The 44303-nt window shown below is 55.3% G+C and carries 39 protein-coding genes; 17 read left to right on the plus strand and 22 right to left on the minus strand.

Going from position 1 to position 44303, the window contains the following annotated elements; genetic code table 11:
- Both ACTG39_RS10360 and ACTG39_RS10365 read left to right on the plus strand, forming a co-directional pair.
- On the plus strand, nt 1-722 hold a 722-nt coding region (locus tag ACTG39_RS10360; RefSeq protein WP_439107480.1), incomplete at its 5' end, for a transaldolase.
- On the plus strand, nt 719-1162 hold the full coding sequence (locus tag ACTG39_RS10365) for a TerB family tellurite resistance protein (RefSeq protein WP_439107481.1): 444 nt from the start codon (nt 719-721) through the stop codon (nt 1160-1162). The genes ACTG39_RS10360 and ACTG39_RS10365, both read left to right, overlap by 4 nt.
- A 9-nt stretch (nt 1163-1171) precedes the next feature.
- Here the strand turns inward: ACTG39_RS10365 and ACTG39_RS10370 are convergent, their stop codons facing one another.
- The 7 genes from ACTG39_RS10370 to hrpA form a co-directional block, all read right to left on the minus strand.
- Nucleotides 1172-1654, minus strand: coding sequence for an STAS domain-containing protein (locus ACTG39_RS10370; protein ID WP_439107482.1), 483 nt, complete (start codon nt 1652-1654; stop codon nt 1172-1174).
- Entirely contained in the window at nt 1651-2838 is a 1188-nt protein-coding gene (locus ACTG39_RS10375; RefSeq protein WP_439107483.1) for a PP2C family protein-serine/threonine phosphatase, read from the minus strand. The genes ACTG39_RS10370 and ACTG39_RS10375 overlap by 4 nt, the downstream gene beginning before the upstream one ends.
- A 131-nt stretch (nt 2839-2969) precedes the next feature.
- Entirely contained in the window at nt 2970-3719 is a 750-nt protein-coding gene (locus tag ACTG39_RS10380; RefSeq protein ID WP_439107484.1) for an MlaA family lipoprotein, read from the minus strand.
- Between the two features lie 130 nt (nt 3720-3849).
- Nucleotides 3850-4593, minus strand: a complete 744-nt coding sequence (locus ACTG39_RS10385) for an HvfC family RiPP maturation protein (protein WP_439107485.1) — start codon at nt 4591-4593, stop codon at nt 3850-3852.
- 8 nt (nt 4594-4601) lie between these two features.
- Nucleotides 4602-5456 (minus strand): HvfB family MNIO-type RiPP peptide maturase, encoded by an 855-nt coding sequence (locus ACTG39_RS10390; RefSeq protein ID WP_439107486.1) that lies wholly within the window; start codon nt 5454-5456, stop codon nt 4602-4604.
- A gap of 5 nt (nt 5457-5461) precedes the next feature.
- Entirely contained in the window at nt 5462-5812 is a 351-nt protein-coding gene (locus ACTG39_RS10395; RefSeq protein WP_439107487.1) for an HvfA family oxazolone/thioamide-modified RiPP metallophore, read from the minus strand.
- A gap of 147 nt (nt 5813-5959) precedes the next feature.
- The gene (hrpA, locus tag ACTG39_RS10400; protein ID WP_439107488.1) at nt 5960-9724 is read right to left on the minus strand and encodes an ATP-dependent RNA helicase HrpA; all 3765 of its coding nucleotides are present in this window, start codon (nt 9722-9724) and stop codon (nt 5960-5962) included.
- A 104-nt stretch (nt 9725-9828) separates the two neighbouring features.
- On the opposite strand from hrpA, the gene ACTG39_RS10405 reads away from it, so the two are divergent.
- Entirely contained in the window at nt 9829-10251 is a 423-nt protein-coding gene (locus ACTG39_RS10405; RefSeq protein ID WP_439107489.1) for a MaoC family dehydratase, read from the plus strand.
- Between the two features lie 33 nt (nt 10252-10284).
- On the opposite strand, the gene ACTG39_RS10410 is transcribed toward ACTG39_RS10405, so the two are convergent.
- On the minus strand, nt 10285-10794 hold the full coding sequence (locus tag ACTG39_RS10410) for a hypothetical protein (protein WP_439107490.1): 510 nt from the start codon (nt 10792-10794) through the stop codon (nt 10285-10287).
- Nucleotides 10795-10958: 164 nt separating this feature from the next.
- Here ACTG39_RS10410 and ACTG39_RS10415 point away from each other — a divergent pair, with 164 nt between their 5' ends.
- The 4 genes from ACTG39_RS10415 to ACTG39_RS10430 all read left to right on the plus strand — a co-directional run bounded on the left by ACTG39_RS10415 (nt 10959) and on the right by ACTG39_RS10430 (nt 17630).
- Nucleotides 10959-11675, plus strand: coding sequence for a hypothetical protein (locus tag ACTG39_RS10415; protein WP_439107491.1), 717 nt, complete (start codon nt 10959-10961; stop codon nt 11673-11675).
- Nucleotides 11676-11701: 26 nt separating this feature from the next.
- Nucleotides 11702-13714 carry a bifunctional tRNA (5-methylaminomethyl-2-thiouridine)(34)-methyltransferase MnmD/FAD-dependent 5-carboxymethylaminomethyl-2-thiouridine(34) oxidoreductase MnmC gene (gene mnmC, locus ACTG39_RS10420; protein WP_439107492.1) on the plus strand — a complete coding sequence of 671 codons (2013 nt, stop codon included), beginning with the start codon at nt 11702-11704 and terminating at the stop codon, nt 13712-13714.
- Nucleotides 13711-14556 (plus strand): glutaminyl-peptide cyclotransferase, encoded by an 846-nt coding sequence (locus tag ACTG39_RS10425; RefSeq protein WP_439107493.1) that lies wholly within the window; start codon nt 13711-13713, stop codon nt 14554-14556. The genes mnmC and ACTG39_RS10425 overlap by 4 nt, the downstream gene beginning before the upstream one ends.
- A gap of 128 nt (nt 14557-14684) precedes the next feature.
- Nucleotides 14685-17630: an insulinase family protein gene (locus tag ACTG39_RS10430; protein WP_439107494.1), complete on the plus strand. Its 2946-nt coding sequence runs from the start codon at nt 14685-14687 to the stop codon at nt 17628-17630.
- Nucleotides 17631-17681: 51 nt separating this feature from the next.
- Here the strand turns inward: ACTG39_RS10430 and ACTG39_RS10435 are convergent, their stop codons facing one another.
- The 4 genes from ACTG39_RS10435 to ACTG39_RS10450 form a co-directional block, all read right to left on the minus strand.
- Entirely contained in the window at nt 17682-18317 is a 636-nt protein-coding gene (locus ACTG39_RS10435) for a C39 family peptidase (RefSeq protein WP_439107495.1), read from the minus strand.
- Nucleotides 18314-18595, minus strand: coding sequence for a hypothetical protein (locus ACTG39_RS10440; protein ID WP_439107496.1), 282 nt, complete (start codon nt 18593-18595; stop codon nt 18314-18316). The genes ACTG39_RS10435 and ACTG39_RS10440 overlap by 4 nt, the downstream gene beginning before the upstream one ends.
- Before the next feature lie 72 nt (nt 18596-18667).
- Nucleotides 18668-19006: a hypothetical protein gene (locus ACTG39_RS10445; RefSeq protein WP_439107497.1), complete on the minus strand. Its 339-nt coding sequence runs from the start codon at nt 19004-19006 to the stop codon at nt 18668-18670.
- A 46-nt stretch (nt 19007-19052) separates the two neighbouring features.
- On the minus strand, nt 19053-19802 hold the full coding sequence (locus ACTG39_RS10450) for a hypothetical protein (protein ID WP_439107498.1): 750 nt from the start codon (nt 19800-19802) through the stop codon (nt 19053-19055).
- A gap of 198 nt (nt 19803-20000) precedes the next feature.
- Between ACTG39_RS10450 and ACTG39_RS10455 the strand changes: the two genes are divergently transcribed.
- Nucleotides 20001-20651 (plus strand): type II secretion system protein GspG, encoded by a 651-nt coding sequence (locus ACTG39_RS10455; RefSeq protein ID WP_439107499.1) that lies wholly within the window; start codon nt 20001-20003, stop codon nt 20649-20651.
- 30 nt (nt 20652-20681) lie between these two features.
- Here ACTG39_RS10455 and ACTG39_RS10460 read toward each other — a convergent pair whose 3' ends face one another.
- Entirely contained in the window at nt 20682-22406 is a 1725-nt protein-coding gene (locus ACTG39_RS10460) for an SLC13 family permease (RefSeq protein ID WP_439107500.1), read from the minus strand.
- 223 nt (nt 22407-22629) lie between these two features.
- Here ACTG39_RS10460 and ACTG39_RS10465 point away from each other — a divergent pair, with 223 nt between their 5' ends.
- Both ACTG39_RS10465 and ACTG39_RS10470 read left to right on the plus strand, forming a co-directional pair.
- Nucleotides 22630-23001 (plus strand): VOC family protein, encoded by a 372-nt coding sequence (locus ACTG39_RS10465; protein WP_439107501.1) that lies wholly within the window; start codon nt 22630-22632, stop codon nt 22999-23001.
- Between the two features lie 89 nt (nt 23002-23090).
- On the plus strand, nt 23091-23894 hold the full coding sequence (locus ACTG39_RS10470) for a class I SAM-dependent methyltransferase (protein ID WP_439107502.1): 804 nt from the start codon (nt 23091-23093) through the stop codon (nt 23892-23894).
- A gap of 36 nt (nt 23895-23930) precedes the next feature.
- Here the strand turns inward: ACTG39_RS10470 and ACTG39_RS10475 are convergent, their stop codons facing one another.
- Complete coding sequence (locus ACTG39_RS10475; RefSeq protein ID WP_439107503.1) at nt 23931-24626, minus strand: hypothetical protein; 696 nt, start codon at nt 24624-24626, stop codon at nt 23931-23933.
- Entirely contained in the window at nt 24623-25900 is a 1278-nt protein-coding gene (locus ACTG39_RS10480) for an O-antigen ligase family protein (RefSeq protein ID WP_439107504.1), read from the minus strand. Before ACTG39_RS10480 ends, ACTG39_RS10475 begins: the two co-directional genes overlap by 4 nt.
- Before the next feature lie 119 nt (nt 25901-26019).
- Here ACTG39_RS10480 and ACTG39_RS10485 point away from each other — a divergent pair, with 119 nt between their 5' ends.
- Both ACTG39_RS10485 and ACTG39_RS10490 read left to right on the plus strand, forming a co-directional pair.
- Nucleotides 26020-26637 (plus strand): YrbL family protein, encoded by a 618-nt coding sequence (locus tag ACTG39_RS10485; RefSeq protein ID WP_439107505.1) that lies wholly within the window; start codon nt 26020-26022, stop codon nt 26635-26637.
- Nucleotides 26638-26765: 128 nt separating this feature from the next.
- Nucleotides 26766-27950 carry a hydroxymethylglutaryl-CoA reductase gene (locus tag ACTG39_RS10490; protein WP_439107506.1) on the plus strand — a complete coding sequence of 395 codons (1185 nt, stop codon included), beginning with the start codon at nt 26766-26768 and terminating at the stop codon, nt 27948-27950.
- 577 nt (nt 27951-28527) lie between these two features.
- Here the strand turns inward: ACTG39_RS10490 and ACTG39_RS10495 are convergent.
- Nucleotides 28528-29466 (minus strand): NAD(P)-dependent oxidoreductase, encoded by a 939-nt coding sequence (locus tag ACTG39_RS10495; protein ID WP_439107507.1) that lies wholly within the window; start codon nt 29464-29466, stop codon nt 28528-28530.
- Nucleotides 29467-29601: 135 nt separating this feature from the next.
- Nucleotides 29602-30687, minus strand: coding sequence for a 4-hydroxyphenylpyruvate dioxygenase (hppD, locus tag ACTG39_RS10500; protein ID WP_439107508.1), 1086 nt, complete (start codon nt 30685-30687; stop codon nt 29602-29604).
- A 141-nt stretch (nt 30688-30828) separates the two neighbouring features.
- On the opposite strand from hppD, the gene ACTG39_RS10505 reads away from it, so the two are divergent.
- On the plus strand, nt 30829-31299 hold the full coding sequence (locus ACTG39_RS10505) for an Lrp/AsnC family transcriptional regulator (RefSeq protein ID WP_439107509.1): 471 nt from the start codon (nt 30829-30831) through the stop codon (nt 31297-31299).
- A 35-nt stretch (nt 31300-31334) separates the two neighbouring features.
- Here ACTG39_RS10505 and dbpA read toward each other — a convergent pair whose 3' ends face one another.
- Nucleotides 31335-32732, minus strand: coding sequence for an ATP-dependent RNA helicase DbpA (gene dbpA, locus ACTG39_RS10510; protein ID WP_439107510.1), 1398 nt, complete (start codon nt 32730-32732; stop codon nt 31335-31337).
- Between the two features lie 149 nt (nt 32733-32881).
- The gene (gene ilvB / locus ACTG39_RS10515) at nt 32882-34741 is read right to left on the minus strand and encodes a biosynthetic-type acetolactate synthase large subunit (protein ID WP_439107511.1); all 1860 of its coding nucleotides are present in this window, start codon (nt 34739-34741) and stop codon (nt 32882-32884) included.
- A 157-nt stretch (nt 34742-34898) separates the two neighbouring features.
- On the opposite strand from ilvB, the gene ACTG39_RS10520 reads away from it, so the two are divergent.
- Complete coding sequence (locus tag ACTG39_RS10520; protein WP_439107512.1) at nt 34899-36353, plus strand: serine hydrolase domain-containing protein; 1455 nt, start codon at nt 34899-34901, stop codon at nt 36351-36353.
- A gap of 22 nt (nt 36354-36375) precedes the next feature.
- Here the strand turns inward: ACTG39_RS10520 and folD are convergent, their stop codons facing one another.
- The 3 genes from folD to ACTG39_RS10535 all read right to left on the minus strand — a co-directional run bounded on the left by folD (nt 36376) and on the right by ACTG39_RS10535 (nt 41287).
- Nucleotides 36376-37269 carry a bifunctional methylenetetrahydrofolate dehydrogenase/methenyltetrahydrofolate cyclohydrolase FolD gene (gene folD / locus ACTG39_RS10525; RefSeq protein WP_439107513.1) on the minus strand — a complete coding sequence of 298 codons (894 nt, stop codon included), beginning with the start codon at nt 37267-37269 and terminating at the stop codon, nt 36376-36378.
- 15 nt (nt 37270-37284) lie between these two features.
- On the minus strand, nt 37285-38145 hold the full coding sequence (purU, locus tag ACTG39_RS10530; protein ID WP_439107514.1) for a formyltetrahydrofolate deformylase: 861 nt from the start codon (nt 38143-38145) through the stop codon (nt 37285-37287).
- 133 nt (nt 38146-38278) lie between these two features.
- Nucleotides 38279-41287, minus strand: coding sequence for a TonB-dependent receptor (locus tag ACTG39_RS10535; RefSeq protein ID WP_439107515.1), 3009 nt, complete (start codon nt 41285-41287; stop codon nt 38279-38281).
- Nucleotides 41288-41508: 221 nt separating this feature from the next.
- Here ACTG39_RS10535 and ACTG39_RS10540 point away from each other — a divergent pair, with 221 nt between their 5' ends.
- The 3 genes from ACTG39_RS10540 to solA all read left to right on the plus strand — a co-directional run bounded on the left by ACTG39_RS10540 (nt 41509) and on the right by solA (nt 44298).
- On the plus strand, nt 41509-42060 hold the full coding sequence (locus tag ACTG39_RS10540; protein ID WP_439107516.1) for a YaeQ family protein: 552 nt from the start codon (nt 41509-41511) through the stop codon (nt 42058-42060).
- An 87-nt stretch (nt 42061-42147) separates the two neighbouring features.
- Nucleotides 42148-43107, plus strand: a complete 960-nt coding sequence (locus ACTG39_RS10545; RefSeq protein ID WP_439107517.1) for an ornithine cyclodeaminase family protein — start codon at nt 42148-42150, stop codon at nt 43105-43107.
- 51 nt (nt 43108-43158) lie between these two features.
- Nucleotides 43159-44298, plus strand: coding sequence for an N-methyl-L-tryptophan oxidase (gene solA, locus ACTG39_RS10550; protein ID WP_439107518.1), 1140 nt, complete (start codon nt 43159-43161; stop codon nt 44296-44298).
- Nucleotides 44299-44303: the final 5 nt, after the last annotated feature.

Consider the following 44303-nt stretch of genomic DNA (forward strand, 5'->3'; position numbering starts at 1 on the left):
CGGTCGCTGTGGGAACAGAGATTTTGGGCATCGTACCGGGGCGGGTATCCACTGAAGTGGATGCCCGGCTATCTTTTGATCGCGAAGGGACCATAGAACGAGCTCACCGACTCATCAACCTGTATGAAGAAGCGGGCATATCCCGGGATCGTATTTTGATCAAAACGGCATCAACCTGGGAGGGCATCAGTGCCGCAAAGCAGCTGGAAAAGGATGGTATTCAGTGCAATCTTACTCTGCTCTTCGGCTTTGCTCAGGCTCAGGCCTGCGCGGATGCCGGGGCATTTCTTATCTCGCCTTTCGTGGGCCGGATACTGGATTGGTACAAGGCAAACACCGATCTGCAAGTGCAGCGCGGCGAAGACGATCCCGGCGTTCAATCAGTAAAACGTATTTACGATTACTACAAGCAGCATGACTATGGCACCGTCGTCATGGGTGCCAGCTTTCGAAACTGCGGGGAGATCGAAGCCCTGGCAGGCTGTGATCGCCTGACTATCAGTCCCGCGTTACTCGAGGAACTTGCCAGCGACAGTAGTGAGCTGGAGCGAAAGTTGGCTCCGGGCAGCGCCAACAGCGATGACGCTAAAACCACCCTAAGCGAAGCGGCATTCCGACTGGCAGTGAATGAAGACGCCATGGTTACCGAAAAACTCGCTGAAGGGATCCGCAATTTCATTGCCGACCAGCGGCGCCTAGAAACGCTGGTCAGCGATCTATGATCGGCGTCCTGAAAAAACTCTTTCTGGAGGATTCGCAGGAAAACCCGCACAACGCCGACGAAGTCAGGCGCATCGCCACGGCAGCCTTGCTCATTGAGGTCGCCCGTGCGGACTTCGCTCAAGACGCCGAAGAAGAAGCCGCGATGGCCCGGCTACTCGTAGACACGCTCTCTTTAGACAAAGACACGGTAGATGAGTTACTCAAGGACGCCAGCAAGGTTGTGGACAAAGCCACATCGCTCTACGAGTTCACTCGCCTGGTTAATGATCATTACGACTATGAAGAAAAGTGTCAGCTCATTAACTCGATGTGGCTAGTCGCCTACGCCGATAAGTCGCTGAGTAAGTACGAAGAACATTTGATTCGCCGGGCGTCCGAGCTCATATACGTGACCCACGAAGACTTCATCCGCGGAAAAATTGCAGCGAGTAAGGCCTGATATTCGAGCTCAGTGACGCTCCAGCGTGGCGACGAGCTCACTGAAACGATCACGATTCTCTGAAGAAACATCCATCAAGGTGCGATGTGCCTCCAGTACCTTCTGTCGAACATCATCTTCACTGCCAGGGATCATGGGGATGCTTTGACCAGCCCCCGATGCACAACATGTCTTTTCGTGCATCTCGAACAAGCGGTTGAGCCCCATGCTGCCAAGCAGTCGGTTAATACCCGCATCACAGCAGTAGATCGCGGGGCGAAAATCAAAACGCTCGTGCACGGTCATGGCCAGCTTGGCAAGCTGCCCGAGTGTCGTACTATCGACCCCCTCAACGTCACACAGGTCCACCCAAACACTACAAAATTCGGGGTCGTTCAACATGCCATCGACATAGTCTTCGATGGACGCACAAAGCGTTAAACGGACGTCGCCCACAAGCCGCAGGACGTAGGCCCCGTGCTCGCTGGCTGCAAGTACCTGCCCTTCACTCATTGGCTCACTCGCTTGCTGACAAACAGCGCTGCTATGTCATCGGGTGCAGTCTCAACGCTATCTAATCCCAATTGAGAAACCAACTCCTGTGGCGTCTCTGCTGTTTTTGAGAAGACATCCAGAAAAAAAGCTTCCTTCTCGACAAGATTCTTGGGCGGCAGCGTTTCAAGAATGCCATCGGAGAACAACGCCAGCATAAAGGCATCGGGAAGTTCGATACTGTGCTCGTTGTATCTGGCATCCGGCATCATTCCTACCGCGTTGCCTTCGCCTTCGAGGTATACGGCTCCGGCATCAGACACCAGAACAGGCAGTGGGAGGTGTCCTGCTACGCTGTACTGCAGGGTGTTTTCGAGTTGATCCAGCACACCCACAACTATGGTCGCGTATTTACCCACATCCAACTCCAGGAGCTCCTGATTCGCCAGCGTCAACATTGCCACTGGACCCAGAATTGTATTGTCGTTGCGACGCAGATAATCCGAACGTTTGCGGGCGAACAGGTTTTTCAGAAGCACTGTCGTAAACGCCGAGGAACTGCCGTGACCGGAAACATCAGCCATAAAAAACACGACGTAGTGATCATCAACGGTAAAGTAATCGGTGAAATCACCGCTCAAATACAGTGAAGGAATGATCGTGTGGCTGAACATATAGTCACTAACGAGCATGGGTGAGCTAGGCAACATCCGCATTTGCACCTGGCGACCGGCCTGCTGATCTTTCTCGAGAACGCGCACCGTGTTTTTTAGTTCACGGTTCGCCGCTTCGAGATCCTGACGCGAGCGCCGAAGTTCGCGGCTCATAGAGCGCAATCGAACACAGCGCTCCATCGATGCCAGCAGGGCCTCGGGGTCCTCCAGGGGTGTGGCAAAGAAGTCATTTGCCCCCAGTCTCAGTGCGCGCATCATGCTTGCGGAGCGGGACTCGTTACTGAACATCATCACCGGAACTTGAATATTCAGCTCTCGAAGGCTTGCACCCTCCTCGGCCCAGGCTTCAGGAGTCGCCTTCACATCACAGAGCACGACATCCCAATCGCTGGCCTCGCCAAGGGCAGCGCTAAAAGAGTCGAGAGAGTTTGCTACGGAAGTGGTAAAGCCGGCAGTAGAAGCCAGTTCAGCAAGGGTGCTGCCCCGGTTCAGATCGTCGTCAATGACCAGTACCTTACCGCTATAGGCCATTCAGGGTTACTTCTTCAAGATAATTAGCGGAACCCTACGCCTGCAACCAAGCACAGGCAACAGAGGTTTTAAGCTTTGAGGAGGAATTCACAATTTTGAGTCTTTGCGGGGCGCCCCAAAGATCAAAAACCCTAAAATTCCTGGTCCCAGGCGTCTTCAAAATCCGAAAAGTCATCCTGTAATTCGCCATCATTCACAAAAGCCGCACGCTGTTGAAGATAAGCATCCCGGACAAATATGTAGCGATCCCCGGAGATCAACTCATCCGAACCCAGCAATCTGGCTCGCCCATGAACTAATTCAAGGCCCCAAATCGAATTACGAACACTGCGGTTATCAACGTAGGGGGGTACGGAAAGCGCAAAGGTATCGACCAAAGTTCCGGTTCCGCTGCGGAACGTTCGCGGTCCAAACAGGGGCAACATCACGTAAGGCCCCTCGGGGACGCCCCAGAGTGCCAGGGTTTGTCCGAAGTCCGTCCGATACGGTCGGATTCCCAGGGGGGTAGCCACATCAAACAATCCGGCGACTCCCAAGGTGGAATTGACGATAAATCGACCGCCGCTCTGCGTGGCGCCTTCCCAGCGCCACTGAAGCACGGCATTAAGCGTACTGGTGACGTCATAGAGATTGGCGAAAAAGTTGCTCACGCCCCTTTGAGCGGGCGCAGGCATTATAAAGTCATAGCCCTTGGCGACCGGGCGTAGCGCCCAACGGTCAAGGACATCATTAAAGGCAAAAACCGGTCGGTTTATCACCTCCAAGGGGTCATCTTTTGCTTGTAAAGCCGGTGCCAGCAGAAGACTCAGGCCGAATGCACAGCACAGCACGACACGTCGCCAGGGCTCAGCACTGGCGAGGTAGCAAAGACGCCCAAGCAAGGTACTTGCCTGAAAATCTAAATGTGCACCACGATCGTTGATAATCGTCAGTCCCTTCTAAAACAAACCGCCTAAACAACACCCAATCGCCGCCCCTCTCAGAACACTGATTCCGGCCTCAATCTACGGCTTATACGGTGGGAATCGACAGAGCGATTATGCCAGCCTCGTTAAACTCTTTCAGCTGTGTCCAACCAAAGCCCTGAAGCTGGTCGCTGGACATACCCCACTCTATCGCAAGGCGGTGTAACAACTCAGCTACCGAGTTATCTCCCCCATCGCGGACCTCTTGAATAAGACGCGCGGATCCCGGACTTAATTCCATGAATTGCACGCGATTGTCACGGTCGCGGTATACCAGCAGATAAGCGGGATCGCCAGCGCTCTCTGGCTGAAAAGAGCTTCCTATGCGGTGAACAGGGTACACATAGCTCCCCAGACGCGCTGTGGTCGCTAAGCTTGCCACGACATCCGAGAGGTTTTCCTCAGGATCTGAAGTCCATAGCGGGGGCACCTGTCCTCGAGCAACATCGACCGCCAGCTCCAACCACTCATAGTGCGCGAGTTCAGCCTCAAAGGGCCGCAACTCGCCCGCAGGCATGGCCTGTAAAAAGGTCAAATACTCTTCGCTGATCCTTAAAAACAGCGGCGTCTTACAATGGTGTGTCTGGATAAAAGCGCGCACCCGCGCCTCCCAGGCCTTTTCGTCATAGAGACTGCGCAAGATCGGAAACGCAGAACTGATAAAGCCCTCGATGTTGCGGTACACCAGGTCGCGATAAATCTGTAAGCGCCTCTCCTCTATGCCAGCAGGTGGCGCCAAGCCCTCGGGATCCCGCAAATAGGCGGCCATCTCCCGCTGCGCTTGATGCATCCCGGCACTCACAAACTCACCTTTTGCGCAGGCAGATCGCGACGCTGCTGCGCACTGCGAATCTGTTCAATCTCGCTGAGCAGGGTATCCAATGCGGGGAAGTTAAAGTCACGCTCAAGCAAGGTCGGCAAGGCCCCCACCCGGGCGTAGGCTTCATCAAGCAGCGCCCAGACCGGGTCTATGACATCGGTGCCATGAGTGTCCACCTTCAGATCCTCAGCCTCATCGTAATGTCCCGCGATGTGTAAATAGCGCACGGCATGTAAGGGAAGAGCTTCCATGAAGGCGACAGGCTCATAACGATGATTAATACTGTTCACGTAGACGTTATTTACGTCCAATAGCAGCTCGCAACCGGATTCCTCGACGATCGCATTGATAAACGTCGCCTCATCGAGTTCTCGGTGGGCCTGCGCGTAATAAGACGCGTTTTCGAGGACCAAGGGCATGCCTAAAAAGTCCTGTACCACCTGTATACGCTGGCTCACATAGCGCACGGCTTCGTCGGTAAACGGTATGGGGAGCAAATCGTATAAGTGACCATCTGCCGCACAGTAGGTTAGGTGCTCACTATAAATGGGGACGTCAAAGCGTCTAATCAGGTCCGCGACCCCCTCAAGCAAGTTCATGTCCAAGGGATCAGGCCCCCCGATGTCCAGCGATAAACCGTGCATCACAAAGGGAAAGCGCTCGCCGAGGGTGCTAAGCCCATCAGAGAACCGGCCGCCAACGCCGATCCAGTTTTCCGGGGCCAATTCCAAAAAATCTACGGCACCCTCCTGCATAGACAACAACGGGCCCATAAGGGCCCGTCGAAGTCCCAGACCCGCACCCAGCGGGTCCTTTGATGGGGTATCAGACACTGTACTTAGGCACCGCCGCACTTGCCTTCGCCGCACTTGCCTTCGGACTCAGTCTTGTCGCCGCCACACTTGCCTTCGGATTCAGTCTTGTCACCGCCACACTTGCCTTCACCTTCTGACTTCTCGGCGCCGCACTTGCCTTCACCACACTTGCCTTCGCCTTCGCTCTTCTCACCGCCACATTTACCTTCACCGCACTTGCCTTCACCGTGATGATTGTAGGATGCCAGATCGTAGCCGCTGCTGAGCTGTTGAGTGCCGAAGGGGTTTACTTCCGCAGAGGCCATGGGCGCAATTGCAGAAGCGAGAAAAGCAGCGCCGAGAGCTGCAGCTAAGGGAGTCTTTGAGTTTGCCATGCTATTTATCCTCAGTACTAAATCGTTGTCATAATCGGGTTCGGTATCGTGTTTTATGAGTATTTCATTTTCATCACACTCGCCTAATCAGACTGGCTTGTCCTGACTTAGTTTCTCCCGCTGCAGACATTTAAATGGGAATATTTACTATTCCTCGGGTATGCGACCCGATGTTTTTTGGTACCAGTTATCAACCAGTGTCCACTGCGCCGCCAGGCGTTTCACAGACACAGGCCGAGAGGTTCCCAGGTGCTGCGCAAACAGAGAAACCCGAAGTTCCTGGAGCATGATTTGGAAGCTATACAGAGATGGGGACAGCTGCGCGGCGCCCGGCAGCTGTTTTAACAATTCCAGCATGGGCGCTTCTAATGAAGCCAGCGTGGCTTGATGCTCCTGATCCCGTCGATAGTTTGCCGCAAGACGCTCAGCTCGAACGACCATCGCCTTGGCGTATCTCGGGTAGTGCCGAAGATCTTCGCTGGCTAGCCCTAACAGGCCGGCGCGGCTCAAAAGATATTTTCGCTGCGCCACAATATCCTGTTTCGCTTCACTGTACTGACCCTGGTAACGCTGGAGTAACTGGATCGCGTCGACCATCGCGACCAGAGTGTTCTTCAACTGTCCCTCCAAGTCGTTGGCGACGCTCACAGCAGTGCGCGCTAGCTGCTGGCTTGCGGCCTGGAACTCTTCTTTTGTGCGACAGTCCCCTTCTAGCTGGCCAGAAGCATTGAGCGCAAGCGTTGGAAGCACCTCATCCAGCAATGCGTCTCGAGAAATCCCTAGAGCTGCAAACAGTAAAGCCGCTGCATTATCTTTCAAAAATCGCTTGCGAAGATCACGAAACAGCGGTTTGGCTGACAGCATCAACAGTCGAGCGAGGCCTCGTCGCTGGGCCAAGCGTGCCTCTCCGGGGTAATCGAACAAGGCAACGCTGACACTGTCACCTGCATCGTCGAGCGCGGGGTAGGCCAGGATGTTTACTCCGGCCTGTCGAAAACTGTAGTCGCGCTGCAAGTCGGGAAAGTCCCAACTAAGCAAACCTGAGCGCGCGGGGGAGTTACCGTCCGGGGTCGTCAGTTTCTGTCTTGTGGCCTCCTGAAACTCACCGATCAATCGCTCTACGTCCCGACCCTGAGCCAACAGCTTGCCCTTCTCATCGACCACGCGAAGGTTGATACGGTAGTAGTCATCAACCTCGGTGTCTGGCCACTCGTCGGGTGCTATCGCTGGCCCGCCCGCCTGCTTTAATGCGCTACCCAAGGCTTCGGTCAAGGAACGATCGGCGGGCTCCATCATTGTCAGCGCCCGATCGACCCAGTCAGGCACGGGAACGAGCTGCTTGCGCAGGGCTTTGGGCAAGCCCTTCACCAGTACTACGCATTTCTCCCGAAGCACGCCGGGCACCAACCATTGCAAACGAAACCGGGGAAGCCGATTGAGCAATGCCACGGGTACTGTGATGGAAACACCGTCGGCATCTTTACCGGGAGAAAACTGGTAGCTCAGTCGATAGCTTTGGCCTTCCCAATCGAGGCGATCGGGAAACTCATCAGTGAGCGCGCCGGGATCTCGTGTGAGCAGCTGTTCCCGACGTAGCTTCAACAACTGACCACGATTTTCATCTTCTTTAATCCACGCCACGAGAGACGTCGTGTTGGTCGCATTGGCAGGCAGGCATTCATCATAAAAACGAAACAGTGTGTCCTCATCGACCAGCAAGTCGCGGCGACGGGCTCTGGATTCGAGATCCTCAACTTCCCGTTGCAAACGCAAGTTGTGCTTCAGAAACGCCGGAGGCTTAGACCAGCGTCCAGCGATGAGGGCTTCGCGAATCAAAATCTCCCGACACAAGACGGGGTCAATTTTGGCGTAGTGCACCGCCACTCGATCGCTAATGGTCAACCCGAACAGGGTTGTCCGACGCCAGGCCACCACGCGGCCCTGCTCTCGCCGCCAGCGGGGTTCGTAATACTGATGCTTTAACAGTGAGGGATTGACCTGCATCAACCATTGCGACTCGATGGCAGCGGCCGTTCGGGCATATACCCTTTGGGTCTCTACGATCTCACCAGCAACCAACCACTTCGGCGGTTTTTTATACACTGCCGAGCCGGGAAACAACTGCAAACGCCGGTTGCGCGTCGCCAGATACTCCCGCTTCTCGTCCTGCTGTGCGATGTTGCCTAGCAAACCGCTGAGCAGTGCACGATGCACACCCGGGTAATCAGTCTCCTGGGCTACGTTAAGCGCAGGTTTAAGGCCCTGGGAGCGACAGGCAATACTGATCTGACGATGAACATCCCGCCATTCGCGCATGCGCAACCACGACAGATACTCGCGTTTGCACAGCTTTCGCAGCTTGTTTTCACTGAGTGTCTGGCGCTGTTCTTCGTAGTAGCGCCAAAGATTCAACAAGCTCATAAAGTCCGAACGAGGGTCAGCAAAACGCGCATGGGATTGGTCTGCCTGCGCCTGACGATCCGTTGGGCGTTCGCGAGGATCCTGAATCGACAATGCACTGGCAATCACCAGCATTTCAGGCAAAACAGAAAAGTCCTGTGCCGCAAGAACCATGCGAGACAGTGCAGGATCAATGGGAAACGCCGCCATACGACGCCCCAGCCGGGTTAGCTGCTCCGCCTGGTTGACCGCCCCCAACTCATCCAGCAGCCGATAGCCATCGCGAATCAGGCGAGCATCCGGAGGCTCCAAGAACGGAAACTTCGTGATATCCCCCAAGCCCAACTGCAGCATCTGCAAGACCACCACGGCAAGATTACTGCGTTTGATCTCCGGGTCTGTAAACTCGGGCCGGTTGAGGTAGTCCTCCTCCGTGTACAAACGCAGACAGACCCCCGGGCCTACGCGTCCACAGCGACCGCGGCGCTGATCGGCGCTGGCTTGAGATACAGGTTCGATGGGCAAACGTTGCACACGGGTGCGATAGGAATAACGGCTAATCCTTGCCTCACCGGGATCGATAACAAACCGGATACCCGGTACCGTTACTGAGGTCTCTGCCACATTCGTAGACAGGACCACCCGCAAGCCACGGGAACTGCTGCGACCAAAGACTCTCGCCTGCTCGCCCTGGCTCAAACGTGCGTAAAGCGGCAGCACATCCAGACCCGCTGCACCGCGCAGCTGCCGTGCGACATCACGAATATCTCTCTCGCCCGACAAGAACACCAGCATGTCCCCCGGGTCACCGTGAATCCCTGCCTGCACCTCCCTCACAACCGTCGCAACCTGGCGCAATAGATCTTCGGAATCACTGCTGTCGCGAGGCAGATAATGCGTAGTTACCGGGTAGCTTCGCCCCGAGACTTCTATGACCGGAGCATCACCAAAGTGCTCGGAGAACCGCTGAACGTCGATCGTGGCGCTCGTCACCAACACCTTTAAACCCGGACGCTTGGGCAGGAGGCGTTTCAGGTACCCCAGAATAAAGTCGATATTGAGACTGCGCTCGTGGGCCTCATCAATAATCAGCGTGTCGTACTGCCGCAGCTCTCGATCCCGCTGCAATTCACTCAGTAAAATGCCGTCGGTCATAAGCTTGACGGCAGTCCGCTCCCCCAAATATTCCTGGAATCGGACTTGATAACCCACGAGTTCGCCCAGGGGCTGGCCCACTTCGTCGGCGATACGCTGCGCGACCGTGCGGGCAGCCAATCGGCGAGGCTGCGTATGTCCGATACGCTGTAGTCGACCCCGACCGAGTTCAAGGCAAATCTTGGGAAGTTGAGTCGTTTTACCAGAGCCGGTCTCCCCCGCCACGATGACCACCTGATGATCCCGCAGCGCGTCGGCTATCTCCTGGCGATGTTCGGCGACCGGCAACTCCGCGGGATAACTGAGCGGGGGTATCTCCCGAGGCTCTTGTGCCTTATTCGAGGCACTCATGCGCACAGACCTCGCCAGAGATCCCGGTCACGGGGTACTCTTGTCACTGCAGGGAGCAGATCCATACATGGCGTAATGAGCGAAATCAAGCTGAAGAACGAGGCCTCACATTGAACACTGAAACTAGTTTTAGTTACGACCAACTTCGCGAAGGCCAACAGTGCGAAGTAACGCGCGCCCTGCTGGGAGAAGACATCGACGCGTTTGCCCACGCCAGTGGTGATCATAATCCGCTGCATACCGATGCGGAGTTTGCGCGCGCAGCGGGGTTTGATGACCGAATCGCTCACGGCATGCTGCTGGCAAGTTGGATATCGGCGAGTCTCGCCCATGAACTGCCGGGACGGGGCACCATCTATCTCCGCCAAAGCCTCGAATTTCGGCAACCCGCACTGCCCGGTGACTCTCTGACCATTCGCTTGACCGTGAGCGAGAAGAAGCGCCGGGGTCGAGTGATCATCGATTGCAAGGTATGCCATGAAGACGGTCGCGAGTTACTACGGGGAAGTGCCGAGGTGATTGCGCCAAGCTAAGCACGCGCAACGGCGCCTCTGGCAAGGTGCACCTCAGCCGGCAGCAGACTCCGTGCCCGCCTTTTCAGTCTGTTCGAACTGCGAAGGATCCAGATACATCAGCTGCAGCTCCACATTCGGTCCACCGCGCCCTGAATCGGCACCCAGTACCATCACACTAGGTTTGCCGTCCTCCGAGGTAAGCGCTGTTATACCAAACATCACCGAGCCTTCGTTCGTTTCATTGGCGTAGGACCGCAGCGACTGAGGGTCTTTGACGGCATCAGCGATACCGGCTAGCAACATGGTCAAGCCCGTGCGAAAGCTGGTGAAATTCAGTCGCCCCTGATAGTGCTCATGGTTCAGGCTTAGATCAAATCGGACCATGCTGCCGTCTTCCATGCGCAGATTCGTGAGCGCAACGACTTTCTGCTCCTCGAGGTCACGATACAAGCTCTTTGCCTCTGTTCGGCTAGGCTCGATAAGCGCCTTATGGAGAAGATTTACGGCCACGGTAAGAAACTTATCGGTGGGCAGGCTTTTGCGTTGGGTATTTTCTGACATAAGTATTCCGCGGATTTAGCTAACAGCCCGCGAAGTCTACCGATTGCCCCATCTGCTGGCCAGCGACACGCCCTTAAAATGCGCAAAAGCGACAAAGAGCTGAGTCGCGCAGTTTGCTATGCTCCAGCTTTCAATTGTGGATCTAGAGGGCTACTGGCGAGGGCATGTCCAAGTCAACTTCGACCATTGCAGGCTTAATCGAGCCCATGGGTGCTGTCGCGCGAGCTGCGTTGCTGATCTCGCTGTGGTTTTTCGCGCTCGGCTGTAATGTGGCCTCAGCACAAAGCGAACCTGCCGCCGATAGCGATGCCGATCGCCTCCGTGGCTTGTTGCTACGTTATCAAAGCGCCGACGAAACCAAAGCCTCAGAGAAAGCTTTGGATGAGGAAACATGGCCCTCAGACCCCCTGCCCAGCGAGTCTGAGCTCGCAGCCGCCCTCAATGCTCCCTACTCAGTAGAAAAAGTTCTCCTCAGAGCTGACGAATTACCTCAGCTGCTCGCCGCTGTTGAATCCAGACTTTCGAACCAGAGCATTGCGGATCGTCGCAATGATGCGTCGCTCATAGGCACGATACAGATCCGTCAGCGAGGGACCTTGGTCGGCAGTAGCACCTACAGCTTGAAGCACATCGGTAAACACCAATTTCTGGGACAGACAGAACTGGGCCAGGGACGCAATATATTGGGCGTCGCAGACTCTCAATGGGAAGTTGAACTACCTGCAACGAAGAGCCCGGAGCGATATCTGCTTGTGCTCATAGCGCCACCCCGGCAGGACTGGGAGTTACACCTTGTACCGGCCAGCAGCGCCACTGCCCTGGGTAATGACGTCCCGCAGTGGCTCAGGGAACCATCCACTGAAGCCAGCGCTGAACCGTGATTCGCGCTCAGGGTCCCCTGCGAACCATGGAACCCGCCCAACTCGAATGGTCGGAACTCGGTGAGCCTCGCTCCCTGCGTTACGATGATTGCTACTTCAGCGCTGAGGACGGCATTGCCGAATCTCAGTACGTATTTATCGAAGGTAGCAAGCTTAAGGAACGCCTGAGTAGTAACGCCGCCTCCCTGTTCACCATTGGAGAACTGGGGTTCGGAACCGGCCTGAATTTCCTGTTGAGCTGGCAGAGTTTTAATCAGTACGCGGCAGCCAACACGCGGTTGCATTTTTGGAGTGTTGATCGTCACCCCCTGAACCGCGAGGCCCTCGAGAGAGCACTGCAACGCTGGCCCCAGCTCGCCGACCTGGCCGAGGAGTTGCTTGAGGTCTACCCTCCTCCCTTGCCGGGCGTGCATCGACGCATCCTCGCCGGGGGGCGCGTCACCTTGGACTTTGTCTGGGCCGACGCGGAAGACGCCCTGTGCGAACTGTCCGGACTCGAAATGCCACTTGTGGACGCTTGGTACCTAGATGGCTTCGCACCAAAACACAATGAGTCTATGTGGACGCCCGAACTCTACGCACACATGATTGCCGCCAGCAGACCGTCGGCGACGCTTGCCACCTATAGTGCCTCAGGCAGCGTGCGCAGGGATCTTAGTGCCGCAGGGTTCTCTATGAGCAAACGCCCGGGATTCGGCCGCAAACGTGAATGCCTGCAGGGCACAATGGAATCGCCGATGCGACCCGGCAGTGTGGCGCCCTCCATCACGCCCTGGGACCTCAACACATCGCCCCGAGCAGCGCAGGCGCAATCGGCATTAGTCATTGGCGCAGGGCTGGCGGGAGCGCATGTGGCTGCGGCTCTCGCGCGCCGCGGCATGACAGTCACCGTTCTCGATGAGAGCGTGACCGCCGGAGGAGGTTCCGGAAACGCACAGGGCGTATTGTTTACACGCCTTTCCCATGAACGCTCTATTCTGGGCGAGTTTTCACTGCTCGCCTTTCTCTTTGCGCGAGAACTCTATCGCGAGATGTTCGAAGACGGGACCCTCTCGGAGGGCGTCGATGGCGCCCTATCCGGCTGCATACAGACCGATACACCCCGGGGAGATGGATCAAGTCTTTCGTCGGCGTTACAGGGACTCGAAGCCGTGGCAGAGGCGGTGAGCATTGAAAGAGTCGACACTCTATTAGGCGCGTCCTGTGGCTCGGCGGGACTTTGGCAGCCCGGCTCAGGTTGGCTGGCACCGCCTGCAGTATGCCGTGCACTCTTGGCTCGAGAACACATTACTCTGCGGGAAAACTGCGGCGCCTTATCAGTTAGCTTCACCCCCGATGGCAAATGGGAAGCCCGAGATACTGCAGGCGTACTCCACGGCGCCGCGCCCATACTTGTGCTTGCCACGGGCCCGGCGGCGCGAAAATTAGCGCAGACGCGAGACCTCCCCCTACGCGTCGTGCGCGGTCAAACCACTCAGATACCTACACCGGTTGAGCAGCCCCTGCTGACAAGCTTCTGTCACCGAGGCTACATTGCCCCGGCAGTCAACGGCGAGCACTGCATCGGCGCCACCTTCAAACCCGGGGACGAAAGTCGGGAAATACGCATTGCGGAGCACCGCGATAATCTTGAGGCGCTGGGGCGGGCGTTACCCGCATGGCGAGAGCATCTCGATGCGCTCGATCCGACCACCTTGCAAGGCCGTGCCGAGCTTCGCTGCGTATCGCCCGACTACCTGCCTTTGGCCGGGGGCATTCCGGATGAACCCGCCTTCACAAAGCGGTTCCAGGCCTTGCAATGGGACGCGAGCCAGCTCATATCGGAGCATGGTGCTTACCAATCGGGACTGTATATGAGTAGCGCCCACGGATCCCGAGGCCTTAGCTATGCTGCCATGAGCGCGGAGCTCATCGCAGCGCAAATCTTCTCAGAGCCGATTCCCGTCAGCCGAGAACTCCAACGTGCACTATGTCCGGCGCGGTTTAGCATTCGAGCTCTGGTGCGTGGCAAGCCTCAGGCAAAGGCGGTCAGCGCATGAACACTAACGTCGCCCTGCGCAACTGGCGAAGCTACCCCATTGTCAGTCGCAGGGTTCGCAAGATCATGCTGGCTGTCGCTGCTGTGCACATGCTACTGGCAGCCCAGTTCATTTTCGCTGCCGAGCTACAACGCTATGGCTACGAGGTACTAGAGCGTGTAGCGCATTCCAGAGATAATTTTGTGCAGGGCCTCCAAATTGTCGACCAAACCTTGTATGTCAGCACCGGTCTATATGGCGAGTCTCGCCTTCTGGCCTACGATTTTCCGGCTATGACGCTCAAACAGGAGCAAAAACTTTCACCGGAACTGTTTGGCGAGGGGGTCTCTCGCCTCGGAGACCGGATTTACCAGCTCACCTGGCGAGCCGGGCAACTCCTTGAGTACGATGCCCGGTCATTTCAACATCTGCACACGCATCGGATCGCGACCCAGGGCTGGGGACTCACTCACAATGGTTCAGAATTGATCTATAGCGATGGCAGCCATCAGCTTTACTTTCTGGACCCTTCAGATATGTCACTCAAGGAGACGCTTACGGTCACCCTTGGCTCGCGACCACTGCCTCGTCTCAACGAACTGGAGTGGATTAACGGGGAGATCTGGGCAAACGTCTGGCAATCCAACCAATTGGTACGCATCAACCCGGATAGCGGCGAAGTCACGGCCATTATCGACTTACGGGGGCTCCTCGACCCCGCAGAGCGCGAACCTGGCACTGATGTACTCAACGGCATCGCCTGGGATGCGCAAAACAGCGCTCTGTGGATTACCGGTAAACGGTGGCCATGGCTCTACAAACTGCGACTCCACGCCCTGCCCCTGCCACTTCCGGTGCAGTAAGCCCTGCCCGATCCTTAGATCCTGATACACAGCGGCATGGACCAGCCGGCGCAACTTTCGCCCTGGCAATGTAAAAGGCACGAGTCAATTCACGTTAGAATAGGCACTTTTAACGTTTCGGATCTTCTATGAACAGCCCGTCAAATCTGCCCATTGCTCACGATAGCTTTATTCCTCTACGTGCGGAGCGAATCGATGCGCTTAATATTCGTATCGAGCATTTCGAGCATCGCGAAACCGGCGCTATTCACTACCATCTCGCCTCGGACAATCCCGAGAACGTGTTTCTTGTCGCTCTACGCACCGTGCCAGAAGACAGCACCGGGGTTGCCCATATTCTCGAACACACAGCTCTCTGCGGCAGTGAGCGCTACCCTGTACGCGACCCGTTTTTTATGATGCTCCGACGGTCCCTCAATACCTTTATGAACGCCTTCACCAGCTCTGACTGGACTGCCTATCCCTTTGCCAGTCAGAACCGCAAGGATTTTCGCAACCTCTTGGATGTCTATCTGGATGCGGTGTTTTTCTCAAAACTCGATCCTCTGGACTTCGCCCAGGAGGGCCATCGCGTCGAATTTGCCGAGCCGGGCGACGTCGAAAGCGACCTGGTTTACAAAGGCGTTGTTTTCAATGAAATGAAGGGTGCTATGAGTTCAGTGCCCTCTCGCTTGTGGCAAACACTGTGTCATCACCTTTTTCCCACCAGCACCTATCACTATAACTCCGGAGGCGAGCCCGAAAACATTCCGGAGCTAAGCTACGAGCAGCTCCAACAGTTCTACAAGAGCCACTATCATCCTAGCAATGCCACCTTCATGACCTTCGGTGACATACCAGCTGCCGATCATCAGGTGATTTTCCATGAACAGGCTCTGGGCCAATTCTCGCGGCTGGACAAACGCGTTGTTGTCAATCCAGAACAGCGCTACACAGAACCAAAGCGCGTTCTGGAACAGTATGCATTTGACGAAGGCGGCTCCAGCGAAAATCGTACACACATTGTCATGGGCTGGCTCCTGGGTGAGAGCACCGAGCTCAAGGACTTACTGGAGGCGCAACTACTCTCCAGCGTGCTTATGGAAAATAGTGCCTCGCCCCTGCAACAAGCACTGGAAACCACGGATCTAGGAAGCGCTCCCTCGCCGCTTTGCGGTTTGGAGGATTCCCTTCGCGAGCTCGTATTTTGCTGTGGCATCGAAGGCAGCAATCCAGAGCATGAGGAAGCTCTGGAAAAACTCGTCATCGGTGTTATCGAAGATATCGCCGCTAACGGCGTTCCCCGGGAACAACTCGAAGCCGTACTTCATCAACTTGAGCTTCACCAGCGAGAAATAAGTGGCGATGGCATGCCCTTTGGCCTAAACCTGATACTTCAGGCGCTTGGCCCGGCAACGCACTATGCGGACCCCATTCCCTCTATGGATCTTGAGCCAGTGATTGTCCAGTTACGCGAGCAGATCCAAAACCCCGACTACATTCGCGAGCTGGCGCAAAAGCTGCTTCTGGAAAACCCCCATCGCCTCACGCTGGTCATGACACCCGATGGCACGCTGTCAGAAAAAGCGCTCGAAGACGAGCGTCAGCGTCTTGCCGCGATGAAATCCGGTCTCGATGAGTCCCAGAAAGACGCCATCGTTGCTCAAGCGGATGCGCTCCTTAAACGACAGGCGCAGCAAGATGACCCTGAGATACTTCCCAAGGTTACCCTCAGCGATGTACCCATTGCCTTGCCAAAACTGACGTACCAGGAACAAAGCATTGCGGATTTACCGTTTACCATTTACGAGCAAGGTACCAATGGATTGGCTTATCAACAGCTGAGCTGCGCTCTCCCCGAGTTAAACGCCGAGGAGCTCACTTTGCTGCCGCATCTCACCGGCATGACCGCTGAATTGGGACTGGGAGAGTCTGACTATCTGGCAACACAGCACCGGCAATCATCGTCCGTAGGCTCTATCAATTTGTTCACATCGATGCGCGGTAGCGTTGAGGACGAACAGGTCGCTCAAGCAAGCCTTGTGCTTTCCTCAAAGGCGCTCGCTCGCAAGAGTGTTGAACAAGCCACATTAATGCGCGACACCTTGATGGAGGTTCGCTTTGACGAATTGCCGAGGATTCGAGAGCTAGTTGCCCAGCAGCGAGCCCGGCGGGAACAGTCCATCACTGGACAAGGGCATAGCCTGGCTATGCTTGCTGCCTGTGCGGGAATGAGTCCCCTGGCCATGCTTCATCATGAGCTTTCTGGCATGCAGGGAATCGCGAGCCTGCGAAAACTGGATGACTCTCTGGCCGACGAGAACAAGCTGAACAGCTTTGCTCAGGAGTTACAGCAGCTGCACGCCAAGCTTCGGGATGCCGACTGGGAGGCACTCATCGTCGCGGAGCCCGGACGCGCAGTCACTTTAGCTGAAGAGGCTGCTGACATCTGGCGAGCACTACCAAAGCACCGTGGCACGTCCCTGCGCCTGCCGATGCTTCGAGAGTCCCGTCGTGAGTGCTGGATTGCAAATTCGCAAGTGAGCTTTTGTGCCAAAGCCTACGCCACCGTTCCCAGCGGGCATGCAGATGCCGCGGCGCTTACCGTGCTATCGGGCTATCTACGCAACGGTTTTCTTCATCGCGCCATTCGCGAACAGGGCGGCGCCTACGGTGGCGGCGCCAGTCACGATGCGAGCATCGCTGCGTTTCGCTTCTACTCTTACCGAGATCCCCGCATTGAGGGAACGCTTAACGACTTTGACGAGAGCATTGAGTGGATGGCGACGGGTGATCACAATGCGACAGGGCTCGAAGAAGCCATTTTGGGCGTGATCAGCAATATCGATAAACCCGGCTCTCCCGCGGGTGAAGCCAAGCAGGACTTCCATAACCGCCGCTTTGGACGTAATCACGAGCAACGGATGGCATTCCGGCAACGCATCCTCGACGTCACACTAGACGACCTCAAGCGGGTGTCGGCTGAGTATCTGGTGCCCGAAAATGCGTCTATCGCCGTGGTCACGGGCAGTAGCGCCCACAGCGACAGTGCTGAGTATCTGAATTCTCTCGGAGTCGTGGTCAAAGAGCTCTAAGCGATCCCTTAGCCCTTGAACTGAGGTCCTTGGGCGTTATTGCCAGAGGCGTTAATGCCGGGGCGCGATCAGTACGCGCCGCGATGGGCGGTGCCGAAAGGCATCGTCTCCGTGCTCAGGGCCTTTCGCGCCGACGATCAGAATACGTCCTGTTGAGTTATCTTCAGTGCGGGCAAAGATTTTGAGAAACTCTTCTTTGCCTAGCTGACGGTTTCCCCAGCTTGGATCTGCTAAAAAGATCCGGTCAAGGTTATTGATGCGTCGCAGCACACTGAAATGCGCCCGTCCAGCAACTCTCAGCGCTACGATTACCGGTACAGCGAGCCTTTTTAAGTCCTGATAGGCAAGCTCAACGCCGAGAACAGGATAGTCACGAGCCCGGGCAAGGGACGCCATATCAGCAAATGACAATCCTTGGCTGTGCAATGCCTCCGCCCCAGCGCTCCGGCGCTGGCTCAATAACTGCTGCAGCAAAACTTCCTCGCTTACAGGGTCGTTATAAAAATGCGTTAGCACCGTGGCGAGCGCAGCAGCACCGCAGCTGTAGTCTCTTTGTTGCTTTACGATGCCGGCATCCCGTCGGGACAACCAGTTATCAAACGCATGCGTCGGCAGACTCATCGTCGCGCAACAGCTGATAACTCCGATAGCAATCCAGAGCATGGAAGTGCCATGGGCCCAGGTCACAGAAGTGGCGGTCGATAGTCAGTACCAATCATCCCCTCCCGCCGCATTCCCGCTGTTACGTCTCGACGCCATAGACCGCGCAGCCATAGCAAGACCGCAAGGTAAACAAATCCGCTGACGTAGACAGCTGTCCAGATGAGTTCTCCGGACCTGAAGTATGTGACCGCCATAAAAACCACAAGCGGCAATAAACTTAAGGCATGCATAAAGAAACGCCGGTTGTAACGTCGGGTGTATTCCGCATCGTGATTTCTCTTGTCTAATGCTGAAAGAGTCATGGGTAAATGTTCCAATCTGAGCCGGCGAAGGGTTTGAGTGGGCGGAGCATGCGTTCTGCTCCGCCCCCAGCCTCATCTGGGTTGGGTACCAATATCACAGGTGATGCAGGCGCCGCCTGCAGCCGCCATGATCGGTACGTACTCGCCCCAGAAAAAGCTGGCCAGACTGATATCAAGGGCCGCAACGCCAATGATCCAAGGCCAGAGTTCACCCTGGGTTTCACGCATAGCGTGATCATCCAGAGCCACAAGCTCCTCGGAAGGCTCGCTTTCGAACGCCGCCGACATTAGACCGCTCTGTTGGGTTTGGAGGCGGTACTCTTCGCTGACGTCGTTACTTCCCCAGCTTCCCTGCGAGACAAGTAGACACATTGCAACTGCCGTTGCCCATTGCTTAGTTAGGTTTTGCATAGTGTGATTCCTTTCACTGTTAGTGTTTAAAGCGATTCCCCTACCACTAAAACTCGTAAAACCATTGCAGGCTCATTCCCCCACTGCGATCACTGGCAAGGTCGCCACTGATGAACAGCGAATGCTGCTGCGCCAAGGCCAAGGCTATACCTCCCCGCAAGCCAATCCGTTCCTGGGATGCCGCCAGCAAACTATCGTCCACGTACGAGGCATTGCTGCGCTCCAGAGCGACACTGCCAAAGAGCGTGACGCTGGAGTTAACGGCAAAATTGACGCCCGGCTCGATCCGCCAGGTGACCCCCGGACTCACGACGGCACCTCCTATGCGATAGTCGCGTTGGAGCGTAACCGCCGTCGCCAATGACAGCACCAGGGGATCAATACTCTTGTAGCTGGTTAGCGCAAGGAGACCACCGGGCGCGCTGTGACGTCCGTCAGACCCATCGCGGTAGAGCTCTCCGCGTGCCTCAATAAGCACAGCCGGTAGTGACGATTCGGGCTTCACGAGCCAGTTTCCACCCACGCTAAAAGATCGGCTGTGTTGGCGCAGTTCCATCGCCCCTAGCTCCAGACTCGATTGCCACTCTTGAACTCGGGCGTTCAACTCCACTCGCGGCGTGAGTCCGTAGCGTAGCCCGAGCGACCCGCCAGACTGGCGTTCCTGCTGCACGGCCGACATAGACCTTGCCCGATAGGCCAGGCTGGTACTGATCTGCCATGTGGAGGGCTTTGCCAACAGCTGTTCAATGGTGATGGGAGACTGCGCAACCACATTCGGAGATAGGCACAGCGACAAAACCCATACCCTTTTTAAAAGTGGCTTCGCGAATATCACTGGCAAGCTCCGGGCTAAATTTCAAGCACTCAGAGTGCGGGAGTCAGGTCCCTGCCGGCCACGTCCATATCGCCTAGCGTTCATTCAATTACGCCCCCTTGCCCGATGGCCTAGCGAGATACATACTCTGCGCCCCTGATGTAATTCCCGAGACCCCAGATGCTCTTTCGACTCTTTTTTTTGCTGTTTGCAGGCGCACTGAGCGGCTGCGCAAGTTACACCGCCGATTATCAGGAGCGCTTGATCAGCAGCTTGCCGAATCAACGCGATGTCACCATTCATGACAGTCGCACCTATCCAGGGAACGTTCTCTGCGGCAGCTACTCCTCGCTCACAGAAAACGGCTTTAGCATGAGAACCAGTAAATTTGTTGTCGGAGAGGAGATAGTCCTGAGAGGGCCATCGAAAGAGGAAGTAAGCGTCTACTGCAGTAAAGATTCCCAGCAGGCGTTCTACAACCTGTCAGGCATTGGCCCTGTAGAGGAGGATTGGACTGCTCTGATCAAGGTTCGTGATGACATGCTGGCCATCGATGGAGCGATTACGCGCTACTACAATACTGCAAACACCCTGCCCTATTCTCTGGAGACTTTGCTCGAGGGCGAATTTGGCGTCAGCAAAGACAACTTGGTCGATCCCTGGGGTCGCGCCTATGTTTATGCGGGTGGACTATCCGGGCGCACGGCTCCACGTTTCACACTGCGCAGCTATGGCGCGGACGGCGCAGAGGGAGGCAAAGATGCCGATGCGGATATCAGTCGGGACCAGGTACAGATGCTCGCTCATGTGCTTCGCGTGGCTGGTTACTAAGCCTGGTTTGCCCGCGATGGATACTCAGGCTTAAAAAGGGAAAACCCGGGGCAGCATCGTCAGGACGACCACGGAGTACACCACCGATAGTGGAAGACCATAACGGACGTAGTCCACAAAGCGGTAGTTCCCAATGTTTTGAACCATGAGGTTGGTTGTGTAGCCATAGGGCGTCATAAAACTCGCACTCGCACCGTAGGCCACAGCCATCACAAAAGGTAGGACACTCAGTCCAAAGCTCTCTGCCAGGCCATAGGCGACGGGAAACACCAACGCCGCAGCCGCATTGTTGGTCATCAACTCCGTCATGAGTAATGTAGAGAGATACACGGCCACCAGCGCGACATACGGCCCTTTTCCAGCCAGCTCCAGATGCAGGGCGTCTGCAATAACAGCAACCAGACCGGTGTTAACCAGCGCCTGCGACAGTACTAAAGCTGAACCGATCACCATAGCAATATCGAAGGGAAAGCGACGCCTTAGCTCCCCCGCGCGCACCACACCGAGGCCCAGCATCAACACAAGCATCCCCAGCATACCCTTGATTAGCGGCAGAACCCCCACGGCCGCCAGCGCAACCACGGCAAGCATTGCTAAACCAACGGTGTTGTTCACCCATCCCTTGAGGGGGCTTTGTACCGTTCGGGAGCCTACTACCAAAAAATTCTTGTCCACGTTGCGGCGGCTATAAAAATCGCCACCAATCGCCAACATCAGGCTGTCACCGGCCTGCAGGGTAATAGTCCCCAACTTCCCGGAGAGTCTCTCACCACCGCGGCGAATACCCACAACCGCAGCATCAAAAAGCGAGCGAAACCCAGAGTCTTTTACCGTCTTGCCTTCCACCGTCGCGCCGGGAAGCAAAATCACCTGAACGAGGTTACCGCTGAGCAGACCCTCCCCCGCAGCAAAGGTTTTCAGCCCATCAAACTTATCCAGCAAGCTGACCTTTTCGATATCACCGGAGAAGATCAGTCGATCTCCCTCCGCTATGTATTCCTGCGGTGACACGGGTGAAATCAAATGCTCACCGCGGACAATCTCTACCAGAAATAGTGCCTCTAACTCTCGTAGCCCATTGTCAGCGATGCTGTGACCAATAAGAGTTGAGCCAGCAACCACGTCGGCCTCTACGAGATATTCAGCGACAGCCACCTCATCTCGCGGATTTTCCGGAAGCAGGCGGTGTGTCATCAAGAGCACCAGCAAACCCACCACAGTGACACTTAGTCCGATGGGCAGAAAATCGAAAAAGGCCAGGCCCTCACCCGTCGCATCTTCGAGAAAAGAACTCACAATTAGATTGGTTGAGGTACCAATGAGCGTCGTCGTCCCTCCCAGCACCGCCGCATAGGACAATGGCAAAAGAAGCCTGCTGGGCAAATGGAAGTTATTTTCCTTGAGCGCATTGGCAAGCGTCGCAACGACCGCCGTATTGTTTACCAGCGCCGAAAACACGCTGGTAACTACGGAGACTCTCAACAGGGAACGCCGGTAACCCTCGACCACCAGACCTCGAGAGAGTCGAGAGAGCCAGCTTAGTTTCTCCAAGCCGATGGAAACCAGCAGCAACAGCACGAGGGTCACGAGGCCAATGTTTGTGGCCTTCGCAAGCACCTGCGAAGTATCCACGAGACCTGCGAAGTAAGCAGCGCCCATGGCGCCGGCAAACAGCCACGCGGGAGCATAGGCTGTAAATATGAGCCCGTAAAAAAGGCCCAGAAAAATCGCGGCTATCAACAGCTGTTCGGGCATAGACATCTAGTCAGAGTGCAGAAGTACGAGCATACGCTTAGCCGGTATGCCGCCTCAAGCTTACCTAGCTGTGCATAATGGATTACCGGCGCTTCGATATGCTTTACACTCTCTCCGCCTCACGGGATTCATCCTGCGGGCCGTACGCTAAGCTACAAGTTAGGGCATAGCTACAACCATAACGACAACCATAACCACAAGCATCGTTTTTAAGGAGTTACCTATGATCGGCTATGTCACAGTCGGCGTCAGCGACATGGATCGCGCCAAGACCTTCTATTCAGAATTGCTCAAAGATATGGGCGCATCCGTCACCGTAGATATGGATCGCATCGCATTCATTGGCAAGAGTATGGCGGAACCTATGATCGCCGTATGTCTTCCCTACGACGAGGAACCTAACCATCCCGGCAATGGGAATATGGTGGCAATATCAGCCGGCAGCAAAGAAAATGCCGATGCGCTCTACGCCAAAGCCATTGAATTGGGTGCGACCTGTGACGGAGAGCCCGGACAACGTATTCCCGATGTTTTCTACGGCGCTTATGTGAGAGACCCGGATGGTAATAAGCTGGCGTTCTTTGTTTTTGGCTAAGTCTTTAGCTAATCCTTTTGTTAAGGTATTTTTTAATACTGCCTTGTGTACTGCGCCCTGGTGGGGGCGCAGTGTCAGGTCCCTAGCCAATGCAATTATTTAAAGCACTTGAGGTCGGATTCCGACGCTGGCGAAACCAGCTGATTTCTCCGATCAAGTATCGGGGCGAAGCCGTGCATTGTCCGGTGTGCGATCACAGTTTTTCGCATTTCCTCCCGGCGGGCAGTGGCGAGCGCAAGCGCCCTGGAGCTGTCTGCCCTTTATGCCGCAGTCGCGAGCGCGACAGGCTTAGCTGGCTGTTCCTCCAAGAGCGCGAGAACGATCTTCTTGAGAAGCACATGCAGTTTCTCCATGTGGCGCCCGAACCGCGTCTTAGCGAGTTCTTTTTTAATGCTATTGGCGAGGGCTACATCACCGCAGATCTCATGCGAAAAGATGTAATGGTGCGCCTTGATGTGCAGGACATGCTGTACCCGAACGAAACAATGGATGCGATCTACTGCAATCATGTCTTTCAGGATGTCCCCGATGACCGCAAAGCCATCGCCGAATGTTTTCGTGTACTCAGACCCGGCGGCTGGGCGGTGGTTAACGTACCCTTGTTTGCAGAGTCTACGATGGAAGCCAACACGCCGGGCAATGTTCGCTCAGCCTGGGACAAGCGTCCCGACGAGCATGTGAGAAATTACGGCCTGGATTATCAGCAGCGTCTCGAAGACGCGGGATTCGAGACAGAAGTGTTTTCGCCGGAGGATCTAGAGCCAGACCGACAAAAGCGCGAACGTTTTGGTATCGATGGCCCCCGCACGGGGTTCCTGCACTTCGTGCGTAAGCCGGCCGCGAGTAATGAGGATAATCCTTCGGGGGATTCGAGCCCGGAAGACAGGGCCTAGTTCAGTTCTGACATCACCGGCTGCTTAGCACTCAAACTAGTCTTCGAAGCGATAGTTCATCAACGCGATCTCGCGAGAGAAGAGCTCCCCGATTCGAGCTTTGCTTTGTTCGTCGTAGTACTCACGATAAGGCTTGCGCTCCGCGGCTACGCCGGTTTTTTCCCGAGGCAGTGGTTCCGGTAACTCAAGCCCCAGGCGCTCACGCAGCTCCTGTAGCGCCGCGCTCAAATCACGAAACTCGAAGACACGATCTACCAGCACGTCATCACCCTCAAAATACAGCTTCGCATCGCGGGGAAGACGATGAGGTTTTTTATCCACGTACTCGCTGAAACCCGGCATGTCACGACCCTGGCCATGCTGCTTCCACAAATAGTAGGAAACCGCCTTGTCCCAGGGGTTGCGCTCAAAACAAAAAGTAAAATAGCTGCCCCAGACTTCCTCGCCGACCAGAGTCTTGATGCGAGAAGCCGGCATGTGCTCGTAATAAAAAGCGCCCAGAAGCGGTGAGTGTCGACCTATAAGCTTACGTATTAACTTGGTGCTGTTGTAAGCAGGTCCGATCCAGGACTCAGGTCCATAGTTACGGGGAATGCCACTAGCGATATTGTCTTCCATGTGCGACACGATATCGCCCTCGGCACATTCCCGAGCGAGAGCAACCTCCAAAGAGCTACCCGCCGTTTTATGGGTCTTCACAAAGATAAACCGATGCTTATGACTGATAATCACGCGCTGGTCTCCGCAGGCGCTTGGTAACTCAGAGCCAAAAGATACACGCCAATGAATAGCCAGAGGAGCATGGCATGCCAGGAGGAGTACCACGCCAGATGGGTATTCAGAGGAAACAACATGCCGACCAGGGTAACCGCATAGGGAAGTGCTCGGGAACGCGCCTGTGCACTGGCACGCTGCCACGCTGACCACAGCAAAGTCACCAGAGCCCCATAGCCCAGTAAACCTGGCAAACCCGTTTCAGCCCAAAGCTCCAGCACTAACTGATGGGCATGCGACGCTCTGGCACCACCCGCCGCTCCCACAGGCCGTGCCCAGGTATCTCCCTCTTTGGCATAGTCTGCGTAGGCATAGCGAAAACCTCTGGGACCGACACCATTCACCCAATGGGCTTCGCCGATGGCGACGGCCGTTCGCCAGATTGGCAGACGAAGCCCGGTTGCCTTGTTAACCGTCGCATAGTTAGGCTCGTCTAAAGCCGTGACGAGGACGGCACTGCGCTCTCGGACCCAGTCGCTGGACTGGTAGGCAAAGACCAAAGCAATTAGCACGACTCCCAAAGCCCCCGCTATTCGGAGCAATCCCAGACGCCCGCGGAACAAATAGTAAATCCCCAGTGCCGAGAGCTCCACAGCTGCGCTAATCCATGCCGCGCGCTTTCCCGAGAGAAAGATCAACGACAAAATCAGCAACAGAAACACGCCTACGGCAGCCGCAGGCCATTCCCGAAGCGCGTAGACCAAACCGATTGGCAACAGGAATGCCACTGCTATACCGAACTTTATATTGTCATCGTCACCGAAAACGCCGTTGATATAGCCTTCACCAACCCCGTAGCCCAACACGTTCCCGCCCGTAAAGAACTGTAAGAGCCCATCAAGACACCATAGCGTCAGCAAGACGGCCACCGCCAGTCCAAATATGTCCAGCAGCTGATCTCGAGCCATAGGTTCTTCACTGATGCAGTGATACCAGTAGAGCAGAGCTGTGCAGGACATGGCGTAACGCAGGGTTCCCAGTGTTGTGACTAGTGACTTCCGGGGCGCGATAGCATCGGGTAGCGCCAACAGCATGGGCAACGCAAACGCGCACACAAGGCCAGCCAAGATCCAACCATGACTGGCATTGCCCAAGCCTTTAGCGCGAAGGAGGCCCACTAAGCCGGCAATCGCCAACACGGCCATAGGAATCTCTATCGTGCGTCCGAATGGCAGAAGCACTATCGCTGACACCAGTAATAGCGCCGGAACGGGGACTCGAAGCGAACTCATCGGGAATTCCAAAAAAAGGCTCCGCTACTATGCGATGTCAGCGTCTGGCAGTCAAAATATCCCGTGTTATGACGTAGCTGCGTTAAACTATGGGCCGTTACTGTGACCACTGCTGACCCATGCTCAAACTTAAGTATTCTCGGCCACTCTTTGTCGGCGGCACCCGATACTGTTTCCAACACCCCGATCACGCTAATCGCTGCGTGAAGGTGTTGCGTCCGGATCGCACGGGGGCAGCGCGGAAGGTGCTGCGCAAAGATTTCAAGCGCCATCTCCCCGCGCGTTTTCTGGATGATCAACGCAAAGAGATCAAAGCCTATCGAGAGCTACTAACGCGGGCGAGCGAGACCCTATGGCGCTATGTGCCCCGCTATCATGGCACGGAAGATACGGATATGGGACTCGGTATCGTCACCCAACTCATGCGTAACGCCGATGGCAGCTGGCCCAAGAATTTGGAGCAGCTGCTGGTGGACGGAATGACCCCGGAACTTGAGCAAGGCATAGAGGAATTCGTTGAGGCAGTGGGTGAGCTGCGCATCCTGAGTCGTGACCTGCTCCCGCATAATATTGTCGCGGTAAAAGAAGCGACGGGCTATCGCGTCATGCTCGTCGATGGCATTGGTAACGCTGAGCTCATCCCATTGTCTACCTGGTCCGCTTACTTTGCGCGCAAAAAGACTCAGCGGAAAATTCGCCGTTTCAAACAACGCTGCGCACTTTTGTTGCCCTCCTGAGGACTATCCTGCTCAGCGACAGACCCTTCATACAGCACCCGGTCCATCCTCCCGACAGTGACACCGCCAGAATTGACCTGAGAGCGCTGTTTCCGTAGTTTAGCCGCCTCATTTACGGAGACATGACTATGAGCAAATCCATCCCCAGAGATGGCGCCGACGACTACAGCGCGGACATCATTGCCAAGCGTCAACGCTTTATCGAAGAGACCACCGGTGCGGAGCTGGACCACACTAAGCAGTTTTCCTTTGACCCCCAGGAAATGGCTGGAAACATAGAAAACATGTTTGGTGTTGTGCAGGTTCCCATCGGAGTCGCTGGCCCCCTCCTCGTCAATGGAGAGCATGCTCAGGGTGAGTTCTATGTGCCCATGGCCACGGTAGAAGGCACCATGCTGGCCAGCTACAACCGAGGTATGAAGGTCATTCGCGAATCTGGCGGCGTGATGACGACCGTGGTCGGACAAGCCATGCAGCGAGCGCCCTGTTTTGTGTTTCGCAACTCCCGGGACGCACGAGACTTCGAGCAATGGCTCATAGAGAACTTTCCGCAGATAAAAACGGTAGCAGAGAGCACCACGTCCATTGGCAAGCTTGACGAGATCGAGCACTACTGCGCGCACAATTTTGTGTACACCCGTTTTGACTACAGCACCGGCGACGCTGCGGGCCAGAACATGACCAGTCGCGCGACCTTTGTGGCCTGCGAGTGGATTCGCGAAAACTACCCGGCACTCAAAAATTACTTGCTGTCCGGAAATTTCGATACCGAGAAACGAACATCATCTGTGAATCTTCTAAAGAATCGAGGGAAGCGCGTAACCGCTGAAATCACGGTGCCCCGAGAAGTTTTGGAGCGTAACTTACGCATCACTCCCGAGGCCATGCACTATGGTCAGGGCATTACCACCATTGCCTCTTTTTTGACCAACTCCTCAAACAACGCGGCACACCCGGCCAATGGCTTGGCCGCTCTATACCTGGCTACCGGGCAAGACATCGCCAACATTGGTGAATCCAATCAGTGCACTACCTATAACCGAGTTACCCGGGAAGGCGATTACCACTTTTCTATAACCCTTCCGGCGCTGATACTCGCGAGCTATGGCGGCGGCACTAACCTGCCCACGCAGCGAGAGTGCCTCAAAATGATGGATTGCCATGGTACGGGTAAAGCTCTAAAGCTCTCAGAAATAGCGGCCGCTCTGGTAGTCGCCGGTGAACTCTCTCTGGGAGCAGCGACGCGCGTTGACAAAAAGACCCGCCAAAATGAGTGGGTGGATGCCCACGAACGTCTCGGGCGCAACCGCTGAAAAACTGTGACCTGCGTCACACTTCGGGATGCATGCGGTGCACATCCCTAGGTGCGGGGCTAAGCTTGATCCTTGACCGCCGATAAAGGCGGATTGCGGTAGCTATAGAGGTGAGTACATGGTTTTAGCGGTTATTGGACTTATCACTGTCATCGCTTTCGGAGCCGGCTTTATGCTTCGCTCCAGAGGCCAAACGCCGCAAGAACACTCACGCCAGAAACACCAGAAGACAAAGACCAACACCCGAGCTCAGCACACGCCACGGGGGCCCTACGCGGCAGTGTCGGTAAATCCCTGCAATACACCTTGCGCGGCTGCGCTCGACACCTCCAATCTACGCTACTTGGCATCCGCGGCACCGTCCCTCCCCCTCAGCGGCTGCAATCAATCAAGCTGCCAGTGCAGTTTTACACACCATCAAGATCGCCGCGGCAACCGCAATGAAGACCGCCGCATAGGGATCGGCTTACAGACCGAGCTCTACGGAGCTTCAGGAGAAACAAACCGCCGTGAAAAGCAGCGCGGTCGACGCGCAGGCGATCGTAGCTGACCCGCGTCACGGCCAGAGAAAGCCAGCCTAATAGCCCCGCTCGAAATCAATGGCGCCCTGAAGCGCTTCTCCCGCCTGATAACGCCGTAAATTATCAAGAAAGACCCCCGCGATACTGTCCATGCGGGTTGGCGCCGCCGTGTGCGACGTAATGTAAACGCCCGGCGTTCGCCATAAGGGGTCTTCGGCCTCCAGGGGTTCCTGCTCAAAAACATCCAATACCAGTGCACGGAGCTTCCCCGCTGCTCGAGCGCGCAGCGCGGCTGGGAGATCCAAAGCATTCGCTCGCCCGCCATTGATGACAATCGCAGTCGGCGCGAGACATTCAAGCAAAGGAGCATCGACCAAATTATCCGTGGCAGGCGTATCAGGAAGAATCATCACCAACACGTCCAGGTCTTTAGCAAACGCCAGACGCTCTGAAGTCGCAAAACATGCTTCACAACCCGGCACCGGTCGACCATCACTGTTGAGCCCACGGACCTCACGGACAAAAGGTTCGAAAGCACGCGCTACCGCCGCACCAATGCTACCAGCGCCGGCAATACCTACCCGGAGCTCCGACAGCCCCCGATCCAGCTGAAATTGCCACTGTGTGGCAGTTGCGTGACTTAGCACGGAGCGCTCGATCGCCAAAGTCCAGCCAAGGGCATACTCGCTCATGCTTGCGCCGAAAATATCTTTCACGCCCGTGAGCAGATAATCTCGCCGCGGCACCTCAAGAAAAGGCGTGATGCCTGCCCAGGTCGACTGCACCCAGCGTAGATTGGGCATACGATCCAATAGTGGTGCCAGGACGTCGGGAGCGCCCAAGGCGACCTCAGCACACAGAGCGCGTTCATTAAGATCTTCAGGGCCCGCATAAAACTGCATCAGCACATCATCGGGAACACGACCGGACAGACTACCCTGAAAGACTTCAGCCAGCGCGTCCGCTCGGGTACTTACAACGGTAATTTCCAGCACAGCTGCTTCTCCTACGCCATTGCTTGATAGTGTGGCACAGGCGTGTCGGGGATGTGCGAGGCCGCCGCTAACGTTGCCGGGTTCGCGGAGGTTCCTCCTACTTCAGCTACCAGCTAGCCGAGCCTGGCCAGTCTTCTAGGCCGCGTCATCAGTATGCAGTGCACCCCGGGCCATTTGATCCCGCTCTATGGATTCAAAGAGCGCCTGAAAGTTGCCTTCACCGAAGCCTTCATCCGCTTTGCGCTGAATGAACTCGAAGAAGATAGGGCCAACCAGAGTCTCCGAGAAAATCTGCAAAAGTAAGCGCGGCTCTCCTTCGGTGCTTCCATCAAGCAGAATACCCCGGGCCTTAAGCTCATCTACGGGCTCACCGTGGCCTGGCAAGCGCTCCTCGAGCATCTCGTAATAAGCGTCGGGAGGTGGGGTCATAAACGACAAGCCACGTGCTTTCAATCGATCCCAGCAGGCAGGCAAGTCGTCACAGGCAAAGGCGATGTGTTGAATGCCTTCGCCGTTGTATTTCATAAGAAACTCTTCAATCTGTCCCTCACCACCGGCACGCCCCTCCTCGTTCAAAGGAATGCGGATCTTGCCATCGGGTGCACTCATCGCGCGGGACTTAAGCCCCGTGTACTCGCCTTTGATATCAAAGAAGCGCACTTCACGGAAGTTGAATAGCTTCTCGTAAAAGTTGGCCCAGTAATCCATGCGACCCCGGTAGACGTTGTGAGTAAGGTGGTCGATGAGTTCGAATCCACAACCCTCGGGATGCCGGTCCACACCTTCAAGATATTCAAAGTCGATATCGTAGATCGCGGTGCCTTCTTCATAGCGATCGATGAGATACAAAATAGCGCCACCGATGCCTCGAATCGCAGGCATTTTCAGCTCCATGGGACCACAGGGGATATCAATAGGCTGTGCGCCTAATTCCAGCGCGCGCTTGTAGGCATGCGCGGCATCGCGAACCCGAAAGGCCATTCCGCAGGCACTCGGACCGTGCTCTTCGGCGTAGTAGTAAGCAGGGGAAGACTGTTCGTAATTAATAATGAAATTGATTCCGCCCTGACGCCAAAGGTCGACATCTTTGGTGCGATGCCTTGCGACCAGAGAGAAACCCATCATTTCGAAGGTTGGTTCGAGTACTCCGCGCTCCAGGGCTGCGAACTCTACAAACTCAAAGCCATCAAGCCCCATGGGGTTTTCAAACAAATCTGCCATTTGCGGTCTCCTGAAGGTAGTTAACAATAGCCTAGGTGGTTCATCCTACAGAAGTTATGCAGACAGATTTCTTTTATTTATTGCCCTAAAAATAGATATTTAGGCATAAAATATCGTTTATATAACTTTGCGAGCAATATTATGTCGATTACTTTCGATCGCACGGAGAAACGAATACTCAAAGCGCTGCAGCAGGAGGGAAGATTATCCAACGTCGAACTTGCGCAGGCGGTGGGCTTGTCAGAATCCCCCTGTCTTCGGCGCGTAAGAGGACTCGAGGAACAAGGTGTCATTTCGGGCTACAGCGCCAAGGTAGACCAAAGGCGTGTTGGCTTACAGGTAACAGCGTTTGTTCAGGTACAGCTGGAGAAACACGACGACCAGAAGACCCAGGCATTTCTTCAGGAAGTAAGCCGCGAGGCACACATCATCGAATGCCATGCCATGAGTGGGGCCTACGACTATCTTCTCAAAGTCGTCGCCCAAAGTATGGATCACTTTTCAGAAATAGCGATGCAGGGAATACTGCGTTTCCCGGGGGTGAAGGGTATCGAGTCGAGCTTCAGCCTTCTGACGGTGAAGCAGGCCGCGCCCCTACCTATTGGCGACTAGCGCCTCAATTTACGATTGCCATGAAGAACCGGTCGCTAATCTAGCTGGCGAACTTTGCGCGCGCGAATGCTGCGTCCTTTGATTTTGCCATTGGCGAGATAATTCATGGCCTGTCGCAGCGCGCTTCTCTCAAGCGCCACAAAGCTCCACTGATCGAAGATTGAGATTTTACCGATCTGTGCCCCATCAAGACCTGCATCACCGGTCAATGCTCCCAGAATATCGCCAGGCCGCAGCTTTTGCTTGCGCCCCGCATCCAGTTGGATGGTCACCATAGGAGCGCTTAGAACGTAATTGGGATTACGATCCAAAGACGGCAATGTGTCACAGGCACAGGGCTGCTTCTGAAACTCCTCAATTTTGCGAATGCGATGCGTCTCTGAGGGAATCACAATACTCATGGCGAGCCCCGTCTCCCCTGCTCGCCCGGTGCGGCCGATGCGATGCACATACACGTCAGGATCCCGCGGCAGTTCATAGTTGATCACCATCGCCAGAGACTTGATATCCAATCCTCTGGCCGCAACATCTGTCGCCACCAATACCGGACAGCTGTTATTGGCAAACTGCACCAACACCTGGTCCCGCTCCCGCTGATCCAGGTCACCGTGGATCGCCCTGGCTTCAATGTCGTACTCACGAAGCACGCCTGCCACCTCGTCGCATTGCTTCTTGGTATTACAAAAAACTACGGCGTTTGCGGGGTTGTAGTGCTCAAAGAGCGCAAGCAAAGTGGTATGTCGCTCGTGCTTTTGTACTTCGTAGAACAACTGCTCGATGACTTCGTCGGCGTGCGCAACGTCCTCGTCCACCGTCACCATGCTGGGCTTGCGCTGAATAGATGCGCTCATCTTACGAATATTTTCAGGATAGGTCGCAGAGAACAGCAGCGTCTGTCGAGACTTGGGAGTCTTACCAACGATAGCCTCCATGCTATCGGCAAAGCCCATATCCAGCATGCGGTCGGCCTCGTCGAGGACCAGCACCTTTAACCCGTCGAGACTGAGCGTATTGCGACCCAGATGATCTTCGATGCGGCCAGGCGTGCCCACCACTATATGTGCTCCATGCTCTAGTGAGCCCACCTGCGGCCCAAAGGGCTTGCCGCCGCACAGCGTCACCAATTTGATATTGGCCATGCGGCTAGCCAGCCGCCGCAGCTCACCAGACACCTGCTCCGCCAATTCCCGTGTTGGACACAGCACCAGCGCCTGCACACCGAAGAAACGTGGATTGATCGCCTGTAGCAAGCCAATACCGAACGCAGCCGTTTTACCGCTTCCCGTACGGGCTCGCGCGATGACATCCTGGCCTTGCAAAACTAGCGGTAAACTCTGCGCCTGCACCGGAGTCATGCGCTCGTACCCCAGCGCAGTCAGGGCTTCTAATTGCGCCGGAGACAGCGGTAAGACGCTAAAATCTGTGTTGCTCATGGGTGTGGCCTTAGTGAATCGGGCGGCATCATAGCAAAGGGAGCATAAAAAGAAGTCTCGTCACACCAAGGCCGAGGATCAGCGAAATCGCAACGGTTATGAAATCAAAGATGGACAAATGCCTTCCTCTCAGCTCATACCCAAAGCCCTCAAATGTTACTACCCTGCGTATCGGAGTCACTGCTTTTGAGATCATCGGCACTCATAATGATGTCAAGATAAGTGCCTCCCGCAGGAATCATGGGATAGACATTCTCCTCGGCCTCAACAATGACGTCTAATAAATAGGGCTCGTGAGGATCTGCGAGCATGCGTGCGATCGCAGCAGGCAACTCCTGGGCGCTGCGCACCCGCTCGGCAGTGACGCGATAACCTTTGGCGATACTCAAAAAGTCCGGATAGATATCAGCATCATCGCTGGCCTTAATCGCCATGGGGTCAGACAAGTCAGAGCCGGCGCGGTGAGCATCGTAAATCATGTCCTGCCACTGGCGGACCATTCCCAGCCATTGGTTGTTGATAACGACGGTTTTTACACCAATGCCATAACGATGGCAGGTCGATAGCTCGTGAATGGTCATGTTAAGCGAGCCATCTCCGTCAATATCAATAACCTGGCGCTCCGGTGTCGCTACCTTGGCCCCAATGGCCGCGGGCAAACCGTAACCCATGGTCCCAAAGCCAGACGAGCTTAAAAAGGAGCGCGGCTGCCTGGAGCGATAAAACTGCATCGCCCACATCTGATGCTGACCGACCCCCAAAGATACAATCGCCTCGCCGTCAGTGGCTTCGCAGAGCGCGCGAATCACGTGTTGGGGCTTTAGACCCTGAGAATCTGATTCGGGATAGGGGTAGTCCTGCTTCCAGCCACCCACGGTCGTTGTCCACTCACGCGACGCCACGGGATCACAAGCTTCCAGCAACTGCGTCAGTGCCGGCTTGAGGTCAGCGCGTATCGGCAGCGTGACCGTCTTGTTCTTATTGAGTTCGCTCCTATCGATATCGATGTGCACGATCCGAGCCCCTTTGGCGAACTGTGCAACATTACCGGTCACGCGATCATCAAAACGGACACCCAGCGCCAGTACCAAATCGGCCTCGTAAATCGCGCGGTTGGCATACTTAGCACCATGCATACCCAGCACATCGAGGGACAGTGGGTGATCTACCGGAAAACAGCCTACGCCCATAATGGTCCAGGTCACAGGGATCTGCGCTTTTTCAGCAAAGGCCAGCAACGTCGCCTCGCCTTGCGCTACCCCGATCCCGCCGCCTGCGTAGATTACCGGTTGCTCACTGTCACGAATCAGGCGTATGCACTCTTCTAACTGGGCGGGTTCCATTCCTGCCATCATCGCCTCGGGGGCATCGATCACCGCAGGAATGCGCGGTGCCTTGTAGTTACCTTCGGGATCCTTGGGATACTGCTGCTGAATATCTTTGGGGATGTCGATGAGTACCGGCCCCGGGCGATTGCCCCCGGCCAGACAAAACGCCTCACGCACTACTTCGGGTATATCTCCAACACGCTTCACCAGATAGTTTCGCTTGGTGATTGCCTCGGTAACCGCAACGATATCCACTTCCTGGAAGGCATTTTTGCCTAACAAATGCGAGGGGACATTTCCGGTGATTGCCACCAGGGGAGTCGAGTCGCTGTTCGCATCAGCAATTCCGGTGACCAGATTGGTGGCGCCAGGCCCGGACGTTGCGAGACACACCCCCGGGCGTCCCGTAACCCGCGCGTAACCCTGGGCAGCGTGAACCGCGCCCTGTTCGTGTTCCGTGCGAATGCATCGAATCCCAAACTGAGGCAGCACATCAAATATTTCGAGATTGGCGCCTCCGGGATAGCCAAACAAGGTATCAACTCCTTCAGCTACGAGAGACTTTGCAAGAATCTGTGCACCACGTAGCGCGGGTTCCTGATCGCCACGGGACACATCGATAAGCGCTCCGCCGGTTACCGTATCGCGTGTCCCGTAGGTAAGGCTGTCTCCCTGTGTCACGGTGTCTCCTGTTAACCGCTAAAGTCGCCGCGTCATTCTAGTCTTATCCGGACCGTGCGTCCCTAGCAAGCGTTGCTTCAGCGGAATCCCCAGCCAAGCTCCACGACACAGTCGCCTCCGTGTATAGTCGTGGTTTTGTGACTGTGGGAATTGCTCTATGGTTCGTGTTCGCCTCTTGGGGCTGGTGCCGTACGCACTCAGCGCAACACTCATCAGCAGCCTCAACATGACTGCGCTAGCGGCCGAAGAAAGCTACGACTATTTTTCTGCCAATCGCCAGCTCATTCGCAATGGCGTGCAATCGCTATTGACCTGTAATGGCCTGTTCACCTCAAGAAGAAGTCTTGAGCAGGTTTTCGATCAGGAACTCGCCTACCTGGGGGAACACGTCATCGGCGATGCCAGCGGCGGCCCCTACACCATTTATCCCAGAGAGCAAGCCGTTAGCGTCGGCGGCAATGAACATGGTCCCGCGATAATCTCTGCCTTCCGCAAAGGCATCGGCTGCGTGGTGATGGCACCGGACATGAGCTTGGAGGACATCGACGACCTTCCTGTGCTGGACATGCCCTACTCCAAAGTAGACTTGCGTGCCCTCGATTGGCCTAACGGTGACGCCCACGCGAGCATGCCCGTACCGACTACCCTCAATGCAGAAGCGCTAGACCAAGCCTCAGACTGGGCTTTTAATCGAGAGACGGACGAGCAAGACACACTTAGCTTGCTGGTGATTCATCAGGGTAAGATTATCCACGAGCGCTACGCCGATGGCATTGATCAAACAACGCGCACCCGCACCTGGTCAACCGCGAAGAGCATCGCCGCAACGCTGATTGGTATGCAGGTAGACAGCGGAAAAATGGCGCTGGATTCTCCTGTAGCCATAGATTGGTCGCCAGCACTCTCCGGCGGTGAAGATCCAAGAAACGCGATCACCCTTCGCCATCTGCTCAACATGTCCAGCGGGCTCTACCCCATCGACAGCTTTAACATGGAGTACGCTACGGGCTCAGGGCTGTCCTATTGGGCAGGCGCAAGCTCTGTGGATGGCGCGCGAAATCGTGGACTCGTTCGTGAGCCCGGCAGCTTCTGGGATTACGAAAACTACGACACACTGCTTGCGGTTAAAGCTTTCAAAGATACCCTGCCGAGCCATTCCGCCTACCGAGAGTTCCCCAGAAAACGTTTGCTTGATCGCATTGGCATGCGCAACACCTTGCTATCCACGGATCGCTTTGGCGACTTCATATTGAGTAGTCAGGTATATACGAACGCCCGGGACCTGGGCCGCTTTGGCCTTCTTTATTTGAATAATGGCGTATGGGAGGGCGAGCGCTTAATCTCCGAAGCGTGGATTGAATTCTCTCGCGCGCCTGCCCCGGCATCCGCCTCTCGTGGCAATGACTATGGCGCTCAGTGGTGGTTAGTGCCCGACAGCCGAAAAGAAGATGTCCCTGCAGATGCCTACAGCACCGCGGGTAATCGTGGGCAGTATGTAATCATTGATCCTTCGCACGATCTGGTGATCGTGCGTCGAGGCCTCGACTACGGCAAGCAGGGATTTAATCGCTGGGATCTATTGCGTGAAGTGCTAAAAGCTTTTCCCGAGTAAAAGACTTTCCGGCGTAAAAGGCTTAGGAAAGCTCACACACCACACGGTGCTGTCGACAGGCGGCAACGACCGTGTTGCGCAGCAGACACGCGATGGTCATGGGCCCTACTCCACCGGGGACCGGCGTGATAGCTCGCGCTCTTTCTGACGCCTCGCTAAAGGCCACATCGCCCACGAGACGCGCTTTCTCCTGACCCTCAAGCTGTATGCGATTGATACCGACGTCGATCACCACAGCGCCTTCTTTCACCCAGTCACCGCGAACCATTTCTGGTCTGCCCACTGCTGCAACGAGTATGTCCGCAGTCTGGCAAAGCCCAGGGAGATCTCTGGTCTTTGAGTGTGCCACGGTCACCGTACAGCTTTCGGCAATCAGCAACTGCGCCATAGGCTTGCCCACGATATTACTCCGCCCTACCACCACGGCATTGAGCCCTGCCATGCGCTCAGGAAACTGCTCTCTAAGCATCATGAGACATCCTAATGGTGTACATGGCACAAGAGCAGTGGGATCGCCGTTGGACAAAGCACCCGTGTTCATCGGGTGGAACCCATCAACATCCTTCGCCGGGTCAATAGATTCAATCACAAGTTGAGCGTCGATGTGAGCTGGCAACGGTAACTGCACTAATATGCCGTTTACCGCGTCATCTGCGTTTAGTGACGCCACCAGATCCAGGAGCTCCTTCTCACTCGTGCTCGCGGGGAGCTTGTGCTCGAAGCTACGCATCCCAGCTTCAGCGGTCTGCTTACCTTTATTGCGAACATAAACCTGGCTCGCGGGATCTTCCCCAACCAGCACGACAGCCAAACCCGGCACCCAGCCGTACTCAGCGTCTATACGGGAAACCTCCACGGCTAGTCGCTGTCGCAAGGCCTGCGCCGTCGCTTTGCCGTCGATGATTGATGCGCTCATGAAAACTCCAGTAGGTTAAAGTACGACGGTCCGTTGACCGTTTAATATGACTCGCTGTTCGCAGTGCAGTCTTACGGCCTGAGACAGGGCCGTAGCCTCCGTATCGTGGCCCAGGTGAACCATTTGCTCCACGGAAATCTCGTGATCAATGGGTCGCACCTCCTGCGCAATGATAGGACCCTCGTCCAGATCCGCAGTGACATAATGCGCGGTGGCACCAATAACCTTTACGCCGCGATCGTAGGCCTGGTGGTAGGGTTTCGCGCCTTTAAAGCCCGGCAAAAAAGAGTGATGAATGTTGATCGCCCGGCCCGACAACTGGGCGCAGAGATCATCAGACAGTATCTGCATATAGCGGGCAAGCACCAATAAATCAACGTCACTGCTCTCCATAATGGCTAAAAGCTGTTGCTCTTGAGCGGGCTTGATATCCGGGGTAATGGGCAAATAGTGAAACGGGATATCGTGCCACTCGCTAAGCGCCCGACAGTCCTCATGGTTGCTGACCACTGCCACAATACTTGCAGGTAAAGCGCCGGAGCGCTGCTTTGTCAGCAAGGCCGTAAGGCAATGATCATAACGAGATACCGCGATAACAACCTTGGGCAAGGCCGTGGCGCATCGCAGGGTGTAAGCCATCTGCAACTCATCAGCCACAGGGCGCAAGCGCGCCTCGAACTGCTCGAGGCTGCAACTCATGCCACTCACATCAAACACGCAGCGCAAAAAAAACGTGTTGCTCACGGGATCGGTGTAGTTGGAGATCTCAGTGATGTTAATCCCACACTCGTAAAACAGATTCGAATAGCGCGCCACAACACCAATGGAATCGGGGCAGGAAAAACTCAGAATGTAAGATAGTGACGCGTCGCTCAAGATGCGATTACTCGTGTATTACTGAAAAAAATTTGAAGGTATCGTGCAAAAATATCTACTAACAAGCATGCAAATAACCACACAAAAAAAGCCCCACCCTCTCACGAAGGCGGGGCTTTGTGATCGAGTAAGCTTAGAAGCTGTAGTTTACCCCAACTCGCATGCTCCAGAGTGAGGTTCCACCCACTCGCTGCTGCTCGGCATTGTTGTCGATATCTGACTGAGTAACACCTGGACGATTAGGCTGTCGGAAAATGCCCCACTCGTCATTGATCAGGTTAGTCAGGTTGTCGACCACAACAAACAGACTGCCGCGGTGCTCGGAACTAAACCCGGGAAGCTCCTGCGTGATACGCATGTCGACCTTACTGAAGGACGAACCTGTCTCGCCGTTACGCTCTCCGCCGATGGGCAGAACGTTGGGTTCGAAGTCCAGGAACGGCTGGAAGTCGTAAGCCCCGATCGTTCCTTCGGCTCCACTCAAGGTCAGGCTGTAGGGCAGGCCTGAGTTGTACTGACCGAACAGTGAGATGCGTGTCTCGTAGCCATTAAAGAAATCTGCCGTGTAGTTAAGAACCGTTGTAAAACGGTGCTCAACCTGCCAGTCAGATGTTCCCAGGGTTTCTGCCTGAGGATCTTCGAAGGCGCGGAAGATGTAGTTTGAGAAGGCCACGGAGGAGCCCATGGGGTTAACGTCTTCGGCCTGCGTGTAGGCATAGCCAAGACGCAGATCAAAACCGTTGTCCCAGCTCTTGAAGCCGCTGAAAGACAGGGACTCAGACTCGTTTCCATTGCTGGAGTTCGTCAGCACAAAGGCCGGCTCACGAACACTCTCGTAGATGGGGTAGCCCAGATCGTTGGTCCCCGTCTGCTCAAGATCTGCCCGCTTATAGATAGCGGTATCTTCACCACGGCTGACCTGCAGATCTGCCGTCAATACCCAATCCATGGGTCCATACCAGGTCAGACCCGCGGTGTACTTCCACTCGCTAGGGATATCGAAATCCGGATCAAGATAAATAATCTCGAAGTTGCTTCCGTCTCCTGAGCCCACTACGTCCGCGATATTCTGGGGAACACAATAACCCGGACCTGTAGGAACGCCATCCTCACAGTTCACGTAGTTCTGAGCAAAAAGATCCACATCATCTATGCGAGCCTGAACCGCTGTCGTAGACGTGTTGCTGTAAGTATTAGACAGCCAAACGTTCGGATTACCACCCGAGAATAAGCCAACACCCGCGCGAAGGCTAAGATCCTCAGTGAAGTCATAGGTCGCGCCAAAGCGTGGCTGAATCAAGTCTCTGCCATCGAGAGTCTGATTGTTGCCAAAGCCGTAGCTACGGGTGAAATCCGCATTCAGGTTAGGCGCATCATCGGTCTCGTAGCGGTCATAGCGAAGACCGAAGGTCATGCGCAGCTTATCGTTAACCTGCCACTCGTCCTGCAAGTAAAGATAGTTGATGGCGTAGCTGAAAGACTCAGCGATGTCATCCTGGTTATTCGATATGGCGTTACCGTAGTAAACGCGATCAGCCAAACCATTGCGGAAGTTCTCGATGCCATCAAAGCGAATCTCTGTGTCTACGTGCTGGTAGAACAGGTTGAAAATATCGTATTCCTCACGCTCGAAACCACCGGTAATCGTGTGAGCACCTAGCTGGTAACGACCACGGAATACCATTTGATCGATGGTGTAGTTCAGCTCATTTGCGTGACGACTGTCATCACCCCCGAGATATACATCAACATTATCGAGTTCGACCCTAATTTCACCGAACTCATTACCCGCGCGTGGCACCTGCAAGAAATCTACATCGGTGCGCGCAATACGAACCTCGGTGGAAAAGTTGTCGGTCCAGTCGGAATAAAGACTTGCGATAATGGACTCAAGCTCTGCGCCACGGTTGTAAAAGTGATCCGCAAACTCAAACTCGTTGAGGTCACCATCGGACTCCGTGACGTTAAACGAGTCGTTGTACATATAAGTCAGGGCAACACGCTGCGAATCCGTTGCATACCAATCCAACTTGGCGATGTACTTCTCATCGTCAAAGTCTGTGACACCCGGTGAACTCGTTCCCGGGGAGTACTGATAGACATCGTTAGCAATCTGACGAATCTCGTCAAGCTCAGCCTGACTTACCAGCACTTCGTTAATGGCTCCAGAACCTTGAGCGCCACGATTGTTGAAATCAACGCCTTCATACTTTTCATAGGCGCCGTAGAAAAACAGCTTGTCCTTGATGATCGCGCCACCGACTTCCACGCCATAGCGAGTCTCATCGTAATCAGGCACTTCTACATCTTCGCCCTCGAGAGAATCACCCTGAAACGCGTCACTGGTGTAGTCCATGAAGAGAGAACCGAACAATTCGTTCCCACCGGACTTGGTCACCGCGTTGATGTTACAAGCAGAGAATCCACCATAAACAACGCTCATCGGCGCCATCTCTACGGCGACGCTGGAGACCGCATCGAAAGGAAATGGCATCCGCTGTGTTGGGTAGCCGTTTGAGTTAAGACCGAAGCCATCGTTCAAACGAATACCATCAAGCGTCAGGCTGTTAAAGCGCGGGTTTGCACCGTTACACTGAATGGCGTCGGCAGATCCAGATTGATCGATATAAATACGCGGGTCCTGACCGATTACATCATTGATGTTTCGATTGATCGCAGGGGAGTCTTGCAAATCCGACGCGCTGAATACAGCGGTTGGCCCAATGGCTGTATCAGCGACTGCTACAGAGCGGCCGAGTACAACGACTTCTTCCAGGGCGCTGCTGCCCAGTCGGTAATCCATCTGCACCGACTCACCTACGGTCAGCGGCAGGCGCTCGGTTCTTGCAGTCCCTTCACCGGACGCCCGGACAGAGACACTGTAATCAACACCCGCAGGAAGCTGGCGAACAAAGTAACTACCTGTGCCGTCGGTAGTCGCTCTCTTGGTAACACCTGTTGCCAGGCTTTTGATTTCAACTTCCGCACCAGCGATGGGCTGTCCGGTGGACCCGGTTACAACACCCCTTACGGCAGCACTGGTTTCTTGAGCGTAGGACGGCATAGACAGGGCAACGCCCCCTATGACCGAAGCGCTGGCGATAGCGCGAACGAGCGCCTTACGAGCAAACATTTGAGACATGGATTTCTTCACAGGAATAGCCCCCCTCAGAGCATTTGAAGACGTGGGAATGCTATGGATGCCATGTTGCAAAAATGTTACAAAACGCCGCCGGCGCGGTATTCGGTAATAAAACCTAATTGCATTAAAAAGTTGTATTCGCGATTGACAAGTTCACAATCAAAGACGCCACAAGCCCTCTATTTCAAGTGGTTATCAACTAAACCGCGTAAAGGTCTGATATGGCTCTAAAATCTACGGTCTTCAAGATTAAGCTGAACGTCGCTGACCTTGATCGTCACGTCTATGAGGATTTTTCTTTGGCGGTTGCCCGCCATCCTTCGGAGACCGATGCGCGGATGATGCTTCGCGTCGCCGCTTTCGCCATGCACGCCCATGAGCACTTACAGTTTGGCCGCGGCATCAGCACCGACGACGAGCCAGACCTTTGGCTGAAGGATCTCACTGATTCCATTGATCTGTGGATTGAGCTGGGTACACCCGACCCCGACAGGCTGCGTAAAGCCAGTGGTCGCGCCCGGGAGGTGGTGCTTTACGCTTACGGCGAGCGTGCCTTGAAAGTGTGGTGGCAGAAGAACGAGAGCGCCCTCGCCCGCTTCGACAATCTCTCGGTTTACAGCGTGACTGATGATGAACTTGCAGCACTGGCCCAGTTGGCGGCCCCCGGATTGGAACTGCAATGCACGATTTCCGAAGGCGAGGTGCTGCTGACCAGTGGGAGCCAGTCGACGCAACTAAAGCCCAGCTTGCTGAAGCAGGCTCGGGGGCAGTAGCGTTCAGTAGTGCAGTGAAGAACCCACCTGCGACCAATCGACCTCCAAAGAAAAACACCATCAAAGCAAGGCTATAAAAAACTCACCATGGTTTTCATCAGCGCCGAACAACTCCAGCAATACCTAAGTATCCAGGAATGTATGACAGCGGTTCGGGAGGCGATGATTGCGTTCTCCCACGGCGACTTCCACGCACCGCTTCGGACATCTCTGCCCATTGACTCAGGGAAGTCCATGCTTTTTATGCCGGGCGGCGCCCGGGAACTGGGTTACTACGGTGCGAAACTCATCAGTCTGCATGACGAAAACGCGACCAAAGGGCTCCCCACTATTCAGGGCGTCATCGTGCTCTTTGACTTTGATACCGGAGAACCCAAGGCAATGATTGATGGCGCTTCGGTAACGGGTTTGCGTACCGCTGCCGCATCGGCCCTTGCCACCGATTTGCTAGCACGCCCCGATGCGAGCACCCTTGGGATTTTTGGCGCAGGCGCGCAGGCAGCGACTCACATCGATGCCATTGCTGCCGTTCGTAGCATTGACAGAGTGTTGCTCTGGGCGAGAAATTCGAAATCCGCTGCCGTGTTTGCCGAACAACATTCAAGGCGCACAGGCTTACGGGTGGAGGTCGTATCAGAGGCCAGAGACGCTGCCCGTTGCGACATCCTGTGTACGGTGACTGCTTCTGAGCAGCCGCTATTAAAGGGTGAGTGGGTCGAGGCCGGCACCCATATCAATCTCGTTGGCTCTCATAGCCTGAGTACCCGAGAGGCTAACACGGCGTTGATCCAAAACTCCAGAGTATTTGTCGACTCCCTGGCATCGACCACCGCCGAAGGCGGTGATGTCATGATTCCCGTTAAGCAAGGTCGTTATACGGTGGATCAGATTATTGGCGAGATTGGTGAAGTAGCCACCGGCGGCATTGAGGGGCGCTTATCTGCAACGGACGTTACGCTCTATAATTCCCTGGGCGTATTCGCTCAGGATCTGTATAGCGCCGCAGCGGCCTATCGAAACGCAAAAAACCGGCTAAGCACCCGCTGACTGGAAGGCTCTGAGTTGCTGCAGGCCGCCAGACGGACATAGGAGGCAGAATTGGGTAAGCAAACCGCAGATATTCTGGTGGCCGGGGTCGGTGGTTGTGGCGCCAGCGCTCTCTATCATCTGGCCCGCCAGGGTCATCGCGTCATCGCCTTTGACCGAATTGATCCGCGGCACGAACGCGGCAGTTCCCATGGGGAGACGCGCGTTATCCGACAGGCCTATTTTGAGCACCCGGATTACGTGCCCCTGCTCAGGCGCGCTTATGACCTCTGGCGTGAACTTGAGGAAGAGTCCCATGAAGCCCTCATGGATCTCTGTGGCCTGTTGATGATCGGGCCGCCCGGCGGTGAAATTCTTGGGGGATCACGCCTTGCCGCAGAACGTTACGGCGTGCCGGTGGAGGACATTTCCATCGCCGACTGCGGCGAACGCTTTCCGGCATTTTCTATTCCTGAGGGAAGTGATGTTTTGTGGGAGCCAAGCGGAGGCTATCTCAAGGTTGAGGACTGCGTACGCAGCTACGCGAGACTTGCCCAAAAGCACGGCGCCACACTTAACACAGATGAGTTTATTGTGGGTTTTCAGTCAACCGGGGCAGGCGTTGATGTGCAGACTAATCGCGGCGAGTACTCGGCGGATCGGCTTGTGCTCACCGCAGGAGCCTGGGCGCCGGCGCTGTTGCCTGCAGTAGCTAAAGCCGCGAATCTTCACGTACTTCGCAAGGTATTGGCCTGGTATCCGAGACAAGAGGCGTCCCCGGTACCGCAGAGCACCTTTTTTATAGAACTGCCTCACGGCAGCTACTACGGATTTCCCTGCATTGACGGCAAGACAGTAAAACTTGCAGAGCACTCCGGTGGATCTCGCCTCGATAATCCACTGGCCTTGGATCGGTCGCTCCGGCCAGGCGATGCCAGCGGCCCAGGAAAGCTCATCGACGATATCTTTCCATCGCTATCGCCAAACCCCCTTAGACACGACGTCTGTATGTACACCATGAGCGACGACGGTCACTTCATCATTGATCGCGATCCCGATAATGAGAACGTCGTTTTTGCTACCGGTTTTTCAGGCCATGGTTTTAAGTTTATGTCTGCCATGGGAGCGGTGATGGCCGAGCTTGCGGTCGACGATCACTCGACGTCAGAGATAGGGTTTCTGGGCCTGGAGCGGTTTGCAACACGGGGTTAGCAAAC

This window comes from Congregibacter sp. (assembly GCF_965662665.1).
Lineage (GTDB): Bacteria > Pseudomonadota > Gammaproteobacteria > Pseudomonadales > Halieaceae > Congregibacter.

Excerpts from the sequence above, each read along its gene's own strand:
- ACTG39_RS10395 (WP_439107487.1), bottom strand. The coding sequence starts at position 5,812 with ATGGCAAACTCAAAGACTCCCTTAGCTGCAGCTCTCGGCGCTGCTTTT.
- ACTG39_RS10505 (WP_439107509.1), top strand. The coding sequence starts at position 30,829 with ATGTCGATTACTTTCGATCGCACGGAGAAACGAATACTCAAAGCGCTG.
- ACTG39_RS10440 (WP_439107496.1), bottom strand. The coding sequence starts at position 18,595 with ATGACTCTTTCAGCATTAGACAAGAGAAATCACGATGCGGAATACACC.
- mnmC (WP_439107492.1), top strand. The coding sequence starts at position 11,702 with ATGGAACCCGCCCAACTCGAATGGTCGGAACTCGGTGAGCCTCGCTCC.
- ACTG39_RS10445 (WP_439107497.1), bottom strand. The coding sequence starts at position 19,006 with ATGCAAAACCTAACTAAGCAATGGGCAACGGCAGTTGCAATGTGTCTA.
- ACTG39_RS10520 (WP_439107512.1), top strand. The coding sequence starts at position 34,899 with ATGGTTCGTGTTCGCCTCTTGGGGCTGGTGCCGTACGCACTCAGCGCA.
- ACTG39_RS10460 (WP_439107500.1), bottom strand. The coding sequence starts at position 22,406 with ATGCCCGAACAGCTGTTGATAGCCGCGATTTTTCTGGGCCTTTTTTAC.
- ACTG39_RS10415 (WP_439107491.1), top strand. The coding sequence starts at position 10,959 with ATGTCCAAGTCAACTTCGACCATTGCAGGCTTAATCGAGCCCATGGGT.
- ACTG39_RS10425 (WP_439107493.1), top strand. The coding sequence starts at position 13,711 with ATGAACACTAACGTCGCCCTGCGCAACTGGCGAAGCTACCCCATTGTC.
- folD (WP_439107513.1), bottom strand. The coding sequence starts at position 37,269 with ATGAGCGCATCAATCATCGACGGCAAAGCGACGGCGCAGGCCTTGCGA.
- ACTG39_RS10535 (WP_439107515.1), bottom strand. The coding sequence starts at position 41,287 with ATGTCTCAAATGTTTGCTCGTAAGGCGCTCGTTCGCGCTATCGCCAGC.
- ACTG39_RS10485 (WP_439107505.1), top strand. The coding sequence starts at position 26,020 with ATGCTCAAACTTAAGTATTCTCGGCCACTCTTTGTCGGCGGCACCCGA.
- ACTG39_RS10365 (WP_439107481.1), top strand. The coding sequence starts at position 719 with ATGATCGGCGTCCTGAAAAAACTCTTTCTGGAGGATTCGCAGGAAAAC.
- ACTG39_RS10430 (WP_439107494.1), top strand. The coding sequence starts at position 14,685 with ATGAACAGCCCGTCAAATCTGCCCATTGCTCACGATAGCTTTATTCCT.
- ACTG39_RS10540 (WP_439107516.1), top strand. The coding sequence starts at position 41,509 with ATGGCTCTAAAATCTACGGTCTTCAAGATTAAGCTGAACGTCGCTGAC.
- ACTG39_RS10545 (WP_439107517.1), top strand. The coding sequence starts at position 42,148 with ATGGTTTTCATCAGCGCCGAACAACTCCAGCAATACCTAAGTATCCAG.
- ACTG39_RS10385 (WP_439107485.1), bottom strand. The coding sequence starts at position 4,593 with ATGCATCAAGCGCAGCGGGAGATGGCCGCCTATTTGCGGGATCCCGAG.
- dbpA (WP_439107510.1), bottom strand. The coding sequence starts at position 32,732 with ATGAGCAACACAGATTTTAGCGTCTTACCGCTGTCTCCGGCGCAATTA.
- ACTG39_RS10455 (WP_439107499.1), top strand. The coding sequence starts at position 20,001 with ATGCTCTTTCGACTCTTTTTTTTGCTGTTTGCAGGCGCACTGAGCGGC.
- ACTG39_RS10480 (WP_439107504.1), bottom strand. The coding sequence starts at position 25,900 with ATGAGTTCGCTTCGAGTCCCCGTTCCGGCGCTATTACTGGTGTCAGCG.
- ACTG39_RS10470 (WP_439107502.1), top strand. The coding sequence starts at position 23,091 with ATGCAATTATTTAAAGCACTTGAGGTCGGATTCCGACGCTGGCGAAAC.
- ACTG39_RS10370 (WP_439107482.1), bottom strand. The coding sequence starts at position 1,654 with ATGAGTGAAGGGCAGGTACTTGCAGCCAGCGAGCACGGGGCCTACGTC.
- ACTG39_RS10410 (WP_439107490.1), bottom strand. The coding sequence starts at position 10,794 with ATGTCAGAAAATACCCAACGCAAAAGCCTGCCCACCGATAAGTTTCTT.
- hppD (WP_439107508.1), bottom strand. The coding sequence starts at position 30,687 with ATGGCAGATTTGTTTGAAAACCCCATGGGGCTTGATGGCTTTGAGTTT.
- ACTG39_RS10375 (WP_439107483.1), bottom strand. The coding sequence starts at position 2,838 with ATGGCCTATAGCGGTAAGGTACTGGTCATTGACGACGATCTGAACCGG.
- ACTG39_RS10465 (WP_439107501.1), top strand. The coding sequence starts at position 22,630 with ATGATCGGCTATGTCACAGTCGGCGTCAGCGACATGGATCGCGCCAAG.
- ACTG39_RS10490 (WP_439107506.1), top strand. The coding sequence starts at position 26,766 with ATGAGCAAATCCATCCCCAGAGATGGCGCCGACGACTACAGCGCGGAC.